Annotated in this window: 52 protein-coding genes and 1 tRNA gene (1 of these 53 cut by a window edge); 41 read left to right on the top strand and 12 right to left on the bottom strand. The window is 71.9% G+C overall.

The window, feature by feature from the left end:
* Positions 1-682, top strand: the 3' portion of a protein-coding gene (gene argF, locus H6A23_RS09470) for an ornithine carbamoyltransferase (RefSeq protein WP_204831940.1). The gene continues 317 nt to the left of window position 1, outside the view; the window shows 682 of its 999 coding nt (coding positions 318-999); its start codon lies off the left edge, out of view; it ends in the stop codon at positions 680-682.
* Positions 683-1,236: 554 nt separating this feature from the next.
* Here the strand turns inward: argF and trpS are convergent.
* Positions 1,237-2,286, bottom strand: a complete 1,050-nt coding sequence (gene trpS / locus H6A23_RS09465) for a tryptophan--tRNA ligase (RefSeq protein ID WP_204831939.1) — start codon at positions 2,284-2,286, stop codon at positions 1,237-1,239.
* A 148-nt stretch (positions 2,287-2,434) separates the two neighbouring features.
* Here trpS and H6A23_RS09460 point away from each other — a divergent pair, with 148 nt between their 5' ends.
* Positions 2,435-3,034 (top strand): 5-formyltetrahydrofolate cyclo-ligase, encoded by a 600-nt coding sequence (locus H6A23_RS09460; RefSeq protein ID WP_204831938.1) that lies wholly within the window; start codon positions 2,435-2,437, stop codon positions 3,032-3,034.
* A gap of 13 nt (positions 3,035-3,047) precedes the next feature.
* On the opposite strand, the gene H6A23_RS09455 is transcribed toward H6A23_RS09460, so the two are convergent.
* From H6A23_RS09455 to aroF, 9 genes are all read right to left on the bottom strand, one after another.
* Entirely contained in the window at positions 3,048-3,443 is a 396-nt protein-coding gene (locus tag H6A23_RS09455) for a hypothetical protein (protein WP_204831937.1), read from the bottom strand.
* A 93-nt stretch (positions 3,444-3,536) separates the two neighbouring features.
* Positions 3,537-4,496, bottom strand: a complete 960-nt coding sequence (gene aroQ, locus H6A23_RS09450) for a type II 3-dehydroquinate dehydratase (protein WP_353653052.1) — start codon at positions 4,494-4,496, stop codon at positions 3,537-3,539.
* A 277-nt stretch (positions 4,497-4,773) separates the two neighbouring features.
* The gene (locus H6A23_RS09445; protein WP_204831935.1) at positions 4,774-6,063 is read right to left on the bottom strand and encodes a shikimate kinase; all 1,290 of its coding nucleotides are present in this window, start codon (positions 6,061-6,063) and stop codon (positions 4,774-4,776) included.
* On the bottom strand, positions 6,063-7,214 hold the full coding sequence (locus H6A23_RS09440; RefSeq protein WP_204831934.1) for a bifunctional chorismate mutase/prephenate dehydratase: 1,152 nt from the start codon (positions 7,212-7,214) through the stop codon (positions 6,063-6,065). The genes H6A23_RS09445 and H6A23_RS09440 overlap by 1 nt, the downstream gene beginning before the upstream one ends.
* Before the next feature lie 63 nt (positions 7,215-7,277).
* Positions 7,278-8,393, bottom strand: coding sequence for a chorismate synthase (gene aroC, locus H6A23_RS09435; RefSeq protein ID WP_204831933.1), 1,116 nt, complete (start codon positions 8,391-8,393; stop codon positions 7,278-7,280).
* Complete coding sequence (aroA, locus tag H6A23_RS09430) at positions 8,393-9,712, bottom strand: 3-phosphoshikimate 1-carboxyvinyltransferase (RefSeq protein WP_204831932.1); 1,320 nt, start codon at positions 9,710-9,712, stop codon at positions 8,393-8,395. The genes aroC and aroA overlap by 1 nt, the downstream gene beginning before the upstream one ends.
* Positions 9,713-9,714: 2 nt before the next feature.
* Complete coding sequence (gene aroB / locus H6A23_RS09425; protein ID WP_204831931.1) at positions 9,715-10,845, bottom strand: 3-dehydroquinate synthase; 1,131 nt, start codon at positions 10,843-10,845, stop codon at positions 9,715-9,717.
* Positions 10,842-11,717, bottom strand: coding sequence for a prephenate dehydrogenase (locus H6A23_RS09420; protein WP_353653051.1), 876 nt, complete (start codon positions 11,715-11,717; stop codon positions 10,842-10,844). The genes aroB and H6A23_RS09420 overlap by 4 nt, the downstream gene beginning before the upstream one ends.
* A 1-nt stretch (position 11,718) precedes the next feature.
* Positions 11,719-12,744 carry a 3-deoxy-7-phosphoheptulonate synthase gene (gene aroF / locus H6A23_RS09415; RefSeq protein ID WP_204831930.1) on the bottom strand — a complete coding sequence of 342 codons (1,026 nt, stop codon included), beginning with the start codon at positions 12,742-12,744 and terminating at the stop codon, positions 11,719-11,721.
* A 127-nt stretch (positions 12,745-12,871) separates the two neighbouring features.
* Between aroF and H6A23_RS09410 the strand changes: the two genes are divergently transcribed.
* The 24 genes from H6A23_RS09410 to dinB all read left to right on the top strand — a co-directional run bounded on the left by H6A23_RS09410 (position 12,872) and on the right by dinB (position 39,431).
* Positions 12,872-12,948: transfer RNA gene (locus tag H6A23_RS09410), tRNA-Arg, on the top strand.
* Positions 12,949-13,080: 132 nt separating this feature from the next.
* On the top strand, positions 13,081-15,477 hold the full coding sequence (locus H6A23_RS09405) for an HAD-IC family P-type ATPase (protein ID WP_204831929.1): 2,397 nt from the start codon (positions 13,081-13,083) through the stop codon (positions 15,475-15,477).
* Positions 15,461-18,127, top strand: coding sequence for an aconitate hydratase AcnA (gene acnA, locus H6A23_RS09400; RefSeq protein ID WP_204831928.1), 2,667 nt, complete (start codon positions 15,461-15,463; stop codon positions 18,125-18,127). The genes H6A23_RS09405 and acnA overlap by 17 nt, the downstream gene beginning before the upstream one ends.
* A 27-nt stretch (positions 18,128-18,154) precedes the next feature.
* Entirely contained in the window at positions 18,155-19,135 is a 981-nt protein-coding gene (locus H6A23_RS09395) for a zinc ribbon domain-containing protein (protein WP_353653050.1), read from the top strand.
* 116 nt (positions 19,136-19,251) lie between these two features.
* Positions 19,252-19,800: a peptidylprolyl isomerase gene (locus H6A23_RS09390; protein ID WP_204831926.1), complete on the top strand. Its 549-nt coding sequence runs from the start codon at positions 19,252-19,254 to the stop codon at positions 19,798-19,800.
* Between the two features lie 30 nt (positions 19,801-19,830).
* Positions 19,831-21,135, top strand: a complete 1,305-nt coding sequence (locus tag H6A23_RS09385) for a tetratricopeptide repeat protein (protein WP_204831925.1) — start codon at positions 19,831-19,833, stop codon at positions 21,133-21,135.
* A 24-nt stretch (positions 21,136-21,159) separates the two neighbouring features.
* Entirely contained in the window at positions 21,160-22,200 is a 1,041-nt protein-coding gene (locus H6A23_RS09380; RefSeq protein ID WP_204831924.1) for a rod shape-determining protein, read from the top strand.
* Positions 22,201-22,282: 82 nt separating this feature from the next.
* Positions 22,283-23,248, top strand: coding sequence for a rod shape-determining protein MreC (gene mreC / locus H6A23_RS09375; RefSeq protein ID WP_353653049.1), 966 nt, complete (start codon positions 22,283-22,285; stop codon positions 23,246-23,248).
* Positions 23,249-23,257: 9 nt separating this feature from the next.
* Positions 23,258-23,800, top strand: coding sequence for a rod shape-determining protein MreD (gene mreD, locus H6A23_RS09370; protein ID WP_204831922.1), 543 nt, complete (start codon positions 23,258-23,260; stop codon positions 23,798-23,800).
* 9 nt (positions 23,801-23,809) lie between these two features.
* A complete protein-coding gene (gene mrdA, locus H6A23_RS09365) occupies positions 23,810-25,852 on the top strand; it encodes a penicillin-binding protein 2 (RefSeq protein WP_204831921.1) in 2,043 nt (680 codons plus the stop codon).
* A 9-nt stretch (positions 25,853-25,861) separates the two neighbouring features.
* Entirely contained in the window at positions 25,862-27,073 is a 1,212-nt protein-coding gene (locus H6A23_RS09360) for an FtsW/RodA/SpoVE family cell cycle protein (RefSeq protein WP_204831920.1), read from the top strand.
* A 39-nt stretch (positions 27,074-27,112) separates the two neighbouring features.
* Positions 27,113-28,048 (top strand): hypothetical protein, encoded by a 936-nt coding sequence (locus H6A23_RS09355; RefSeq protein ID WP_204831919.1) that lies wholly within the window; start codon positions 27,113-27,115, stop codon positions 28,046-28,048.
* Positions 28,045-29,922 carry a TIGR03960 family B12-binding radical SAM protein gene (locus H6A23_RS09350; RefSeq protein ID WP_204831918.1) on the top strand — a complete coding sequence of 626 codons (1,878 nt, stop codon included), beginning with the start codon at positions 28,045-28,047 and terminating at the stop codon, positions 29,920-29,922. Before H6A23_RS09355 ends, H6A23_RS09350 begins: the two co-directional genes overlap by 4 nt.
* Positions 29,919-30,692 (top strand): TIGR03936 family radical SAM-associated protein, encoded by a 774-nt coding sequence (locus tag H6A23_RS09345; protein ID WP_204831917.1) that lies wholly within the window; start codon positions 29,919-29,921, stop codon positions 30,690-30,692. Before H6A23_RS09350 ends, H6A23_RS09345 begins: the two co-directional genes overlap by 4 nt.
* A gap of 148 nt (positions 30,693-30,840) precedes the next feature.
* Positions 30,841-31,149: a 50S ribosomal protein L21 gene (gene rplU / locus H6A23_RS09340; protein WP_204831916.1), complete on the top strand. Its 309-nt coding sequence runs from the start codon at positions 30,841-30,843 to the stop codon at positions 31,147-31,149.
* Positions 31,150-31,180: 31 nt separating this feature from the next.
* Positions 31,181-31,429, top strand: a complete 249-nt coding sequence (rpmA, locus tag H6A23_RS09335; protein WP_072370712.1) for a 50S ribosomal protein L27 — start codon at positions 31,181-31,183, stop codon at positions 31,427-31,429.
* 303 nt (positions 31,430-31,732) lie between these two features.
* Positions 31,733-33,124 carry a GTPase ObgE gene (gene obgE / locus H6A23_RS09330; protein WP_353653048.1) on the top strand — a complete coding sequence of 464 codons (1,392 nt, stop codon included), beginning with the start codon at positions 31,733-31,735 and terminating at the stop codon, positions 33,122-33,124.
* Positions 33,125-34,237: a glutamate 5-kinase gene (gene proB / locus H6A23_RS09325; protein WP_353653047.1), complete on the top strand. Its 1,113-nt coding sequence runs from the start codon at positions 33,125-33,127 to the stop codon at positions 34,235-34,237.
* A 77-nt stretch (positions 34,238-34,314) separates the two neighbouring features.
* Entirely contained in the window at positions 34,315-35,574 is a 1,260-nt protein-coding gene (locus H6A23_RS09320; RefSeq protein ID WP_204831914.1) for a glutamate-5-semialdehyde dehydrogenase, read from the top strand.
* Positions 35,571-36,278, top strand: a complete 708-nt coding sequence (nadD, locus tag H6A23_RS09315) for a nicotinate-nucleotide adenylyltransferase (protein ID WP_204831913.1) — start codon at positions 35,571-35,573, stop codon at positions 36,276-36,278. The genes H6A23_RS09320 and nadD overlap by 4 nt, the downstream gene beginning before the upstream one ends.
* Positions 36,278-36,919: a bis(5'-nucleosyl)-tetraphosphatase (symmetrical) YqeK gene (yqeK, locus tag H6A23_RS09310; RefSeq protein ID WP_204831912.1), complete on the top strand. Its 642-nt coding sequence runs from the start codon at positions 36,278-36,280 to the stop codon at positions 36,917-36,919. Before nadD ends, yqeK begins: the two co-directional genes overlap by 1 nt.
* A gap of 10 nt (positions 36,920-36,929) precedes the next feature.
* The gene (gene rsfS / locus H6A23_RS09305) at positions 36,930-37,277 is read left to right on the top strand and encodes a ribosome silencing factor (protein WP_204831911.1); all 348 of its coding nucleotides are present in this window, start codon (positions 36,930-36,932) and stop codon (positions 37,275-37,277) included.
* Between the two features lie 78 nt (positions 37,278-37,355).
* A complete protein-coding gene (locus H6A23_RS09300) occupies positions 37,356-38,117 on the top strand; it encodes a transposase (protein WP_204831910.1) in 762 nt (253 codons plus the stop codon).
* A gap of 51 nt (positions 38,118-38,168) precedes the next feature.
* Complete coding sequence (dinB, locus tag H6A23_RS09295; protein WP_204831909.1) at positions 38,169-39,431, top strand: DNA polymerase IV; 1,263 nt, start codon at positions 38,169-38,171, stop codon at positions 39,429-39,431.
* An 89-nt stretch (positions 39,432-39,520) separates the two neighbouring features.
* On the opposite strand, the gene H6A23_RS09290 is transcribed toward dinB, so the two are convergent.
* Together H6A23_RS09290 and H6A23_RS09285 are read right to left on the bottom strand one after the other, a co-directional pair.
* Positions 39,521-40,750: a sensor histidine kinase gene (locus tag H6A23_RS09290; RefSeq protein WP_204831908.1), complete on the bottom strand. Its 1,230-nt coding sequence runs from the start codon at positions 40,748-40,750 to the stop codon at positions 39,521-39,523.
* Between the two features lie 16 nt (positions 40,751-40,766).
* On the bottom strand, positions 40,767-41,444 hold the full coding sequence (locus tag H6A23_RS09285; protein ID WP_204831907.1) for a response regulator transcription factor: 678 nt from the start codon (positions 41,442-41,444) through the stop codon (positions 40,767-40,769).
* 226 nt (positions 41,445-41,670) lie between these two features.
* On the opposite strand from H6A23_RS09285, the gene rpsP reads away from it, so the two are divergent.
* The 15 genes from rpsP to H6A23_RS09210 all read left to right on the top strand — a co-directional run bounded on the left by rpsP (position 41,671) and on the right by H6A23_RS09210 (position 56,434).
* Positions 41,671-42,003 (top strand): 30S ribosomal protein S16, encoded by a 333-nt coding sequence (rpsP, locus tag H6A23_RS09280; RefSeq protein ID WP_204831906.1) that lies wholly within the window; start codon positions 41,671-41,673, stop codon positions 42,001-42,003.
* A gap of 9 nt (positions 42,004-42,012) precedes the next feature.
* Positions 42,013-42,303 carry a KH domain-containing protein gene (locus H6A23_RS09275; protein WP_204831905.1) on the top strand — a complete coding sequence of 97 codons (291 nt, stop codon included), beginning with the start codon at positions 42,013-42,015 and terminating at the stop codon, positions 42,301-42,303.
* Between the two features lie 6 nt (positions 42,304-42,309).
* Positions 42,310-42,843, top strand: coding sequence for a ribosome maturation factor RimM (locus H6A23_RS09270; protein WP_204831904.1), 534 nt, complete (start codon positions 42,310-42,312; stop codon positions 42,841-42,843).
* Positions 42,840-43,598 (top strand): tRNA (guanosine(37)-N1)-methyltransferase TrmD, encoded by a 759-nt coding sequence (trmD, locus tag H6A23_RS09265; protein ID WP_204831903.1) that lies wholly within the window; start codon positions 42,840-42,842, stop codon positions 43,596-43,598. Before H6A23_RS09270 ends, trmD begins: the two co-directional genes overlap by 4 nt.
* On the top strand, positions 43,585-44,157 hold the full coding sequence (lepB, locus tag H6A23_RS09260) for a signal peptidase I (protein WP_204831902.1): 573 nt from the start codon (positions 43,585-43,587) through the stop codon (positions 44,155-44,157). Before trmD ends, lepB begins: the two co-directional genes overlap by 14 nt.
* A 24-nt stretch (positions 44,158-44,181) precedes the next feature.
* Complete coding sequence (locus H6A23_RS09255) at positions 44,182-45,093, top strand: glycine--tRNA ligase subunit alpha (protein WP_204831901.1); 912 nt, start codon at positions 44,182-44,184, stop codon at positions 45,091-45,093.
* Positions 45,094-47,190, top strand: coding sequence for a glycine--tRNA ligase subunit beta (glyS, locus tag H6A23_RS09250; RefSeq protein WP_204831900.1), 2,097 nt, complete (start codon positions 45,094-45,096; stop codon positions 47,188-47,190).
* 56 nt (positions 47,191-47,246) lie between these two features.
* Complete coding sequence (locus H6A23_RS09245; RefSeq protein ID WP_204831899.1) at positions 47,247-47,648, top strand: kinase/pyrophosphorylase; 402 nt, start codon at positions 47,247-47,249, stop codon at positions 47,646-47,648.
* 237 nt (positions 47,649-47,885) lie between these two features.
* Complete coding sequence (ppdK, locus tag H6A23_RS09240) at positions 47,886-50,645, top strand: pyruvate, phosphate dikinase (RefSeq protein WP_204831898.1); 2,760 nt, start codon at positions 47,886-47,888, stop codon at positions 50,643-50,645.
* 220 nt (positions 50,646-50,865) lie between these two features.
* Positions 50,866-51,900, top strand: coding sequence for a deoxyguanosinetriphosphate triphosphohydrolase (locus H6A23_RS09235; protein WP_204831897.1), 1,035 nt, complete (start codon positions 50,866-50,868; stop codon positions 51,898-51,900).
* A gap of 95 nt (positions 51,901-51,995) precedes the next feature.
* Positions 51,996-52,955 (top strand): DUF6273 domain-containing protein, encoded by a 960-nt coding sequence (locus H6A23_RS09230; RefSeq protein ID WP_204831896.1) that lies wholly within the window; start codon positions 51,996-51,998, stop codon positions 52,953-52,955.
* A 109-nt stretch (positions 52,956-53,064) separates the two neighbouring features.
* A complete protein-coding gene (gene rplS / locus H6A23_RS09225; RefSeq protein WP_075280197.1) occupies positions 53,065-53,409 on the top strand; it encodes a 50S ribosomal protein L19 in 345 nt (114 codons plus the stop codon).
* Positions 53,410-53,476: 67 nt separating this feature from the next.
* Positions 53,477-54,265 carry a ribonuclease HII gene (locus H6A23_RS09220; RefSeq protein ID WP_204831895.1) on the top strand — a complete coding sequence of 263 codons (789 nt, stop codon included), beginning with the start codon at positions 53,477-53,479 and terminating at the stop codon, positions 54,263-54,265.
* Between the two features lie 181 nt (positions 54,266-54,446).
* Complete coding sequence (locus H6A23_RS09215; protein WP_204831894.1) at positions 54,447-54,944, top strand: YraN family protein; 498 nt, start codon at positions 54,447-54,449, stop codon at positions 54,942-54,944.
* Complete coding sequence (locus H6A23_RS09210) at positions 54,944-56,434, top strand: YifB family Mg chelatase-like AAA ATPase (RefSeq protein ID WP_204831893.1); 1,491 nt, start codon at positions 54,944-54,946, stop codon at positions 56,432-56,434. Before H6A23_RS09215 ends, H6A23_RS09210 begins: the two co-directional genes overlap by 1 nt.
* Positions 56,435-56,458: the final 24 nt, after the last annotated feature.

Raw genomic sequence — 56,458 nt, 5'->3', positions numbered from 1 at the left:
GTACCGCGGCTTCGGTCAGGAGCGCGTCGAGGAGCTTGCCGCCTACGCCGGCGTCCCCGTGTGGAACGGCCTCACCACCGAGTTCCACCCCACGCAGATGCTCGCCGACGTCCTCACGATGGAGGAGGAGTTCGGCCGCGACGGCATGCGCGGCCGCAAGGTGACCTTCATGGGCGACGCCGGCAACAACGTGGGCAACTCGCTCATGGTCGTATGCGCCAAGCTGGGGATCGACTTCTGCGCGTGCGGCCCCGCCGAGCAGATGCCCGCGGCGGAGCTCGTCGAGACGTGCCGCGGGATCGCGGCGGAGACCGGCTCCACGATCACCCTCACGCCCGACGTCGACGAGGGCGCGCGCGGTGCGAGCGTCATCTACACGGACATCTGGGTCTCCATGGGGGAGCCGGCCGAGCTCTGGGGAGAGCGCATCCGCCTGCTCTCGCCGTACCAGGTGACGGCCGAGCTCATGGCTAAGGCCGCGCCGGACGCGATCTTCATGCACTGCCTGCCGAGCTTCCACGACCGCAAGACCACGATCGGCGAGGAGGTCTACCAGAAGTTCGGCCTCGCGGAGCTCGAGGTGACCGACGAGGTCTTCGAGGGGGCGCGCAGTCGCGTCTTCGATGAGGCGGAGAACCGCCTGCACTCCATCAAGGCCGTGATGCTGGCGACGCTGCGATAGCGGGGTCCGCTCCGCACGCGGCCCCGGGGCGGCTGGCGAGAAGAACGCGCCCTCGCGGGCCCGTCCGCCTCTGCGCGGGCGGGCCCGCGGCGCATCGGGCGCCCGTCGCGGCGCGCGACGACGGTCCGCCTGGGCTTTTGGGGGGTTGTTGCGGGTGACGTGCCGGTTTGCGTTAGGGAATCGCCGCCGTTGCGGCCGGGGTGCCGGAATGCGTTAGGGAATCCGGGTCGTTGCATGGCTTGCGCGCGGCACCGTTGAGAAGTGGCGGCCGTTGCGGCCGGCGTGGCCGCGATCGCGCAGAAAAGCAGGGTCGTCGCGCGGAATGGGCGGCCACCCCCGGCACATTGCCGCCTCCGGCCCGCGGCCCTCGCGTCGCATGCGCCCGCGGGCGCGCAACGACTTCCAATCCCTAACGCCGCGCCCGCCAAAACCCGCAACGAGCGCCATTCCCTAACCCACGTCCCAAACGAAAGACCGCCGGCCAAGCTGACCGACGGTCAAGACGTGACGTCAGGTGCCTGGGCCGGCGCGTTGCGCGCGAGCGGGGGATGTGCCTAGTAGACCATGCCCATCGCCTCGCGGACCTCGTCGAGGGTCGCGGCGGCGATCTCGCGGGCGCGGCGGTTGCCCTCGTGCAGGACGTCGGCCACGTAGCCCATGTCCTGGGCGATCTTCTCGCGACGCTCGCGGATGGGCGCGAAGTAGCCGTTCACGGCCTCCGTGACCACGCGCTTGAGCTGGCCCGCGCCGCCCATGCCGATCTCCTCGGCGATCTCCTTCGGGTCGCGGCCGGTGCAGATGCCGGCCGTGGTGAGAAGTCCCGAGATCTCGGGGCGGTTCTCGGGGTCGAAGGTGATCATGCGCTCGGAGTCGCTCTTGGACTTCTTGATGAGCCTGGCCGTCTCCTCGGCCGTCATGGAGATGGAGATCGCGTTGCCGTAGGACTTGCTCATCTTGCGGCCGTCGAGGCCGGGGAGCAGCGGCGTCGAGGTGAGAAGCCCCGTCACGTCCGGGAAGACCTGGCCGTAGCGCTCGTTGAAGCGGCGGGCGATCTTTGAGGTGATCTCGATGTGGGGCAGCTGGTCGCGGCCCACGGGCACGATGTTGCCCTTGCAGAAGAGGATGTCGCAGGCCTGGTGGACGGGGTAGGTGAGGAGAAGCCCCGTGAGCGCGTGGCCGGAGGCCTCCTGCTCGGCCTTGACCGTGGGGTTGCGCTCCATCTCGGCCTCGGTCACGAGGGAGAGGAAGGGGAGCATGAGCTGGTTGAGCTCGGGCACGGCGGAGTGCGTGAAGATCATCGTCTTGGCCGGGTCGATCCCGCAGGCCAGGTAGTCGATGACCATGTTGTAGACGTTGTCCTTGATGTGCTCGGTGGTGTCGCGGTCGGTGATGACCTGGTAGTCCGCGATGATGATGTTGGTGCGCACGCCCATGCCCTGCAGGCGCACGCGGTCGACGAGCGTGCCGAAGTAGTGGCCCAGGTGGAGCCGGCCCGTCGGGCGGTCGCCCGTGAGCATGGTGTAGTTCTCGGGGTGGACGAGAAGGTCGGCGTGGACCTCGTCGCTCCTGCGCTTTGCCGCCTCGTAGCTTCCCTCGTTGGGCATGGTCTTCCCCCTTCGTCGCGCCGTGGCGCGTCCGCGTTCACACGGCCTCCTATGGTACGGCAAAACGGGCCGATTTGCCCGCCGCGCGCCGGCGTGCCACGGATTCGCTGCTAGAATGAACGCATTGCTCAGCGAGAGGGGAGAGGCCATGGCGAGCTCATACGGGACGGATGCCGACAAGAGCTCGCTCAGGAGCAACTACCTCATGGCCCGGCGCGCCATCCCGGCGCGCACGCGGCTCGAGAGCGACGCCTCCATCAGAAGCGCCCTCGCGGCGTTCCCGCTCTTCTCGGAGGCCCCCCTCGTGCTCGCCTACGTATCGCGCGGGGCCGAGGTGGACACGCGCGAGATCATCGCGTCCCTGCTCGCGGAGGGCGTCCGTGTGGCCGTGCCGCGCGTCGACCTCGAGGCGCGCTCGATGGACTTCCGAAAGATCGCATCGCTCGACGAGCTCGTCCCGCGCACGATGCGCATCCTCGAGCCGGCGGCTGACGCGCCCGTGGTGCGTGTCCCCGAGATGGTCGGCTCGGTCTGCCTCGTCCCGGGCCTCGTCTTCGACGGCGCCGGCTACCGCGTGGGCTACGGCGGCGGCTACTACGACCGCTTCCTCGCGTTCTATCCCGGCGACAAGATCGGCCTCGCGCGCACGACGATGCTCTCCTCCAACCCGCTCCCGACGGACGGGCACGACGTGCCGGTGGACTTCATCGCCACGGAGGGCTCCGTCTGGAGCTGCCGCCCCCGCTAGCCTCCCGCGGCCGTCAGTCGTCCCCGCCGGCACGCCGCCTCAGGCGCCCGATCGCGCGCCCCGCAAGGAGCCCCACGAGCGAGATCGCCGTCCCGACGGCGAAGGTGCCGAGGTCGGGTGCGTGGAGGTTTCCGGTGGCCAGCGTGTTGGCGAGCGACGTCGTGAGGTAGGGGACGAGCATGAGGCCCGCGCCGCAGGCGGGCGCCATGAGCCACGCCGCCCTCCCGTAGGCGCCGAGCAGCGCGGCGGCGACCGACGTGCCCAGGGTCACGGCGGGCATGACGAGGTAGAGCCAGAGGATGATGGCGCCCATGAGCTCGACGGAGTCGGCCGTCCAGATGGCCGCGACCGACGCGGCCCACGCGCAGAGATAGATGGCGAGAAGAACGAGGCCTGGCTTCCTGCGCATGACGGGCTCCTTCTTGACAAAGGTGTCAGGGTCGTTTGTCATGAACGATTTCATGACAAACGACCCTGACACCTTTGTCAAGCTTTATCGGGCCTAGAGGCCGAGGTGCTCGGCGAGGTCGTGCAGCGCCTTGCGGTAGCCGTCCAGCCCGAGCCCGGTGATGGTCTCGAAGCAGGCGGCGCGGATGTAGGAGACCTGGCGGAAGTCCTCGCGCTCGTCGAGCTTGGAGATGTGCACCTCGACCATGGGCAGCCCCACCGCCTTGGCCGCGTCGAGGATGGCGATCGAGGTGTGGGTGTAGGCGCCCGGGTTGATGACGATGCCGTCGTAGCTGCCGTAGGCGTCCTGGATGGCATCGATGAGGTCGCCCTCGTGGTTGGACTGGAAGCAGGTGCAGTCGTCGAAGCCGGCGTCTCGCGCGGCTGCCTGGCAGATCCTGAGGAGCTCCTGGTAGGTGTCGTGTCCATAGATGTCGGGCTCGCGGATGCCGAGCATGTTGATGTTGGGGCCGTTGATCACGAGCACGCGCGCCCGCCGCGGGCCGGGCGCCTCGTCGTCCTCCTCCGGCGAGTCGGGCTCGTCGAGGGGCTCGTCGATCGTCGCGGTGTCAAGCTCGGCGTCCGCAGGCTCGATCTCGCTCAGCAGGCTGACGAGCTCGTCCACCGCGGACGGCCCGTCGCCCTCCGCCTTGGCGGCCTCGGGGACCGCAGGCTCGGGGCAGAGGCGCCTCGGGGTGATGTGGACCCGTATCGAGCTCCTCTGCGGCGTCGACGCGGGCTCCGGTTCGACGTCGCTCGTGTCGACGCCGGTGATGCGGGCGATCTCGTCGTGGACGGCCTCGGCCTTGCCGGGCCCAAAGACGACCTCGATGCCATTGTCGCCGCTCCGCACGAAGCCGAGCACGCCGCGGGCGGCGGAGAGCTTGTCGGTGTCGACGAGCGTGGGGTCCTCGGTCACGAGTCTGAGACGCGTCATGCAGATGTCGTTGGCCGTGACGTTGCCGCCCCCGCCCACAGCCGCGAGGACCTCTTCTGCGATCTGGTGCCTGTCCACTCCGCGATCCTTTCCCGTCGTCGAATCGCGAGTCAGAGCCCCGTCTCCACTCACCGTCATACGACTGCGTCTTCTGTCATTTCGAGTGGCTAGTATACGTGTGACGCCACGTCGCGCACCCCCATCCCGCCGAGCGGCGCGGCGGGCGGTCAAGCCTCCGGCAAAACGTCACAAGTCGGCGCAGCGGGACGCGCGGGGCGAGTGGGCGAGCATGCCCCCGCGCACGGTTCTTCTCGCCACGGGGGCGAAGGCGTGCGTGGGGGCATGCCCGGGAGCCTCAGAGCCCCAGCAGCTCCCGGATGCGCGCGGCGTCCCCCTGGGGCGTGCCCGTGCACGCCACGACGAGGTCCGCCCACGCGCGGTAGCGCGGCATGCGCTCGGCGGCGAGCGCCTCGACCCCGCGCGCCTGGGACACGGGGCGGCCCTCGGTGCCGAGCTGGTCGAGCGGGCGGTCGAGAAGGACGATCGTGCCGTTCTGGCGCAGCAGGTCGTAGTTCTCCGGGCGCGTGACGACGCCCCCGCCGCAGGCGATGACGAGCCCCGAGCGCGCGCCGTAGCGGCCGGTGGCCTCGGTCTCCAGGGCGCGGAAGGCCGCCTCGCCGTCCTCGCGGATGATCTGGGCCGCGCCCCGGCCGCGCTCGGTGGCCACGACCTCGTCCATGTCGACGAAGGGCCGGTCGAGCGCGCGGGCGAGCGCGCGGCCGCAGCTCGTCTTGCCGGCGCCCGGCATGCCGATGAGCACGACGTTGCGCGTCTGGGAGCGGAGCTCGCGCTCTACCTCGAGGGCGAGCGCGTCGTCCAGCGCGCGCCCCTGGAAGAGCTCGCTCGCGTAGAGCGCCTGGGCGACGAGCATGGCGAGGCCCGACTCGCACGGCAGGCCGAGTCGCTCCGCCGCGAGGCAGAGCCCGGTGCGCTCCGGGTTGTAGACCACGTCGAGCACGCCCCTGAGCCCCGCGAGCGCGGCGAGGTCCGCCTCGGGGAGGGGGGAGGCGGGGCAGCGCGGGAACATCCCCACGGGCGTGGCGTTGACGAGAAGGACGGCGTCCGCGTGGCGCTCGACGAGCGTGGCGTAGGTCTCCTCCCCCGTACGCGAGATGACGACGGGCCGGGCGCCGACGGTGTGCGCGAGCGCGTCGACGACGGCCTGGCTCGCGCCGCCGCTGCCGAGGACGAGGGCCTTCTCGCCCGCGAGGGCGTCGTGCGCCGAGGCGCCGAGGCGCTCGCGGCAGAAGCGCTCGAGCATCCACGCGAAGCCGAGCACGTCCGTGTTCTCCGCGACGATGCGCCCGTCGTCGGCGCGCACGAGGGTGTTGGCGGTGCCGATGCGCTCGACGGCGGCCGAGCGCACGTCGGCGAGGAGGGCCGCCTCGCGCTTGTAGGGGATGGTCACGTTGAGGCCGCGCCAGGCGCCCTCGCGGACGAAGGGCGCGACCTCCTCGGGCTCGAGCTCGAGGAGCGCGTAGGGCGCGGAGCCCAGCCGCGCGTGGATCTCGCGCGACCAGCTGTGGCCGAGCGTGCGGCCGAGCAGCCCGAAGGGCGCCCCCCCGAGGTTCTTCTCGCCGGGCACTAGACCACCTCCGCGTAGCTTCCGAGATAGCGGAACTCCTGGCAGAGCGGGGAGAGCGTGGCGAGGAGCGACGAGAACTCGGGCGCCGCGACGGGGCACTCGACGTCGAAGTAGAACATGAACTCGAAGTCGCGCTCGGGGATGGGGCGGCTCTCGAGCTTGAGGAGGTTGATGTCGAGCGCGTAGAACTTGGCGAGCAGCTTGTAGAGGGCGCCCGGCTCGTGCGGCAGCACGATCATGAGCGAGGTCCGGTCCGCGCCGGGGTAGACCTCGAGGTCCTTGGAGATGCACGCGAAGCGCGTGTAGTTGTTGTCGCGGTCCTGGACGTCGGCGGAGAGCACGTCGAGCCCGTAGAGGTCCGCGCAGGGCAGCGACGAGAGCGCCGCCACGTCGAGCCGGCCGGACTCGGCGACCCCCTTGGCCGCGGCGGCCGTGTTCTCGCACACGCGCACGCGCACGTCCGGCAGGCCCGAGAGGAACTCGGCGCACTGGTTGATGGCCTGCTCGTGGCTCAAGATCTCCCGGATGCCGGAGAGGCTCGCGCCGGGCAGCGCGAGGAGGTTGTGGTCGACCTTCACGCGCGTGGTGCGCACCACGTAGAAGGAGTGCTCCATCATGAGGTCGAAGACCTGGTTCACGGTGCCCGCCGTGGAGTTCTCCACGGGGATGACGCCGTAGTCCGCGGCGCCCTGCTCGACGGCGCGGAAGACCCCGTCGAACGTGGCGGCGTAGGCGATCGCGGGGCGGCGGAAGATGCGCTCGGCGGCTATCTGGGAGTAGGCCCCCTCGACGCCCTGGCACGAGACGCGCGCGGAGCGGGGGAAGAGCTCCGGCGTCGCGGCGCGCGCCCGCTCCACGAGCGCGAGGGTGCCGTCGTCGGCGGAGTCGGCGAGCAGCGCGTGCTGGCGGGCGCGGGAGGCCTCCATGAGGAGCTCCATGAGCACCTGCGCGTAGGTGGCGAGGTCCTTGGGCGCGCGCTCGGCGGCGTCGGCCACCTTGGCGCGCTCGCGCGCGGGGTCGAAGACGCGCATGCCGTGCTCGCGCTTGTAGGCGGCGACCTCCTCGGACACGCCGGCGCGCTCCGAGAAGAGCCGGAAGATCTCCCCGTCGATGCGGTCGATTTCACGTCGTAGGTCAGAGAGCTCGGGCATGTGCGTCCTTTCTTCGTGCCCGCCGGGGGAGCGCCCCTCGGGCGGCGTGTCTCTCGGGGTGCGTCACTCGGCGGGCCAGGCGAGCAGGACGTCGGCGAGCGCGAGGGCGCAGACCGCCTCGACCACCGGGACGGCGCGGATGACGGCCGTGGTGTCGTGGCGGCCGTGCACCTTGAGGCGGGCGGGCTCCATCGTGGTGAGGTCCACCGAGTTCTGCTCCACCATGACGCTCGAGATGGGCTTGAAGGCGCAGCGCACGAGCACGGGCGCGCCCGTGGTGATGCCGCCGAGGATGCCGCCCGCGTTGTTGGTCGCGGGCACGCAGGCGCCGTCGCGCACCTCGTAGGGGTCGTTGTTCTGCGTGCCGGTGAGCCGGGCCGCGCCGAAGCCGCGCCCGAACTCGACGCCCTTCACTGCGGGGATGCCGAAGAGGGCGCGCGCCATGACGTTCTCCACGCCGTCGAACATCGGAGAGCCGGCGCCGGCGGGAAGCCCCGTGGCGACGCACTCCACGACGCCGCCGAGGGTGTCCTTGCGCGCGCGGGCGGCGGTGACGGCCTCGACCATGCGCTCGCCGGCGGCCCCGTCTATGGTCGGCATGCGCCGGCCGTCGGCGACGGCCGCCATCTGCCGGGCGAGCAGGTCGAGCGAGGCGGGGGAGTTGTCGAGCGCCGAGAAGGGCTCGTCGGCGATGCCCGCGAGCTCGGCCACGTGGGCGCGCACGTCCACGCCCCGGGTGGCCAGCCACTGGAGGGCGAGCCCGCCCGCCACGCAGAGCGGCCCGGTGAGGCGGCCCGAGAAGTGGCCGCCGCCCGGCACGTCCTGCTCGCCGTGCCACTTGGCCCAGGCCGTGAAGTCGGCGTGGCCGGGGCGCGGCACGGCGAGGAGGTTGTTGTAGTCGCGCGAGCGCGTGTTGGTGTTCTCGATGACGGCGGCGAGCGGCGCGCCGCAGGTCCTGCCGTCCGGGTTGAGGCCGGAGACGATGCGGGGGGCGTCGGGCTCCTTGCGGGGCGTCCCCCAGGGGTCGTTGCCGGGCGCGCGGCGCGCCACGAACGCGGCGAGCGCCTCGGCGTCCACGGGCATGCCCGCCGGCAGCCCCTCCACGACGCACCCCACGGCGGGGGAGTGGGACTGGCCGAACACGGTGACCCTGAGCGCGGTGCCAAACGAGGAGGGCATCACCGCTCCTTTCTGACGATGCCGCCGAGGGCCGCAAGGTCCTCGAAGAAGGCGGGATAGGACTTGGCCACGCACTCCGCCCCGAGGATGGTCACGGGGCCGGAGCAGCGCGAGGCGAGGACGGCGGCCATCATGGCGATGCGGTGGTCGTTCGCTGCGTCGACGGTGCCGCCGGCGAGCTCGGGCGCCCCCTCGATGACGAGGCCGTCGGGGGTGGTCTCGGCGCGGCCGCCGACCGCGCGGATCGCGGCCGAGACGGTCTCGAGGCGGTCGGACTCCTTGATGCGCAGGCGCGCCGCGCCGCGTATCCGCGTGGTGCCCTCGGCCACGGCGGCCACCGCGGCGAGCGGCGGCACGAGGTCGGGGCAGCTGCTCACGTCGAGCTCGCGGCCGCGCAGGAGGTCGCGCTCGCACGCCGCCCCGTCCGCGCGGCGGAGCACCCGCGCGCCGAGCAGGGCGAGCGCGGCGAGGACCTGGCGGTCGCCCTGGGCGCTCGCCAGGTCGAGCCCGCGCACGGCGACGCCCCCCTCGCCGATGGCGCCCGCCGCGAGCCAGAACGCGGCGTTGGACCAGTCGCCGCCCACGCGCACGGAACCGGGGGTGGCGTAGCCGCCCGGGGCGCAGACGACGTAGGAGCGCGCCTGCCGGCCGCCCGGCGTCCGCGCGCGGCCCTCGGAGACCTCGACGCCAAAGGCTCTGAGGGCAGAGACGGTGATGTCGATGTAGGGCCTCGACTCGACGGGCTCACCCACGACGACCTCCACGGGCGCGCGCAGGAGCGGCGCGGCGAGGAGCAGGCCGGTCACGAACTGCGACGAGACGTCGCCCGGCAGGGAGAAGCGCCCCGCCTCGAGCCTGCCGCCCACGGAGAGGGGGAAGGCCCCCTGCGGGGAGAGGCGCGCGCCGTGGGCGACGAGCTCCTCGTAGAGCGGGGAGAGCGGCCGCTCGGGGAGCCGGCCGTGCCCGGTGAGGCGCGCGTCGCAGCCGAGCGCGGCCACGACGGGCAGGAGGAAGCGCAGCGTGGAGCCGGACTCCCCGCAGTCGAGCAGGGCGCCGCGGCGGGCCTCGGGGAGGTTGTCCGTCGCCGAGGTGCCCGGGACGGGCCGGACGCGGAAGCCCGCGCGCGTGCGCGCGATGCGGGCGCCGAGGGCCTCGAGGCACGAGGCGGTGGCGTCGATGTCCTGGGAGGAGGTGGCGCAGGCGATGTCGGTCACGCCCGGCGCGAAGGCCGAGCAGACGAGCAGGCGGTGCGCCTCGGACTTGGAGGAGGGGGCGGCGAGCTCGCCGGAGAGGGGCCCGGGCCCGACGGTCACGTCCACGCTCACGCCCCCCTTCCGAGCTCGATGAGGCGCCTGAGCTCGTCCATGCCCACGCGGCGCAGCTCGACGCGGCCCGGCTCGAGCGGCACGACGAGGTTCACCGAGTCGCCGTGGCGCTTCTTGTCGTGCCCCGCGTAGCGCATGAGCTCGTCCGTGGGGACGTCGGTTGCCGTGGGCAGGCCGTGCGCCTCGACGCACGCGACGATGCGCTCGCTCGTCTCGGCCGCGCACCAGCCCATCCGCGCGGCGGCGCGCGCGACGATGCAGAGCCCCGCCGCGACGCAGGAGCCGTGGCCGAGGGCAAACCCGCTCGCGGACTCGATGGCGTGCCCGACGGTGTGGCCGAGGTTGAGCGTCTGCCTGAGGCCCCGCTCGCGCTCGTCGGCGTTCACGACGTCGCGCTTGATCTCGACGTTTCTCGCCACCACGCGGACGAGGCGCGCTTCGTCCGCGGCCGCGGCGGTGAGCGGCGCGCGCGTCAGCTCGTCGAGTAGCGCGGCGTCGGCGAGGACGGCGTGCTTGATCACCTCTCCGCACGAGTCGCGGAAGAGCTCGGGCGAGACGGTCGCGAGGCAGCGCACGTCGGCCACGACGGCCGCGGGCTGCCAGAAGGCGCCGGCGAGGTTCTTGCCCGCGCGCAGGTCGACGGCGGTCTTGCCGCCGACGGAGGAGTCGACCATCGCGAGGAGCGACGTCGGGACCTGCACGACGCGCACGCCGCGCAGGTAGAGCGCCGCGGCCATGCCCCCCATGTCGCCCGTGACGCCGCCCCCGAGCGCCACGACGCAGTCGTCGCGCGTGAGCCCGCGCTCGGCGAGCCCCTCGAGGAGCTCGCCCAGGGTGGCGAGGTTCTTGCTGGCCTCCCCCGCGGGGAAGGTGAGGCGCGCCGCCACGTCCATGCCCGCGGCGGCGAGCGACGCCTCGGCGGCGTCGGCGTAGAGCGGCCCCACGGTGGTCTCGGTGATGACGCAGGCGCGCGCCGAGGCCGTGGCCCGCCGCGCGACGGCGCCGAGGCCGTCGAGCACGCCCGCGCCCACGAGCACGTCGTAGGAGGCGGAGGCGGCGCTCACGGGGACCGTGCGGAACGCGCCCGCCGCGCCCTTCTCGCCCGCGCTCGTTGGTCGCGTGCTCATCGGCCGTCCACCTCCCGCTTGATCTTGTCGCCCTCCGCGAGGAGGGACTCGAGCCGCCCTGCGTCGCGCTCGTCGATGGCGTCCTTGTACTCCTGGAGGCTCCCGATGATGGTCCCGATCTCCTCCGAGAGGTAGTCGGCGTTGTCGAGGAAGAGCTCCGTCCACATGGGGGCGTTCAGGCGCGCGACGCGCGTGAGGTCCTTGTAGGAGCCCGCCGAGAAGCCGCGGTGCGCGCGCGCCGTGGGGCTCTTGACGTAGGCGTTGGAGACCACGTGGGCGAGCTGCGAGGTGAAGGCGATGACGCGGTCGTGCACGGCGGGCGTGGCGAGCGTGAAGCTGCCGAAGCCGCACGGCTCGAGGAGCTCCTTCAGGCGCTCGAGGACGTCGGCGCGCTCGAAGTCGTCCATCTCGGGCGGCACGACGACCATCGGGGCGCCCCTGAACATCGTGGCGCGCGCGTGCGCGAAGCCGGAGTACTGCGTCCCGGCCATGGGGTGGCAGCCGACGAAGGTGAAGGGGCGGCCCTCCGCGATCTTCTCGCAGCGCTCGCAGATGACGCGCTTGACGCCCACCGCGTCGATCACGATGGCGCCGGCGGAGAGGAGCGGGGCCTTCTCCTCGAGCCAGGAGACGGCCGAGGCGGGGTAGCCCGCGAGGATCACGAGCTCGCAGGTGGGCACCACCTCGTCGGTGAGCTCGCCGGCGACGGTCTCTATCATCGCGAGCTCGAGCGTGGAGCGCGTCCGGTTCCAGGCGTACGCCTCGACGCCGGCCGCGGCGAAGGCCTTGGCGAACGAGCCGCCCATGAGGCCGAGCCCCACGATGCCGATGCGCCCCGGGACGACCTCGGGCGCGAGCGCTCGGGCGGCCACCCTAGGCCCCCTCGACGTCGGCGGTGACGGCCTCGCGGATGAGCGAGATGCGCCGCATGGCGTCGGCGAACTGCTCGGGCGTGAGCGCCTGGGCGCCGTCCGACCAGGCCTTGGCGGGGCAGTCGTGCACCTCGATCTCGAGCGCGTCGGCGCCCGCGGCCACCGCCGCGTAGGCGGCCGGGCGCACGTAGCGCGTGTAGCCGGTGGCGTGGCTCGGGTCGCCGACGACGGGCAGGTGGGTGAGGTGGTGCAGCACCGGGACGGCGTTCACGTCGAAGGTGTTTCTCGTGCGCGTCTCGAAGGTGCGGATGCCGCGCTCGCAGAGCATGACCGACCCGTTGCCCTCGCTCATGACGTACTCGGCGCTCATGACGAACTCGTCGATGGTCTCGGACATGCCGCGCTTGAGCAGGACCGGCACGCCGGCCCTACCGACCTCGCGCAGCAGCGGGAAGTTCTGCGCGTTTCTCGCGCCCACCTGCAGGACGTCCACCCCCTTGTCGAGGAAGAGCCCCACGTCGCGCGGGTCCATGATCTCCGTCACGACGGGCATGTCGAGCTCGGCGCCCGCCTCCATGAGCAGGTCGAGCCCGCGCTCGCCCATGCCCTGGGAGGTGTAGGGGGAGGTCCGGGGCTTGAAGGCGCCGCCGCGCAGCATGGTGGCGCCGGCCGCGCGCACGGCGCGGGCTATCTCGATGAGGTTGTCGCCCTCGACCGAGCACGGCCCGGCGATCACCTGAAAGTTGCCGCCGCCCACGAGCACCCCGTGGCCGCAGTCCACGACGGTGTCCTCGGGGTGGAACTTGCGGTTGGCGAGCTTGAAGGGCTCGGAAACGCGCTGGACGCGCTCGACGATGTCCATGCTCTCGAGCAGGAACGGGTCGATGCGGGTGGTGTCGCCGATGATGCCGACCAGCGTCTCGTTGTCTCCCTGGGAGACGTTCGTCTTGAAGCCGCGGTCCTCGATCCACCTCACGAAGTGGTCGAGCTGCTCGGTCGTGGCGCTGTCCCTGACTACTGCGATCATTCGCTTCTCCTGGGTTGGGTGCGTGAAGTGCTGCGCGATGATACCACGGGCGTGTGACCGCGAGGTTACGGCGTCGGGCGCCCCCGTTTGTGGCGGCGGCGCGATTGAGCTATACTGCCCCTCGCACGCGCCCATAGCTCAGTGGATGAGAGCGTCTGCCTCCGGAGCAGAAGGTCGTGGGTTCGAATCCCCCTGGGCGCACCACGCACCGTCGCCCGGCCCCGCGAGGGCCGGGCTTTTTCGTGCGCCGCCGGGGCGTCTCTCTTTTTCGTAAGGTTTGCGCATGCGTCGCGGCCGCGTGGCACAATGGACGCTCCCAGAGACGAGAGGGGGGCGATGACGCTGGACGAGAAGAACGCCGAGCCGCGCGGGCTCACCGACGCCGAGGTCGCCGAGCGCGTGGCGGCGGGCCTCACCAACGCGAACACCGACGTCAAGACCAAGTCCGTGCGCCAGATCGTGGCGGAGCACGCGCTCACCCTCTTCAACGGCGTGAACCTCGCGCTCGCGCTGCTCGTGCTCGTCACGGGGCAGTACCGCAACCTCCTCTTCATGTGCGTCGTGGGGGCGAACCTCGTCATCGGCGTCGTCCAGGAGGTCCGCGCCAAGCGCATGGTGGACAGGCTCACCATCCTCACGCAGAAGGAGGTCACCGTCATCCGCGCCGCGGGCGAGCGGGCGCTGAGCCCCTCCGAGCTCGTCGCCGACGACCTCGTGCGGCTTGCGCACGGCGACCAGGTCCCCGCAGACGGCGTCATCGTGGAGGGCAACGTCTCCATGAACGAGAGCCTGCTCACCGGCGAGGCCAAGCCCGTCTCCAAGGGCCCCGGCGACGAGCTGCTCTCGGGGAGCTTCGTCGACGCGGGCAGCCTCGTCGCGCGCGTCACGCGCGTGGGCGCCGAGGGCTACGCCGCGCGCATCAACGCCGAGGCGAAGTACGTCAAGGCCGTGCGCTCGGAGATCCAGGAGACCCTGCGCGCCATCATCCGGCTCGGCACGGCCGCGCTCGTGCCGCTCGGGCTCGGCCTGTTCCTTCGCTCGCTTCTCATGGACGGCGGCAGCCTCGATGACGCGATCCTCACCTCGGTCGCGGCCGTCATCGGCATGGTGCCCCAGGGCCTCGTGCTGCTCACCTCGTCGGTCCTCGCCATCGCGACCTTCCGCCTCGGGCGGCGCTTGGTCCTCGTGCAGCAGGCCTACTGCGTGGAGACGCTCGCGCGCGTGGACACGCTCTGCCTCGACAAGACGGGCACGATCACCTCCGGCGAGATGGAGGTCTCCTCGGTGCGCGCCGCGCCCGGCCGCGACGAGGCCGAGGTCGAGGCCGCCATGGCCGCCATCGCGGCGTCCAACGCCGCCGACGCCAACGAGACCGCGCTCGCCCTGCTGCGCCACGCCGACGAGCTCGGCCTCGCGCCCGCGCCCGCCGCGCGCGCCGTCCCCTTCGACTCGGCGCGCAAGTACTCGGGCTGCGTCGCGGCGGACGGGCGCGCGCTCGTGATGGGCGCGGCCGCCTTCGTGCTCGGGCGCGACCGGGCGGCCGAGGCCGACGAGCTCGCGCGCGCCTTCGACGCCACGGAGCGCGTGCTCGTGGTGGCCGAGGCGCCGGGCTTCGACGAGGGGGGCGTGCTCCTGGGCGAGCCGCGCCTCATGGGCTGCGTGGCCATCCGCGACGAGATCCGCGCCTCCGCGCCCGAGACCATGCGCTTCTTCCTCGAGCAGGGGGTCGAGCTCAGGGTCATCTCCGGCGACGACCCGCGCACGGTCTCGGCCATCGCCGCGCGCGCCGGGGTGCCCGATGCGGGGCGCTTCGTGGACGCGGCGACGCTCGACACGACCGAGAAGCTCGACGCCGCCGTCGACGAGGCGCGCGTCTTCGGGCGCGTCACGCCGCAGCAGAAGCGCGACCTCGTGCGGGCGCTCCACCGCCGCGGGCGCACGGTGGCCATGACGGGCGACGGCGTGAACGACGTGCTGGCCCTGCGCGAGGCCGACTGCTCGGTGGCCATGGCCTCGGGCTCCGCCGCGGCGAGAAACGTCTCGGAGATCGTCCTTGCGGACAACGACTTCGCCCACATGCCCGAGGTCGTGGCCGAGGGCCGCCGCTCGATCAACAACCTCCAGCGCTCCGCGTCGCTCTTCCTCGTCAAGACCGTCTTCACGGCCGTGCTCGCGCTCGTGTGCATCGTCATGCCGCCCTACCCCTTCATCCCCATCCAGATGTCGCTGCTCTCCACGGCCGTCATCGGGATCCCCTCCTTCGTGCTCGCGCTCGAGCCCAACCACGAGCTCGTGCGCGGGAGCTTCCTCGCCAACGTGCTCGCCCGGTCGCTCCCGGCCTCGGCCGCCATCGTGGCGGCGCTTCTCGCCGAGCTCGTCGTGGGCCGCGCCCTCGACCACTCCTTCGCCGAGATATCCACGGTCTGCACCGTGCTCGTCGCCTTCGTGGGCATCGCGCTCGTGTGGCGCATCTCCCAGCCCCTCACGCCGCTCAGGACGGCGCTTCTCGCCGTGATCGCCGCCATTGTTGCGGGTGGGTGTACGGTCTTCGCCCCGTTCTTCGAGATGGTGGGGATGACGGGTAGCATGGGTGTGGTGATCGCCGCCGCGGGCGTGCTCGCGGTCGCGTTCTTCAACTGGATGTACGACCGCTCGCTCGCGGGCTACGAGAAGGACGAGCGCTTCGCGCGCCTCGTGAGAAAGGTGGAGGGCAAGCATGGCAGCAACGAATGAGTTTCGCGCGGCCGTCCTGGCGGCGCGCCGCCCCGTTACCGTCGAGGGCGGGGGCATCTCGCGCCTGGCGCACGTGGTCTCGGGCATCCCCGGCGCGGCGCGGCTTCCCCGCGCGCTGACCGTCCTGCTCGAGAACGTCGTCCGCCGCGCCGCCACCGACGACGACGCCGTGCGCATGGCCGCGGCCGTCGTCGAGGCCGGGACGTCGGGCGAGGCGGGCGCGGAGATCGAGTTCATGCCGGCGCGCGTGCTCTTCCAGGACTTCACGGGCGTCCCCGTCTTCGTCGACTTCGCCGCGATGCGCGACGCCATGGTCGAGCGCGGCGGCGACCCGATGCTCGTGAACCCGCGCATCCCCTGCACGCTCGTCGTCGACCACTCCGTGATCGCGGACGTGGCCGAGTGCGCGTGCGCGGTGGCCGAGAACCAGTGCCTCGAGGCCGAGCGCAACCGCGAGCGCTTCGCCTTCCTCAAGTGGGCGAGCCGCTCCTTCCAGAACGTCGAGATCGTCCCGCCGGGCGGCGGCATCTGCCACCAGCTCAACATCGAGCGCTTCTGCGGCGTGGTCACCACCGACGCCCTCGCCGCGGGCGAGGGGGACGTGGCCTGCTTCGACACCCTCGTCGGCACGGACTCGCACACCACGACCGCCAACGGCGTGGGCGTGCTGGGCTGGGGCGTCGGCGGCATCGAGGCGGAGGCCGCGGCGCTCGGCCAGCCCATCTCGATGCTCGTGCCGCCCGTGGTGGAGCTTCGCCTCTCCGGGGCGCCCGCGGCGGGCGTCTCGGGCATGGACGTCGCCCTCACGGTGGCGCAGCTCCTGCGCGCCGAGGGCGTCGTGGGCTCGATCGTCGAGGTGACGGGCGAGGGCGTGGCGTCGCTTTCCGCCACCCAGCGCGCGTGCGTGTCCAACATGACGCCGGAGTACGGCGCCACCGCCACGCTCTTCCCGGCCGACGACGTCACCTTCGACTACCTCGCGCTCGCCGGGCGCGACGAGGCCGAGATGGCCTTCGCGCGCGCCTACCTCGAGGCCCAGGGCGCCTACGGCGCGGCCGAGGGGCGCTCCTACGCCCGCACGCTCGAGCTCGACCTCGCCTCCGTCGAGCCCTCGCTCGCCGGCCCGTCCCGGCCGCACGACCGCGTGGCCGTCTCCGGCCTCAAGGAACGCTTCGAGTCCGCCGCGCGCGCGGCCGGGCGCGACCTCTCCGAGCGCGTCGAGGTCGAGGGCGCCGGCGAGCTCGGCCACGGCGCCATCGCCATCGCCGCGATCACGAGCTGCACCACGGCGACCGACCCGGCGATGATGGTCGCGGCGGGCCTGCTCGCCCGCCACGCCGTGGAGCGCGGCCTTGCGCCGCGCCCCTGGGTCAAGAAGGTCCTCGCCCCCGGCAGCCACGCCACCGAGCTTCTCCTCGAGCGCTGCGGGCTCGCGGCGCCGCTTCGCGCGCTCGGCTTCTTCACCTGCGGCTTCGGCTGCATGAGCTGCATCGGCAACTCGGGGGAGATCAAGGCGTGCCTGAAGCCCCACGCAGCCGAGCTCGAGCTCACGAGCGTGCTCTCGGGCAACCGCAACTTCGAGGGGCGCATCTCCCCGGACGTGAGCCAGAACTACCTCTGCCAGCCCGCCCTCGTGGTGGCCTACTCGCTCGCCGGCACGATGGACGTGGACCTTGCGAGCGAGCCGGTGGGCCTGGGGGCGGACGGGGCGCCCGTCATGCTCTCCGACATCATGCCCACCGACGACGAGATCGCCGCCGAGCTCGCGGCGCACTGCGACGCGTCGCTTTTCGAGGAGGGCTCGCGGGGCCTGCTCGAGGGGGCCGAGACCTGGCGCTCCATCCCCTCCGCGCAGTCGGCGACCTTCCCCTGGGACCCCGCCTCCACCTACGTCCGGCGCGCGCCCTACTTCGAGATCGCCCGGGAGCAGGAGGTCGTCGAGGTGCGCGACGCCCGCGCCCTGGCGCTGCTCGGGGACTTCGTGACGACGGACCACATCTCGCCCGCGGGCTCCATCGCCCAGGACTCGCCCGCCGCGCGCTACCTCACCGAGCGCGGCGTCGAGCCGGCCGACTTCAACACCTACGGCGCCCGCCGCGGCAACCACGAGGTCATGGCGCGCGGCACCTTCGCCAACGTCAAGCTGAGAAACGCGCTCGCGGGCGGCCGCGTGGGCGGCTGGACCAAGAACCTGCTCACCGGCGAGGTCACGAGCGTCTTCGACGCCGCCGAGGCCTACCGCGCGGCGGGGGTTCCGCTCGTCGTGGTGGCCGGCAAGCTCTACGGCTCCGGATCGAGCCGCGACTGGGCGGGCAAGGGGCCGCTTCTGCTCGGCGTGCGCGCCGTCATCGCCGAGAGCTTCGAGCGCATCCACCGCTCCAACCTCGTCCAGATGGGGGTGCTGCCGCTCCAGTTCCTCGAGGGGGAGGGCGCCGGCACCCTCGGCATCCGCGGGGACGAGACGTTCGACGTCTCCCCGGTCGACCTCTCGGGCGGGCTCCCGGCCTCCCCGCGCGCGACCGTCCGCGCCACGCGCCCGGACGGCACCTCCTTCAGCTTCGAGTGCGTTGTGCGCGTGGACACGCCGATGGAGGGCGCGTTCCTCGCGAAGGGTGGTATCCTTCCCTACGTCCTTGACGAGCTTGGCTAGCGAGAAGAGAGGGGAGGGCGCCGCACTGTGATCTGCCCCGCCTGCGGGGGGCGCGTGCCCGACGGCTCGCTCTGCTGCCCCCGCTGCAACGAGCCCATCGACTCCACCCAGCGCATCGCGCTGACCGACGCCTCGTGGTGCCCCGGCTGCGGCGCCCTGCTGCCGCCGGGCGCCGACGTCTGCCCCAAGTGCGGCTCGTCGGTGCGCCCCGAGGGGGCCGAGGCCGCGCCCGCGCGGCCGACGCGCGACCTCGACCTGCCCGACATCGGCTCGACCGGCGAGCTCGGCGACGCCGCGGGCGCGGAGGAGACGGGCGTCATCACGCGCATCGAGAGCGCGCTGCCCTCCGTCGACGACGCCTCGTCGCCCGTCTCGCGCAGCGACCGCATGCCGCGCACGAGGGCGTTTCTGCTCGCCGGGCTGCTCGCCGTTCTCGTGGTGGGCGGCGCGGCCGTCCTCATCACCCACCCCTGGGACCCGAGCGCCACGCGCATCTCCGCGACCACGCCCGCCGACACCTCGATGTCGGGCTTCCCGGGCTTCCTGGAGACGCTCGTCGGCCAGGACGGGAGCAGGGCGGGGGAGGCGCAGACCCTCGAGTCCGCCCTCGCCTCCGCCCACGACTCGCTCGGCGAGCTCTCCGGGCGCGTGGACGAGAGCGAGCGGCTCCTGCGCTCGGAGGGCGTCCTCTCCTCGACGTCGGCCGAGGACCGCGCGGCGGGCCTCTCGGAGGCGCGCTCCATCTCCATAGACGTCTCCAACCTCATCAACGACGTCTCGGCGCTCGACGACGGCAGCGAGGGGGTCTCCGAGAAGGTCGATCACCTCGAGACGCTCGGCAACTGGCTGCGCAACCGCTGCGACGCCCTCACCGGGGCGTGGGGCATCTCGGCCGAGTCCGGGGACCCCGCGGCGGACGCGGACAAGATCACCGGCGCCATGGACGCGGGCTCGGCCTTCCAGCGGCTCTTCTCGCAGAACTACGACGCCTGGGACCCCGCCGCCTGAGGCGCCCCGCCCCGGGCTCTCTGCCGAATATGTGAAACCTGGCGCCTCCTGCTAGAATCATCTAGTTGGAAGCATACTGCGCGCGTACGCAACGCGCCCCGAGAGGGGAGAGGGACATGGGCTTCATCCAAGACCCGCTCTACACGCCCACCTACCAGGTCGTGGGCGACGAGGTCGCCGTCTTCGACACGTCGCGGGGGACCATCCGCGCGCGCCTCGACGGCGCGGGCGCGCCCGTGCACGTGGCCAACTTCTGCGAGCTCGCCTCGTCGGGCTTCTACGACGGGCTGAAGTTCCACCGCTACGTCCCGGGCTTCGTCATCCAGGGCGGCTGCCCCAACACCCGCGAGATGTCCCCCGCCGACGTCGCCGCCGGGAAGGTCGGCCCCATGGGGCGCCCGGGGACCGGCGGGCCGGGGTATCGCATCCGCGAGGAGTACACGACCAACCCCCGCAACTCGCACGTGGACGGCGCGCTCGCCATGGCGCGCTCGATGGACCCCAACTCCGCCGGGTCCCAGTTCTACTTCTGCCTCGGGCCCCAGCACGGCCTCGACTCCGGCTACACGGTCTTCGGGTCGACGCTCGAGGGGCTCGACGTCATCGCCGCCCTCCGGCAGGGCGACGTCATCAACTCGGTCAGGATCGAGCACGCCGACGCCTAGGCGCCGGCGGGGCACACGTTGGAGGGCACAGTGAACCAGCATGCTTATGAATCCGGCAAGCTCGCCTACAAGAACGGCGACTGGTTCGGGGCGGTGACGCGCCTCGCCGACGCCGCGGCCCCGGGCGAGCCGTCCGGCGAGGTCGACCACCTCCGCGGCAACGCGTACATGAAGCTCGGCCAGTTCGACTCCGCGGCGCGGGCCTACCAGGGCGCCCTCGCGGACGCCTCGTACGGCAAGCGCGGCGCGCTCCAGTGCAACCTCGGCCGCGCGCTGCTCGCCGCGGGACGGGCCGAGGAGGCCGTCTCCGCGCTCACGGAGGCCGTCTCGGACGCCTCCTACGCGACGCCCTACAAGGCCTACCTCGCGCTCGGCGCGGCCTACGAGCGGATCGGCGACGTCCGCGGCGCCGGCATGGCGTACCGCAACGCCGCCATCGACGAGGCCAACCCCGCCCCGGCGGCGGCCCTCTCCAAGCTGGGCAGCTGCTTCATGCGGCTCGGCCGCGCGGTCGACGCCGTGGAGGCCTACCGCACGGCGCTCGACTTCACGACCCCCCTCGAGAGCCAGAACCAGATCTGGTGCGACCTCGGCCTGGCCTACGTCGCGGCCAACCGCATGAACGAGGCCGTCGACGCCTTCGCGCACGCGACCGCCGACGGCACCTTCTCGCTCAGCCCCGAGGCCCAGGCCTCCTACGACGCGGCCCGCAAGGCCGTGGCGGCGATGGGCGAGCGCCGCCAGTCCGACACCGACGCCTTCCTGGCGGCGGCCGGCTACGGCGGTGGCTACGACCCGCTCGACCCGATGGGGGAGTCGGGCGAGCTCATGCCCTCGCCCGAGGACACCGGGTTCTTCTCGGTCACTGAGGAGGACCTCATGGCCGCCGACAAGAAGGAGCGCAAGGTCCGCCGCAAGCACCGCCACACGGGCCTCAAGGTCCTCGTCTTCCTCCTCGTGCTGCTCGTCCTCGCCGTGGGTGCGGCGGTCTTCGCGTACGTGCGCGGCTACGGCTGGCCCACCCAGGAGGCCGTCGCCGAGCAGCTCTTCGAGGCCAAGTCCTCCGGCGAGGACATCGCCCAGTACGTCGTGGCGGGGACCTCGGCGAGCCAGATCGAGACCATGGGCGACTCGCTTCCCACCGGCGACGTCACCGTCACCGTGGAGGGCTGCGACCGCAGCATGACCGACTCCACCGTCTACCTCACCGCGGCGCTCGCCGCGGGCGGGGAGCAGGACTACACCGTCGAGCTTCGGCGCGACGGCATCAGCTGGAAGGTCGTCTCGGTCACGCCCGAGTACGCCTCGGCCGGCGACGCGACGTCCGCAGAGTAAGAGACAGCGACCAGGGCAGGGACCATGTCACTTTTTGACACCCTCTTCGGGGAGTACGGCGGAGACCTCGCCATCGACCTCGGCACGGCCAACACGCTCGTGGCCGTCCGCGGGCACGGGATCGTGATCAACGAGCCCTCCGTCGTCGCCATCGACAAGAGCGAGAGCCGCGTGCTCGCGGTGGGCGCCGACGCCAAGCGCATGATCGGCCGCACCCCGGGCTCGATCATCGCCGAGCGCCCCCTCAAGGACGGCGTCATCGCCGACTTCGACGTCACCGAGGTCATGCTCCGCTACTTCATCGAGAAGGCGCGCGGCAACCACTACCCGTGGTCCCCGCGCCCGCGCGTCGTGGTGTGCGTGCCGTCGGGCGTCACGTCCGTCGAGAAGCGCGCCGTCTTCGAGGCGACCATCTCCGCCGGCGCCCGCCAGGCCTACCTCATCGAGGAGCCGATGGCGGCGGCCATCGGCGCGGACCTGCCCATCGAGGACCCCACGGGATCCATGGTCGTCGACATCGGCGGCGGCACCACCGAGGTGGCCGTCATCTCGATGGGCGGCATCGTCGTCTCCCAGTCCATCCGCACCGCCGGCGACGAGTTCGACCAGACCATCCTCCAGCACGTCCGCGACGTCTACAACCTCTCCATCGGAGAGCGCACGGCCGAGGACATCAAGATCAAGGTCGGCTCCGCCGCCCCGCTCGCGGAGGAGCTCGACGTCGAGGTCAACGGCCGCGACGTGATGAGCGGCCTGCCCAAGAGCGTGCGCATCGAGAGCGAGGAGATCCGCCGCGCGCTCGACCGCCCGCTCGACGAGGTCACCAAGGCCGTCAAGGACGCGCTCGACGTGACGCCTCCCGACCTCGCCTCGGACCTCATGTACTACGGCATCCTCCTCACGGGCGGCGGCGGGCTTCTGCGCGGGCTCGACCAGCGCCTGCGCGAGGAGACCGGCGTCCCGGTCAACGTGAGCCCCACGGCGCTCGAGAACGTCGTGAACGGCTGCGCGAAGGTCCTCGAGGCCAACGCGCTCTCGGGCGGCTTCGTCCAGAGCGCCGGGTAGTCGCGTGCCTCTCTCTACGCGGGGGCGGCAGGCGGGTCCGACCATAGGCAACAACCGAAGGGGCGGCAGCGGGCGGACGCTCGTGGCATGCCTCGTCGTCTCGCTCGTGCTCTTCACCGTGAGCTGCCGCTTCGGCGAGGAGGGGCCGCTCGGCGTCGTGCGCGGGGCGTTCCAGACCGTGACGCTGCCGGTGCGCTACCTCGGCGCGACCGTCGCGGCCCCCTTCCAGGGCCTTGGCAACATCGTCACCAACCTCACGGCCGACCAGGCGACGCTCTCGGAGCTCCAGGCCGAGAACGACGAGCTCAGGGCCAGAAACGTCGAGCTCGAGGAGGCGGCGCAGTCCGCCGAGCGCCTCCAGGGCCTGCTCGACCTGCGCGACGCCAACAACCTCCAGTCCACCGCGGCCCGCATCATCTCGGGCTCGGGGGACTCCTGGGGCACGACCGTCACCATCGACAAGGGCGCCTCGTCGGGCCTTGCGGTGGGGATGCCGGTCACGACGTCGAACGGCGTCATCGGCCAGATCGTGGAGTGCGGCCCGGCCACCTCGACGGTGCGCCTCATAACCGATGACAACTCCTCCGTGTCCGCCATGGTCCAGTCGAGCCGGGCCCAGGGGATGCTTGTCGGCACCGTGACGGGCCAGCTCGAGCTCACGCTCATCGGCGCGGACCAGAGCGTTGCCCAGGGCGACGTCGTCGTCACGAGCGGCCTGGGGGGCGTCTTCCCCAAGGGCCTGCCCCTCGGCGAGGTCACGAGTGTCGAGAGCAGCCCGGGCGCGGCCTACCTCACCATCGTCGTCGAGCCGTTCGCGCACGCGGAGAACTACGAGGAGGTCCTCGTCATCACCTCGCTCACCGAGGAGCAGCGCGCCACGGCCGACGACATCGCCGCGGCCGACGCGCAGGACAGCTCCTCGGCGCCCGCGCAGGGGGCGGCGGACGGGGCCGACGGCCCGGACGACGGAGGCTCTGACGCGACCGACCAGGGCGACGGCTCGGACGCCGCCGGCGCGGGCGCGGATGCGGACGCGAGCTCGGAGTAGGGGGTGCCCATGCAGGTCTCTGACAGGAACAGGGAGTCGCGCAGCATCGCGGTGCTCGCGCTCGTGTGCGCGGTGCTCCAGCTCGCGCTCGCCCCCAACGTGGGGCTCGGCAACGGGCGGGCCAACTTCGCGCTCATCTTCTCCGCCTGCGTCGCCTTGCAGACGGGCGGGCGCCGCGGCGTCGTCGCCGGGTTTCTCGCCGGGCTCTTCTTCGACCTCTCCACGACCGGCCCGATCGGCCTCATGGCGTTTTGCCTCTCGGCGTCCTCCTTCGCGCTCGGCCTGGAGGAGCGCAACCGCATGGCGGGCGACCTCGCCTCGGCGATGGCGCACTTCGCCGCCTCCGCCCTCGCCGTCTCGCTCGTCTACCACCTGGCGATGCTCCTCGTGGGGCAGGCCGACTCGCTGCTCGACGTCCTCGTCTTCCGGACGCTTCCCACGGCGCTGCTCACCTTCGTCTTCTTCCTGCCCTTCGCCTACTACTTCTCCCGCGTCCACGTCCCGTCGGGGCCGAGCCTTTCCGGCGGCCACTTCTCCAGGCGGGGCGCGTAGGGGGCGACGATGGACCTCTCCCTCGTGATCGTCATCGTGTGCGCGGTCCTGGCCGTCGCGCTCATCGTGGTCTTCGTGGTCTACGGACGCTCGGAGGCCGCCTTCACGCTCGACATCGGCGGCGCGTCGCCGCGGGCCTCGGGCGGCTCGGACTCGTCGGCGGAGAAGACCCTCTCCGGGCGGCTCGTCGGCTTTGCGGTGGCCGTGGGCGCCATCTTCGCCACGCTCGTCGCGCGCCTCTGGTCGATGCAGCTCGTCTCGAGCGAGGAGTACTCGGAGCAGGCCGAGTCAAACCGCACGAGCACCGTCTACACGCAGGCGCCGCGCGGGCGCATCCTGGACCGCAACGGCGTCGAGATCGTCTCCAACCGCGCGAGCCTCACCGTGGCGGCGAGCGCCGACGTCCTCGACGACGAGGTGGAGGTGCAGCTTCTGGCCAACCTCATCGGCATGCCCGCGCAGGCCGTGCGCCGGCGCCTCCAGGACAGCTCCGAGGGCTACCAGAACCTGCGCACCGTCTCCGTGGATGTCTCGCGGCGCGTGGTCGCCTACATCGGCGAGCACCCCGACGTCTTCCCGGGAGTGAAGGTGGAGCAGCGGACCCAGCGCTCCTACCCGCTCGGCTCGCTCGCCGCCCACGTGGTGGGCTACACGGGCACCGTGACCTCGGAGCAGCTCGAGGCGAGCGAGCAGTCCCAGGGCGACGGCATCGCGTATCGCTCCGGGGACGTGGTGGGCCAGACCGGCGTGGAGCTCGCCTACGAGAGCGTGCTGCAGGGCGTGCGCGGCGAGCAGGTCGTCTACATCGACGCCCTCGGCGACGTGGTGGGCCTCTCCACGAGCATCGAGCCGCAGAGCGGCTCGGACCTCGTGCTCACGCTCGACGTCGACATCCAGCGCACGGCCGAGGAGTCGCTCGAGCGCATCGTGGGCGAGATGCGCAAGCGCGGCATCGACTCCGTCGGCGGCTCGGCCATCGTCATGGACTGCACCAACGGGGAGATCCTCGCCATGGCGAGCAACCCGACCTTCTCGCCGAGCGTCTTCGTGGGCGGCATCTCCACCGCAGACTGGGACGCCCTTCAGGACGAGGGCGCGCACAACCCCATGCTCAACCGCGCCATCGCGGGCCAGTACCCGCCCGGCTCGGTCATCAAGCCGCTCACCACGTTCGCCGCGCTCGACCACGGGATCGCGACGCCCGACTCGAGCTACTACTGCACGGGGTGGTGGACGTGGTCCGGGGACCAGAGCGACCCCAACGGCATGAAGTGCTGGAGCGAGTCGGGCCACGGCGGCATCGGGCTCGTCGGCGGCATCACCTACTCCTGCGACGTCGTCTTCTACGAGATCGGCAAGGGCTTCTGGAGCTCGGACGACCCCGAGGGCATGCAGGAGACCTTCCGCGAGTACGGCCTGGGCTCCACGACCGGCATTGACATCTCGGGCGAGGCGGCCGGGCGCGTGCCGGACGCCGCCTGGAAGTGGGACTACTTCAAGTCGCTCGGCTACTCCGACGACGACGCCACCTGGCAGGGCGGCGAGAACTGCAACCTCGCCATCGGCCAGGGCGACATGCTCGTCACCTGCCTGCAGATGGCCTGCGTCTACTGCGGGCTCGCCAACGGCGGCCCCATCTGGCGCCCGCACGTCATGCACGGCGTGCGGGCCCGCATAGGCGACGGCTTCATCTCGCGCTACCGCGCCGAGCAGATCAACGACGTCCAGGAGGACCCCGCCTACCGCGACCTGGTGAAGCAGGGCATGCTCGGGGTCACCTACGAGGAGAGCCCCACGCAGACGGCCCACTGGACGAACCTCGACGTGCGCGTCTGCAGCAAGACCGGCACCGCCGAGCAGGCCTCGGCCGACCGCAACGTCGGCTGGTTCGGCGCCTACGCGCCGGCCGACGACCCCAAGTACGTCGCCTTCGCCAACGTCGACGGCGCGGACTGGGGCTCGTCGAGCGCCATGCTCGTCGTGCGCGACATCTTCGGCACCATCTACGGGCAGCCCGACACCTCGACCGCCGAAGTCGGCGGCACGGACTAGGAGGGGAGCATGGCACGAGAATTCACCGGCCCGGGCACGGCGGGCGGGGGCCTCTCCTCGATCGGGCAGCGCGGCGGGCGCGGGGGCGCCGGGGCGCGCGTGGGCAAGCGCGGCGGCCCGCTCGAGAAGCTCTACCTCTCGCAGCTCATCCCCGCGCTGCTCATCATCATCATCGGCGTCATCACCATGTGGTCGTGCTCGCTCACGCTCGCCGACGCCAACTTCACGAGCCACCTCGCCGGCATCGCGCTCGGCGCCGCCGTGGCGTTCGTGGTCTGGCGCTACGACTACCGCAACCTCGCCAACCTGACGACCGTGCTCTTCGTGCTCGCGTGCGTCCTCATGGTGCTGCCCAAGGTCCCCGGGCTCGGCGTCGAGGGCGGCGGCATGGTCGGCTGGGTGCGGATCGGTCCCCTGCGCTTCCAGCCCTCCGAGCCCGCCAAGCTCGTCGTGATCTTCCTCATGGCGGCCACGTGCGCCCAGTACAACGGCAAGATCGACTCGTTTCGCGACTACGCCAAGATGTGCGCGACGCTGCTCGTGCCGCTTCTGCTCATCATGGTGACCGACCTCGGGACCGGCCTCATGATCTTCTTCGCGGGCGCCACGATCATCATCTGCAGCGGCGCGCCGCGCTCCTGGGTGCTCGCCACCATAGCGCTCATCGTGGCCGTGGCGGCCCTCGTCGTGATCACCTCGTCGATCGAGGGCATCCCGCACATCCTGCAGGAGTACCAGCTCAAGCGGCTCACCGTCTTCATGGACCCGGAGGGCACGGCCTCCGAGGACGGATACAATCTCCTCCAGGCAAAGATCGCCATCGGCTCGGGCGGCCTTCTCGGCAAGGGCGTGGGCAACGCGTCCCAGGCGCTCTCGGGCTTTCTCCCCGAGGCGCACACGGACTTCATCTTCGCCACCTTCGCCGAGCAGTTCGGCTTCGTCGGCTCGGTCGTCCTTCTCGGCCTGTTCGCCTGGATGATCCTCGCGACGATCCTGCTGGCGATGCGCGTGGAGTCGCCGTTCTCCAAGCTCGTGCTCGTGGGCTGCGCGGCGCTCTGGACCTTCCAGGTGCTGGAGAACGTCGGCATGTGCATCGGGATCATGCCGATCACGGGCATCCCGCTGCCGTTCATGAGCTACGGCTCGTCCTCAATGATCGTCCAGATGGCGGCCGTGGGGGTCGTCCAGTCGGTGTGGAGGCACCGCCAGAAGGTCGCGTGACGCGGGTGCTCGGGGCGAGGCCCCGGAGGGGAGGAAGTCATGTCATCGCGGAAGGTCACCCTGGGCAGGGTGCTCGAGGTGCTCTCGGCGGGGAGAAGCTCGTTCGCCCGGCGCGACGAGCGGGTGGTCCTGCGCGTCCACGTGGACGCGACCTGCCCGCCCGCCGTCGCGGGCGCGGTGAGGCGCGCGCTCGCCGCGGAGCGCCCGGGCGGGGTCGTGGACGTGCGCGGCCTGTCGGCGGCGCCCGCGGGCTCGGAGCCGGCGGACGCCGCCCTCGTGCTCGTCGGGGAGGGTCCCTGTGCGGCCATCGCCCGCTCCTACGCCGGGGCGGGCGTGCCCGTCGCCATGGTCGCCGAGGGCGCGCTCGACGTGCCGCCGCTCGGCCTTGCGCCCGAGGCCGCTCCGCTCGTGGGCGTCGTCTGCGGCTCGAGCGACGAGGCGCTCCTCGGGCGGCTCGCCTCGTGGCTCGCGCAGGCCACCGAGAAGCCCCTCGCGCTTGCCGCGAACTTCCCGTTCTGCCGCCGCGCGGTGACCGACGCGCTCGTCGCGCGGCGTGCCCTCGAGAACGCCGCCGTGGGGGCCGTGAGCCTCATCCCGGGCTCGGACCTGCCCATCATGTGCGCGAGCCAGTGCGCGCTCGCGCTCGACATCGCCGCCGCCTACGGGCGCGACGTCGACCTCGAGCGGCTGGCCGAGCTCGCGGGCGTCATGGGCGGCGGGCTCGCCTACCGCGCGCTCGCGCGGACGCTCGTGGGGCTCGTCCCGGGGCTCGGCGCCGCGCTCAAGGCCTGCGTCGGCTACGGCGGCACCGTCGCCACCGCCCGCGCCATCCGCCTGCGACTCGAGCTCGAGGACGGGCGCGACGCGGCCCCGTCCCCGGAGGGCGCGGGCGAGCCCGCCGCCCCGGCCGGCCAGGCGCTCGCCCCGGCGACGGGCGATGACGGCTACGTCACCATCGGCGGGGGTGCGGCATGAGGGCGCGGCGCGAGAACCTCTTCCACCTCATCGAGCCGCTCCTCGCCCGGGTCGAGCACCCCTCGCGCTACCTCGACCACGAGTGGGGCGCCTGCGAGGAGCAGCAGGGGCCCTTCCACCTCTGCATGGTCTACGCGGACGTCTACGAGGTCGGCCAGCCCAACCTCGGCGTGGCCATCCTCTACAACCGGGTGAACGCGCAGGAGGGCATGAGCTGCGAGCGCTGCTACCTGCCCTGGAAGGACATGGCCGCGCTCATGAGGGGGGAGGGCGTGCCGCTGCTCTCCCTCGAGGGGGCGGCCCCGCTCGCCTCCTTCGACGCGATCGGCTTCACGCTCGCCCACGAGCTCATCGCCACGAACGTCCTCGAGGTGCTCGATCTTGCCGGCATCGCGCCCACGAGCGACGGGCGCGACGAGGACGACCCCATCATCCTCGCCGGAGGCCCCTCCGCCTGGAACTGCGAGCCGCTCGCGCCCGTCTTCGACGCGGTCCTGCTCGGCGACGGCGAGGAGTCGATCGTGGAGGCGTGCGCCTGCATCCGCGCGGCGCGCGCCGAGGGCGCCTGCCGCGCCGAGGTCCTGCGCCGCCTCGCCCGCGTGCCCGGGACCTACGTGCCCTCGCTCTACGACGTCGTGGTCGACGAGTCCACCACGCGCTGGGGTCGCGCGGTCCCGAGGGCGGGGGAGGGCGCGCCCGAGGTCGTCCTCAAGCGCTGCCTGCAGGACTTCGCCGGGACGGACGCCGTCGCCCAGCGGATCGTCCCCTACATGGGCATCGTGCAGGACCGCCTCTCCCTCGAGGTGCTGCGCGGCTGCGCCCGGGGGTGCCGCTTCTGCCAGGCGGGCATGACGTACCGGCCCGTGCGCGAGCGGCCCGCCGCCCAGGTGGTCGCGTGCGGCGTGGAGGGCCTTCTCGCCAGCGGGCACAACGAGATATCGCTCACGTCGCTCTCCACGACCGACCACTCCCAGTGCGAGGAGATCCTGCGCGGCATGAACGAGGGCCTCGAGGGCAGGGGCATCCGCGTCTCCATCCCCTCGCAGCGCCTCGACTCCTTCGGCGTGGACATGGCCGCGGCCGTGGCCGGCGGCAGGAGGGGAGGCCTCACCTTCGCCCCCGAGGCCGGCAGCCAGCGCCTGCGCGACGTCATCAACAAGAACGTGACCGAGGACGACCTCGAGCGCGCGGCGAGAAACGCCTTCTCGCAGGGCTGGCGGCGCATGAAGCTCTACTTCATGATGGGCCTTCCCACCGAGACGGACGAGGACGTGGTGGGCATAGCCCGCATGGCCGAGCGCGTGCTCGAGATCGGCCGCGAGGTCGTGGGGCGCGGCCCCAAGAGCGGCGTGTCGGTCTCCATCTCGGTCGCCGTGCTCGTGCCCAAGGCCCACACGCCCTTCCAGTGGGTGGGCCAGCTCGACCCGGCCGAGGTCAGGCGCCGCCAGCAGCTCCTGCTCCACGAGGTGCGCGACCGCGCCATCCGCGTCTCCTACCACGACGCGGACGTCTCGCTCGTGGAGGGGGCGCTCTCCAAGATGGGCCGCGCCGGCTTCGCGCTCGTGCGGCGCGCCTGGGAGCTCGGCTGCTCCTTCGACGCCTGGACGAGCGAGTTCAGGTTCGACCTCTGGGAGCGGGCCGCGCGCGAGTGCGGGCTTGACCTGACGGACGTGGCCTGCGAGGAGTTCCCGCTCTCGGCTGCCCTGCCCTGGGACCACACCTCGCCCGGCGTCTCCAAGGGCTACCTCCAGCGCGAGTGGCTCCGCGCCGTCGAGGGCGTCACCACGCCCGACTGCACGCGGGAGAGCTGCACGGGCTGCGGCGTGTGCCCCGCGCTCGGCGTCCGCAACGTCATACAGGGGGTGCGCTCATGACGAGGCCCCAGCCCTTCGCGGGCCGCCCGCAGGACCAGCCGACCAAGGCCGAGCTCGCGCGCCTGCGCGTGGAGTACGGCAAGGACGAGCGGCTCGCCTACCTCGGCCACCTCGAGGTCATCGCCACGGTGGAGCGCTGCGTCCGTCGCGCGCGGCTCCCGTTTTCCATCGGCAACGGCTTCGCCCGCCGCATGCGCCTGCAGTTCTCTGGCGCCCTGCCCGTCGGGGCGAGCTCGGCCTGCGAGTACTACGACGTGCGGCTCACCGAGCGCGTGGACGCCGAGGAGGCCCTCGCGCTCCTGCGCGCCGCCACGCCGCCGGCCCTCGCACCCGCCCGCGCGGCCTACGTGCCCGGCGCCGCCCCCGCCCTCGAGGCGTGGCTGAACCGCTCGGGCTGGGAGGTCGAGCTCGTGTCCTCGCCGGTCGACGCCGCGCGGATCGAGCGCGCCGTGGGCGAGCTCAGGGCGCGCGGCACCCTCACCTACCTCCGCGGGGAGCGCGAGAAGACCGTCGAGCTCGCCTCGACGCTCGTCGCGCTCGAGGCCGTGGACCTCGCGGGCGGGTCCGTCCTCGTCCGGGTGGAGACGCGCTCCGGCGCGCGGGCGTCGCTTCGGCCGCGCGCCCTCGTCGACGCCGCCCTCGCCGAGGCGGGCGCGGGGGCGTGCGCGGCCGTCCGCGTGCGCAGGGTCGCCCAGCGCCACGAGGAAGATGGGCGTCTTGTGGAGCCTTTCTCGTTTTTTGCGAGCGAGCCGCGCGCGCCGCTATCCTGAGCAAGGCCGCATCGTCCCCGCATGAGCTCGGGCGCCGTCTTTTCCCTTACGGACCCGCAGGTCACGGCAACTCCTCGTTGACGCGTGGGGGCGCTGCTAGTAATATAAGCAACTGTTGCATTCACGCCAGCAATGAAGGGTTTCGCACATGTACGCAATCGTAGCAACTGGTGGCAAGCAGTATAAGGTTGCCAAGGGCGACGTCATCGACGTCGAGAAGCTCGACGCGCAGCCTGGCGACAAGGTCGAGCTTGACGTCCTTCTCCTGAACGACGGCTCCGCGACCATCGTCGACCCCGCCTCCCTCCAGGACAAGAAGGTCACCGCCGAGGTCGTCGATCAGTTCAAGGGCGAGAAGGTCCTCGTCTTCAAGCTCAAGAAGCGCAAGCGCTATCACCGCACCAAGGGCCACCGTCAGAACCTGACGAAGCTCCAGGTCGTCGAGATTCCCGCGTAGTTTCGTATCTGAGTAGAAGGCAGGTCATACCATGGCTCACAAGAAGGGTCTCGGCTCGTCCCGCAACGGCCGCGATTCGCAGGCGCAGCGCCTCGGCACCAAGCGTTACGGCGGGCAGTTCGTGAAGGCCGGCGAGATTCTCGTCCGCCAGCGCGGCACCCACATCCACCCCGGCGACAACGTCGGCATCGGCAAGGACGACACGCTGTTCGCCCTCACCGCCGGCACCGTCGAGTTTACCAAGGGCGTCAAGCACCGCGTGCACGTCCGCGAGGCGTAAAGTCTCGGTCACATCGCACCCCAGGGCCCCGCTCGTCGGGGCCCTTTTCGTATCCGCGCATCCGCCCGCCGGGGGTCGGCACGGCCCGGCGCTCGGACAGCTTCGCCGCAAAGGGCGCGGCCGCAGAACTCGCGGCGGGCCGTGCCGACCCCCCGGCTGCGATATTCCAGGCCCCGATGAGCGGGGCCCTGGGGTGCGCGGATGCCCGAGGGGCGCGGGGCTCGCCCCGCCAGGAGCCTGGGCGTGAGTTGGACGTTGTCGGGCGGTTGCCGTACCATGGGGGCCCGGACAAAGGAGACACGCGTGGAGAACACGTTTACCGATCTTTCGCACATCAACGTCAAGGGGGGCGACGGCGGCGCCGGCTGCATGTCGTTCAGGCGCGAGGCCTACGTGCCCAAGGGCGGCCCCGACGGCGGCGACGGCGGGCGCGGCGGCGACGTGGTCGTTGAGGCCGACCCCCAGCTCTCGTCGCTCATCGACTTCCGCTACAAGCACCACTTCCGCGCCGAGCGCGGCACGCACGGCCAGGGGGCGCGCCGCCACGGGCGCGACGGCGCGGACCTCGTGCTGCGCGTGCCGGTGGGCACGGTCGTGCGCGAGCTCGACCCCGCCACGCAGACGCCCGCCTACGACATCGCCGACCTCACGCGACCCGGCGAGCGCGTCGTCGTGGCGCCCGGCGGCGCCGGGGGGCGCGGCAACATCCACTTCGTCACCTCGGTCCGCCGCGCCCCGGCCTTCGCCGAGAAGGGCGAGCCTGCGCGCGAGCACTGGATCGAGCTCGAGATGAAGCTCATGGCCGACGTCGCGCTCGTGGGCATGCCGTCGGTGGGCAAGAGCTCCATCATCGCACGCGTGAGCGCCGCGCGCCCCAAGATCGCCGACTACCCGTTCACGACGCTGGTGCCCAACCTGGGCGTGGCGCGCGCCGCGAGCGGCCAGTCCTTCGTCGTCGCCGACGTCCCCGGCCTCATCGAGGGCGCGAGCGAGGGGCGCGGCCTCGGCCACCAGTTCCTCCGCCACATCGAGCGCACGGCGCTCATCCTCCACGTGGTGGACGTGACGGGAGGCTACGAGGGCCGCGACGCCGTCGACGACTACCACACCATCAACGCCGAGCTCGCGGCCTACGCCGCCGCGCTCGCCGAGCGGCCCCAGATTGTGGTGGCCAACAAGTGCGACCTGCCGGGGGTCGAGGATCAGGTCGAGCGCCTGCGCGCCGCCGCCGAGGCGGACGGGCGGCCGTTCTTCTCGGTCTCCGCCGCCACGGGCGCCGGGCTCGACGCGCTCGTGAGCGCCTGCGCGGCCGAGGTGGCGCGCCTGCGCGCGGAGGCGGCCGAGGCGCCCTCCGCGCCCGACCTCAGCGAGCGCTGGGAGCTCGAGCGCCAGCGCCGCGACCGCCAGATCCGCGTCACGCGCGAGGAGCGCCACGCCTGGCGCGTCAGCGGCTCGCAGGTGGAGCGCATGGTCGTCCAGACCGACTGGGACAACGACGAGGCCGTCGCGTACCTCCAGCACCGCTTCGCGCGCTGCGGGCTCGACGACGCGCTCGCGAAGGCGGGGGCCGCGAGCGGCGACGAGGTGCGCATCCTCGAGCTTGCCTTCACCTTCGAGGGCAAGGACGCCGCCCCGGACTTCGACGAGGTCCCGGAGGAGGACGAGGGGGCCCTCGCCGACGAGGGGCAGGCCTAGGTGGGCGCCCCCGGGCTCATGGTCGTGAAGGTGGGCTCCTCGACGCTCGTCGACGAGTCCGGCGCGCTCGACCGCGGCTTCATCCGCTCCCTCTGCGACCAGGTGGCCGCCCTCGTCGCGGGCGGGACGCGAGTCGTCGTGGTGTCGTCGGGCGCCGCGGCCGCCGGGCGCGACGTCCTCGGCCTTCCCGGGCGGCCGGGCGACATCGCCACGCTCCAGGCCTGCGCCGCGGCCGGCCAGGCCAACCTCACGCAGGCCTACGCCGACGTCCTGGCCGAGCGGGGCATCCCCTGCGGCCAGGTCCTGCTCACCCGGCGCGACGTCATGGACCGCGACGGCTTCCTCAACGCGCGCAGCACCCTCGCGCGTCTCATCGAGCTCGGCGCCGTCCCCGTGGTCAACGAGAACGACACCGTCTCAACCGCCGAGTTCGCCTTCGGCGACAACGACATGCTCGGCGCGCTCGTGGCCGCGCTCGTGGGGGCGGACCTCTACGTCATCTGCTCCGACGTCGAGGGCCTCTACACGGCCAACCCGCAGCAGGACCTCGCGGCCGAGCTGATCGGCCGCGTGAGCGAGGTCACGCCCGAGCTCATGTCCGTCGCGGGCGGCGCGGGCACGACGTTCGGCACGGGCGGGATGGCCTCGAAGCTGCGTGCCGCCCGCGCGATGCTCGCCGCGGGGATCCCGATGGTCGTCTGCCGCGGGCGGCGCCCGGGCGTGCTCGCGCAGCTCGCCTCGGGAGAGGCCGTGGGGACCCGCTTCGAGGCGCCCGCGGGGTCGCCCCACGAGGGCGGCAGGAAGCTCTGGATCGGCCTCGCCGAGGTGCCGCGCGGCACGATCACGCTTGACGAGGGTGCCGCGCGGGCCGTGCTGGAGCGCGGGGCGTCCATCCTGCCCGTCGGCGTGGTCTCCACGAGCGGGTCCTACGCCGCGGGCGACGTCGTGAACGTCCGCTCGCCCGCGGGAGACGTCATCGGGCGCGGCGTGGCGCGCTACTCCTCGGAGGACATGGGCCGGGTGCGCGGTATCAAGCTCGACGTCATCGCGCGCTTCCTCGGCGAGGACCGTGCCCAGCCGGCCGTGCACCGCGACGACCTCCTCGTCTTCTAGGCCCCGCCGCGCGCCGCCGGGCGGGCGCGGGCGGCCGACGCTATATAATCGGGCTCACCCGGCGAAAGGAGCGGCCCATGTCAGAGGCTCGCACCAAGGCCTCGCTCGCCCGCGAGGCGTCCATCAGGCTCGGCCAGGCGACGGCCGCGTCCCGCTCGCGCGCCATACGCGCCGCCGCGCGCCTCGTCCTCGAGCGCGCGGCCGACATCTGCGCGGCGAACGCGCGCGACCTCGAGCGGGGGAGGCGCTCCGGCATGCCGGCGCCCCTCCAGGACCGGCTCCTCCTCGACGAGGGCCGCCTCGCCTCCATCGCCTCCGCGCTCGAGGACATCGCCCGGCAGGAAGACCCCCTCGGGCGCGTCCTGGGCGGCCGCACGCTCGAGTGCGGCGTCCGCATCGAGCAGGTGAGCGTCCCTCTGGGCGTCGTCGCCATCGTGTACGAGGCGCGCCCGAACGTCACGGCGGACGCCTTCGCGCTCTGCGTGCGCTCCGGGAACGCCTGCGTCCTCAAGGGGGGCTCGGCCGCGCGGGAGTCCTGCGAGGCGATCGCCGCCGCCTGCCGCGACGCGCTCGTCGAGGCGGGCCTTCCCGCGGACGCCGTGCAGTACGTCTCCGACGACGCCGCCCACACCGAGACCGACGAGCTCATCCGCGCGAACGGCCTCGTCGACGCCCTCATCCCGCGCGGCGGCGCGGAGCTCATCCGGCGCTGCGTGGAGCGCGCGACCGTGCCCGTCATCGAGACCGGCACCGGAAACTGCCACATCTACCTCCACCGCGAGGCGGACGTCGAGAAGGCCGTGCGGATCGTCACGAACGCCAAGTGCTCGCGCCCGGGCGTCTGCAACGCCGCCGAGTCGCTCCTCGTGGACGCCTGCGCGGCCGAGCGGCTCCTCCCGCCCGTCCTTCTCGCCCTCTCCGAGCGCGGCGTGGAGCTCGTGGGCGACGAGGGCGCGCGCGCCGCGGCGGCCGCGTGCGGCGTCGAGATGGGGGCCGCCACCGAGGAGGACTGGGGAACCGAGTATCTGGACCTCAAGATGTCGGTGCGCTGCGTGGGGGGCGTCGAGGAGGCCATCGCGCACGTCAACCGCTACGGCACCGGCCACTCCGAGGCCATCGTGAGCGAGTCCTACGCCGCCTGCGAGGCGTTTCTCGCGGGCGTCGACGCGGCCGCCGTCTACGCCAACGCCTCGACGCGCTTCACCGACGGCGGGGTCTTCGGCCTGGGCGGCGAGATCGGCATCTCCACGCAGAAGCTCCACGCCCGCGGCCCCATGGGCGCCTCGGCCCTCACCACGACGAAGTACCTCGCGCGCGGGGACGGGCAGGTCCGATGAGCGTCGACGTCACCGCGCTGCGCGCCGCGGACCTGCCGGTCCTCGGCGCCGACGAGGGGCGCCGCTACCGGCTCGGGATCATGGGCGGCACCTTCGACCCCATCCACTACGGCCACCTCGTCGCGGCGGAGCAGGCCTTCGACGACCTCGGGCTCGACCTCGTGGTCTTCATGCCGGCGGGGCGGCCCGCCTTCAAGCTGGAGCAGGACGTCACCTCGAGCGAGGAGCGCTTCGCCATGACGCTGCTCGCGACGGCGGACAACCCGCACTTCGTCGCCTCGCGCTTCGAGATCGACCGCGCGGGCGTCACCTACACCGCCGACACCCTCCGGCTGCTCCGCGGGCTCTATCCGCCCAACGTCGAGTTCTACTTCATCACCGGCGCGGACGCCATCACCGAGATCGTCACCTGGCGAGACGCCGCGGACATCGCGCGCCTGGCGCACCTCGTGGGCGCCACGCGCCCGGGCTACGACCTCGACCGCGCCTGGGACGCCATCGCCGCCTCGGGGCTCGACTTCGACGTCACCTACCTCTCCGTCCCGGCGCTCGCCATATCGTCGAGCTACCTGAGGGAGCGCGTGCGCGCCGGGCAGAGCCTGCGCTACCTCACGCCCGACCAGGTGACGGGCTACCTGCACAAGCACGGCCTGTACGGCGCAGCCCGAAGCAGGTACGGCCAGACGGGGGAGGTGGTCTCGTAGTGGGCAAGAAGAAGAGCGCCCGGCGCGTCGAGTACGCGCCCGAGCAGCGCGACCTGCTCGCCCGGATCAAGGCGGACGTCTCGGAGCACCTCGCGCAGAAGCCGAGGCGCCTCGCGCACTCGCTCTCCGTGGCCAAGACCGCCGAGCGCCTCGCGCTCGCCTACGGGGTGGACCCGTTCCTCGCCCGCGCCGCCGGGCTCCTCCACGACTGGGCCAAGGCCGCGCCCGTCTCCGAGCAGCTCGCCCAGGCGCGCGAGCTCGGGGTCGACCTCGGCGTGGAGCTCGAGCTCGTCCACTCCCTGCTCCACGGCATCATAGCGGCCCGGACGCTCCCGGAGCGCTACCCGGAGCTGCCCCCCGCCGTGTGGCACGCCATCTCCGTCCACACCTCCGCGGCGGCCGACATGGGGCCGCTCGACGAGGTGCTCTTCGTCGCCGACGGCATCGAGCCGCTGAGGCTCGACACCCCCGGCATCTGCCGGAGCCGCTCGCTCGTGGGCAAGGCCTCGCTCGACGACCTCTTCTGGGAGTCGTTCGTCGGCGGCATCGTCTACGTCCTCGAGGGCGGCCGCTACCTCTATCCCGGAACCATCGACGTCTACAACGCCCTCGCCGCGCGCCGCGCCGAGGGATGCCCGTAAGGAGAAGAACATGCCCACCCCACTCGAGATTGCCCGCGTCGCCGCGCTCGCGGCCGACGACAAGAAGGCCGAGGACCTCGTCTGCCTCGACCTCACGTCGCTCACGGACGTCTGCGACTACTTCGTCATCTGCACCGGCGCCAACGCGCGCCAGGTTGACGCCATCGTGGACGAGGTCCGCGAGCGCGTCTCCAAGAACTGCGGCGTCTCGCCCCTCTCGTGCGAGGGGAGGGAGGCGCTCTCCTGGGTGCTCGTCGACTACGGCTCGGTCGTCGTCCACGTCTTCCGCCCCGAGTCGCGCGACTTCTACCGCCTGGAGACCCTCTGGGGCGACGCCCCCCGCCTCGACCTTGCCTAAAAGGGGACAGGCCCCTTTTAGGCAAGCTATTTCGCTCGCATCGTGCTAGCCTTCTTCCCACGCGGTGAGGAGGCAGTTATGGCGCGAGGTCCCAGAGTTCGTGCCGAGCAGGGCTTCTATCATGTCATCCTGCGCGGCAGCGGGCGCCAGATCATATTCGAGTGCGACGGCGACAGGAGGCTCTTCCTTCTGCTCGCGCGGGAATGCCTGGGCGATGCCGGGGTTGACGTGCTTGCCTGGTGCCTCATGAGCAACCACGTCCACCTGCTCCTCGAAGATTCGGCCGACGAGCTCAGCCATGCCATGCATCGGCTCGCCGGGCGCTACGCCGCGCATTTCAACCGACTGAGCGGGCACGTTGGGCACGTCTTCGAGGGGAGGTTCAAGAGCGTTCCCGTCACCTCGAGTCGCCAGCTCCTCCAGGTCGTGCGCTACATCCACGACAACCCGGAGCGCGCCGGCATGTGTCGCGCGGAGGAGTACCCGTGGAGCAGCTACGCCGAGTATGCCGGCGGCGACTCGGTCCTGGCGCGCACGGGGACCGTTCTCGGCATGCTCGGCGGGCCGGAGGGGTTCGTCGACTTCAGCGCGGGCGCCGACTACCTCGGCTACGTCGAGCGGCTGGGCGCGCGCGTGTTGGATGACGACGCGCTCGCCGCGGCGCGGGAAGCCCTCGGGGACGTCGAGCCCTCCGCCCTGAAGGCGATGGGCCGCGACGAGAGGGACCGGCTCCTCCAGCTGATGCGCGACGCGGGCCTCACCATCCGGCAGGTCGAGCGCCTCACGGGCATAGGGAGAAGCACGATCTCGCACGCGACCCATCGCCGCAGGGTCGCCTAAATGGGGCCTGTCCCCATTTAGGCACCCATTTAGGCAACGTATAATCGACGCATGGACGAAGCTGCGCACATCTCGCCCCTGGAGTGGGAGGGCCCGGCCGTGGGCCTGCTCGACCTCGACGCCTTCTTCGCGTCGGTCGAGCAGCTCGACCACCCCGAGTGGCGGGGGAGGCCCGTCATCGTGGGCGGCTCGGCCGAGCGGCGCGGCGTCGTCTCGACGGCCTCCTACGAGGCGCGGCGCTTCGGCGTGCACTCCGCCATGCCCTCGGCCACGGCGCGGCGCCTGTGCCCCGATGCCATCTGGACCCAGGGCCGCTACGGGCGCTACCGCGAGATGAGCGACCGCGTCATGGCGCTCCTCGGCGAGGAGACGCCCCTCGTCGAGCAGGTCTCCATCGACGAGGCGTTCTTCGACGTCACCCCGGGGCGCTTCTCGCGCGAGAGCCCCGTCGCCATCTGCCGGCGCGTCCAGGGGAGGGTGACCGCACTCGGCGTCACCTGCTCCATCGGGCTCGGCGTCAACAAGACCGTCGCGAAGATCGCCTCCGAGCGGGAGAAGCCCCGCGGGCTCACGGTGGTGCCGCCCGGAACCGAGCGGGCGTTTCTCGCGCCGCTGCCGGTGGGCGCCATGAGCGGCGTGGGGCCCGCGACCGAGGGGCGCCTGCGCCGGATGGGCATCCGGACCCTCGGGGAGCTCTCCCGCGCGGACGCCGGCGCGCTCGAGCGCGAGTTCGGCGTCCTCGGGCCCCGGATGGCGCGGCGCGCGGCGGGCCTCGAGCGCAGCCGCGTGGCGCAGGCGGACGCCCCGGACGACGTCAAGTCGGTCTCCAACGAGCGGACCTTCTCGAGCGACCTCACGGCGAGAGACGAGATCGAGGCGGCGATCCTGCACGTGGCCTCGGTCGTGGGCCGGCGCCTGCGCCGGAAGGGCCTCAGGGGGCGCACCGTGACGCTCAAGCTCAAGTACGACGTCGGCCACGGCCACACCGCGCAGCGCGCGCTCGCTGCCCCGACCGACGACGAGTGGGTCTTCGGGCGCGTGGCGGCCTCTCTGCTCGACGAGGTGTGGGCGCGGGGGATGCCCGTGCGCCTCGTGGGCGTGGGCGTCTCGGGCTTTGACGGCGCGGCGGCCGAGCAGCTCGCGCTCTTCGGGGCGCGGGACGAGGAGGGGCCCGCGCGCGACCTCTCGGCGCTCGGGCGCGTGACCGACGCCGTGCGCGAGCGCTTCGGCGACGCGGCGGTGAGCTACGGCCGCGACCTGCGCTTCAGCGGGCGCACGTCCGACACCGCCCCCATGAACAAGTCGGACTTCTGACGGGGGGCGATCTGACAAGGGTGACAGGGTCGTTTGTCATGAAGGGGTTCATGACAAACGACCCTGTCACCCTTGTCAGGTCGCCCCCGTCAGGCGAGGGGGAGGACGACGGTGAAGGTGGTCCCGGCCTCGGCCGAGGAGGTGGCAGAGATGGTGCCGCCGTGCGCCTCCGCGATGCTGCGCGCGATGGCCAGGCCGAGCCCGAACCCGCCCTGGGGCTGGCGCTCGCGCGCGCGGTCGGTGCGGTAGAAGCGGTCGAAGAGGTGCTCGAGGTCCTCGGGCGCGATCGGGTCGCCGAGGTTGGTGACGGCCAGGCGCGCGGCGCGGCCCTCGCGCGCGAGGCTGACCCGCACCGCGCTGCCCGCCGCGGCGTACTTCGTCGCGTTGTCGAGCAGGGTCCGCACGAGCCGCCCGAGCTGCGAGGCGTCGCCCGTGACGGCGAGGCCCGGCTCGAGCCTGGACTCGATCGAGCAGCCCCGCTCGAAGGCCACGGCGTCGAACTCGAGCGCGCAGCCGTCCACGAGCGTGCTGAGCTCGACGCGCCCGGTACCGGCCCCCTCGCCGCAGGCCCGCTGCTCGTCGGCGCGCGCGAGCGTGAGCATGTCCTCGACCAGGCCCTTCATGTGGGTGGCCTCCTCGGCGGTGCTCCTGGCCCAGCGGCGGGCCTCCTCGGGGACGCCCTCGACCGTCTCGAGGATCTGCGCGTTGGCGAGGATGACGGCGAGCGGCGTCTTGAGCTCGTGCGAGGCGTCCGAGACGAAGCGCCGCTGCTGGTCCCATGCCTCCTCGACCGGCCGCAGGATCCAGCGGGCGAGCCGGGTCACGATGACGAGCAGCACCGCCATGGCCACGAGGAAGATGGCGAGGTCCATCGTCGCCTGGGCGCGCAGCGCGGCGTCCCTCGAGTAGGTGTCCGCGAAGGCGACGCGCCACCCGGATCGGGTGGCGGCGCGCTTCCAGGCGACGTGGTAGGAGGGGTTTCGCCCGGAGGCGGACTCGCTCGAGAGGGCCTCGGAGAGCAGCTCGTTCAGGGCGGGGTCGGAGATGGTGAGCGGCGTGGCGCTGCTGAGGCTCACGGTGCCGTCAAAGCCCACGTCCACCGAGACGGCGAGCATGACGTCGGCGCCCTGGCCCCCGCCCTCGCCGATCGTCGCGGCGGCCCAGCTCTCGGCCGAGAGCGCGCGGGAGAGCAGGTCGTCGGTCAGCGCCTGCTGCGTGGTGTAGGACGAGAAGAACGACGAGCCGAGCGAGGCGAGCAGGACGGCGCCCGCGATCGACATCGCGACGGCGACGAAGTTGCGGCGCAGCCGCCGGAGCATCGGGTCCCGGCGCTCCCTATCGCTCGAACGTCTCAAGGCGGTAGCCGAGCATCCTGAGGGTCGTGATCTGGACGGCGGACCCCACGTGGGCGAGCTTCTTGCGCAGGAACGAGACGTAGGCCTCGACGGAGTTCTCCGACGCCTCGGCGTCCGCGCCCCAGACCCTGAGCAGCAGGTCCTGCTTGGAGACGACGCGCGCGGACGAGCTCATGAGGACCTTCATCACCTCGAACTCCTTGCCGGAGAGGTGGACCGACGAGTCCTTGCAGGAGAGGTCGTGCGTCTCGAGGTCGAGGCGCACGTCGCCGAAGGTCAGCTCGTCGATCACGACGTCGCCGCGCCGGCGCGTGAGGGCCCTCAGGCGGGCGAGCAGCTCGGCCGCCTCGAAGGGCTTGGTCATGTAGTCGTCCGCGCCGGCGTCGAGCCCCTCGACCTTGTCGGCAGTGGAGGAGCGGGCGGTGAGGAGCAGGACGGGCGTGGGGGAGCCCTCGCGCCGCATCTCGTGCACCACCTCATAGCCGCTCATCCCGGGGAGCATGACGTCGAGCACCACGGCGTCGTAGGCGCCCGAGAGGGCGGAGCGCAGCCCCGCCGTGCCGTCGTAGACCGCCTCGGCGTGGTAGGAGGCCCCCTCGAGGATGCGGACGATGGCGTCCGCGAGGTTGCGCTCGTCTTCGACGACCAGGATGTTCATGAGTGCCCCCTTGTCGGCCCTCGGATGCTGCTGACGCTGCTATCCTACCCAGCGAGCCTTAATTTCTCCTGAAGCCGCCCCGCCCACACGGACTCGACGCCGACCGTTCACAAAAACTGCACCTTGCGAGCACATTGAGGAGCGGTATGATGTCTAACTGCTATGTGGCTATGCGGTGCGGCCTACCTACCAACCACGCGCACCGCACGTATCGGAGGAGTTTTCAGTGGCAGTTAAGATTCGCCTGGCCCGCCACGGTGCCAAGAAGCGCCCGTACTACCGCGTCGTCGTCGCCGACGGCCGCATGCCCCGCGACGGCCGCTACATCGAGGAGGTCGGCCGCTACAACCCGCTGACCAACCCCAAGGTCATCGACATCAACCTCGAGAAGGTCGACGAGTGGATCGCCAAGGGCGCCCAGCCCACCAACGCCGTCGCCCACCTGATCGACGTCGCCCGCACCGGCGAGCCCGTCGTCGAGAAGAAGGCGAAGCTCTCCAAGAAGGCCGCCGCCAAGGCCGCCGCGGCCGCCGAGGCCGCCCAGGGCGACGCCGAGTAGGCGCGCCCCATGGAGGCCACGGACAGCGCGCTCGACGCGGTCGAGGGCCGCGAGCTCCCGTCCGACAAGGTCGCCGACCTCGTCGAGTACATCGTGTGCGGGCTCGTCGACGATCAGGAGGCCGTCTCCCTCGACGTGACGGACAGCGAGGGCTCGTCCCTCATCGAGGTCACGTGCTCCGAGGATGACGCCGGCCGCGTCATCGGCCGCAAGGGACGCACCATCAAGGCCATCCGCACCCTCGCCCGCGCCCTCGGGCAGCGCGTGGGGACGATGGTCGAGGTCGAGGTCGTAGGCTAGGGGCGCATGCGCGAGCGCTACAGGACCATAGCCCGCGTCGCCAAGGCGCGCGGGAGAAGAGGGGAGGTCGTGACGGAGCCCGTCCACGGCCTTCCCTCACTTGTTCGCGAGGGGCTCGAGGTCGCCGTGCTGCCGCCCGACCTCAGGGGGCCGCGCTGGCGCACGGTCACGTCCGTCGCCGGGGACGCGCGCTCCGGGAGGCTCGTCGCGCTCTCGGGCGTGGGCGACGTCTCGTCCGCCGAGGCCCTCGTCGGCAAGGTGCTCCTCGCCCGCGAGCGCGACCTGCCGGCGGACCTCGCCCTCCACGACCCCGAGCGGCTCGTGGGGCGCACGGTGGTGAACGAGCCCGACGGCCGCGCCGCCCGCATACGCGAGGTCATGACCGGGCCCGCGAACGACGTCTGGGTCCTCGAGGCCGAGGGCGCGGAGGTCCTCGTCCCCGTGGTCGACGAGGTCGTCTCGCGCGTCCCCGACGAGGGGCCCATCCCCGTGCGCGTCCCGCGCGGGCTCGGGTGGCCGGGGGAGGTGGGCGCGTCGTGATATTCGAGACGCTCTCGGTCTTCCCCGACGTCTTCGCCCCCTACCTCGACGCCTCGATCATGGGGCGCGCGCAGCGGGCGGGCGTCTTCGAGTTCCGCGCGCACGACCTGCGCGACTGGACGCACGATCGTCACCGCACCGTGGACGACGCCCCGTTCGGTGGCGGGCAGGGCATGCTCATGAAGCCCGCCCCGATCTTCGAGGCGATCGACGAGCTCTCCTCGCGCGGGCCCGAGCCCCACGTGGTGTTCTTCTCGCCCTGCGGCGCGCGCTTCGACGAGGCCCGCGCCGAGGAGCTCTCGCGCCGCGAGCGCGTGCTGCTCGTCTGCGGGCGCTACGAGGGGATGGACGAGCGCGCCTACGCGCTCGCCGACGAGGTCATATCGCTCGGGGACTACGTGCTCACCGGCGGGGAGCTCGCGGCGCTCGTGGTCATCGACGCGACGGTGCGCCTGCTGCCGGGCGCGCTCGGGGACGAGAGGAGCGCGGAGGACGAGTCGTTCTCGGCGGCGGGGCTGCTCGAGTACGCCCAGTACACCCGCCCCGCGAGCTATCGCGGGATGGACGTTCCGGAGGTGCTCCTCTCGGGCGACCACGCGCGCGTCGACGCCTGGCGCCGGCTGAGCGCGATCGAGCGCACGGCCCGCTGGCGGCCCGACCTGCTCGCGTCGGCCGAGCTCACCGAGGAGGAGCGAGAGCTCGCGGCGCGGATCGCGCGCGAGGCGAGGGGGGATGGCGCGCATGGCCGCACATGAGAGCCGAGAGGCGGAGCGGCGCGAGGGGTTTCTCGCCCGTCACGGCTGGGTCATCGGGAGCGTCGCCTTCGCCGTGGGCGTCGCCTTCGTGCTCAGGACCTTCGTGGGGATGCCCTACTACGTGCCCTCCGGCTCGATGCGCGACACGATCCTCGAGGGCGACATGCTGCTCGGCGAGAAGGTGACCCTGCGCTTCGAGCCGCCGGCCCCGGGAGACATCGTCACCTTCGAGAGCCCGCTCGACGGCGAGACCCTCATCAAGCGCGTGGTGGCGGTGGGGGGCCAGACCATCGACCTCGTCGACGGTGTCGTCTACGTCGACGGCGAGGCCCTCGACGAGCCCTATACGGGCGGCAGGCCCACCTACTCGCTCTCCGACCTCGAGGGCTCCGCGGGGATCGAGTACCCCTACGTCGTCCCCGAGGGCTGCGTCTGGGTCATGGGGGACAACCGCACCAACTCCAAGGACTCGCGCTACTTCGGCCCCGTGAGCGTCGATGACGTAACATCGAGGGCGCTGTTCATCTACTGGCCGCTCTCTCGCATCGGGGCGCTCTAGCCCCTGACCTAGGGAAGGACTGATATGAGAGACTCCGCGCTGACGTTCCAAGACATGATCCTCGCCCTCGAGCGCTACTGGGCCGCGCAGGGCTGCACCGTCATGCAGCCCTACGACTCCGAGGTGGGCGCGGGCACGTTCCACACCGCGACGACCCTGCGCTCGCTCGGCCCGGCCGCGTGGCGGACCTGCTACCCGCAGCCGTGCCGCCGCCCGGCCGACGGGCGCTACGGCGAGAACCCCAACCGCATGCAGCACTACTACCAGTTCCAGGTCATCCTGAAGCCCTGCCCGGCCGACTCGCAGGACCTCTACCTCGGCTCACTCAAGGCCATCGGCCTCGACCCGGCCGAGCACGACGTCCGCTTCGTCGAGGACGACTGGGAGAGCCCGACGCTGGGCGCCTGGGGCCTTGGCTGGGAGGTCTGGATGGACGGCATGGAGGTCACGCAGTACACCTACTTCCAGCAGGTGGGCGGCATCGAGGTCGACCCGGTCCCGGTTGAGATCACCTACGGCCTCGAGCGCATCGCGATGTACATCCAGGGCGTCGACTCGGTCTACGACCTCGTGTGGAGCTACCTGCCCGACGGCACGCCCATGACCTACGGCGACGTCTTCCACGAGAACGAGTTCGAGTTCTCCACCTACAACTTCGAGGTGGCCAACGTCGAGATGATGCGCGAGAAGTTCGACGACTACGAGCGCGAGTGCCACTCGTGCCTCGAGCACCGGCTGCCGCTGCCCGCCTACGACTGCGTGATGAAGTGCAGCCACGCGTTCAACCTGCTCGACGCCCGCGGCGCGATCTCGGCGACCGAGCGCGCCAACTACATCCTGCGCGTCCGCACCCTCGCCAAGCTCTGCTGCGAGTCCTACCTCGCCGAGGTGGCGAGCAAGGCGGACGGAGCCGCTCAGAAGGGGGAGGTGGCCTAGATGGCCGAGACTCGTGACTTCCTGCTGGAGATCGGCACCGAGGAGATGCCCTCGGCGCCGCTCATGAACGCCGCCGGCCAGCTTGGCAGGCTCGTCGCCAAGGGGCTCGACGAGGCCGGGCTCGCCCACGGCGAGGTGCGCGTCATCTCGTCGCCCCGCCGTCTCGCCGCCCTCGTGGCGGGCGTGCCCGGCCAGACCGACGAGGTGCACGAGGTCAGGCGCGGGCCCGCCGCGAGCATCGCCTTCGACGACGCCGGCGCGCCCACCAAGGCCGCCCAGGGCTTCGCCCGCAAGTGCGGCGTCGCCGCCGATGAGCTCGTCCGCCGCGTGGACGCCGACGGCCGCGAGTACGTCTTCGCCGAGAGGAGCGTGCCGGCGGCGCCGGCCCTGCCCATCCTCTCCGAGCTCTCCGAGCGCGTCATCGGCTCGCTCGAGTGGCCCAACTACCGCTCGCAGCGCTGGGGCTGCGAACACCAGACCTTCGTCCGCCCGATCCGCTGGATCTGCGCCCTGCTCGGCGGGGAGGTCGTGCCCGTCCGCTACGCCGACGTCACGAGCTCCAACGTGACCCGCGGCCACCGCGTGCTCTCCCCGGGCGACCACGTCGTGGACGACGCCTCCCGCTACGAGGAGGTCCTCGAGGCCGCCCACGTCCTGTCCGCAGAGCGCCGGACCGAGCGGATTCGCGCCGGCATCGCCGAGGTGGAGGCCGCGCGCGGCGGCGCCCACGTGGACACGCCCAAGCGCATCTTCGACGAGGTGGTGAACCTCTGCGAGTGGCCAACGGTCCTCGTGGGCACCTTCGACGAGGAGTTCCTGCGCGTCCCCCACGAGATCATCTGCGAGTCGATGCTCTCCAACCAGCGCTACTTCCCGATCTACGACGCCGCCGGCGCGCTTACGCGCGAGTTCGTCGTGGTCTCCAACGCCGACCCGGCCGTCTCCGAGACGGTCGTGGCGGGCAACGAGCGCGTGGTGCGCGCCCGCCTCGACGACGCCAAGTTCTTCTTCGAGGAGGACCTCAAGCGGCCGCTCGAGGACTTCGTCGAGCGCCTCGGGGAGGTCACCTTCCAGGAGAGCCTGGGCACCATGCGCCAGAAGGTCGCGCGCATGGAGGCGCTCGCCCGCGCCGTGGCCGCGCAGGCGGGCGGCGACGAGGCCGCCGCTGCGCTCGCCGAGCGGGCGGCCCACCTCGCCAAGGCCGACCTCGTGAGCCAGACCGTCGTCGAGTTCACCAACCAGCAGGGCGTCATGGGCGGCTACTTCGCGGCCGCGGCCGGCGAGCCCGCCGAGGTCTCGAGCGCCATCCGCGAGCACTACCGCCCGCGCTTCGCCGGCGACGAGCTGCCGGGCGGCCTCACGGGCACGTGCGTCGCCGTGGCCGACAAGCTCGACACCATCTGCGGCATCTTCGCCATCGACGAGCCGCCGACCGGCTCCTCGGACCCCTATGCCGTGCGCCGCGCCGCCATCGGCGTCATCGCCATGCTGCGCTCCCTGCCCGCGGCCGACCTGCGCGCGCTCATCGGCCTGGCCCTGCGCTCGTATCGCGAGCAGGGCGTCGAGTTCGACGAGGCGCGCGTCGCCGACGACGTCGCCGCCTTCTTCCGCGGCAGGCTCGCGGCCATCGCCAAGGACGAGGGCGTCTCGCCCGACACCGTCGAGGCCGTCGGCGCCGTCGGCGTGGTCGACCCGGGCGAGTTTCTCGCCCGCGCCCACGCGCTCGAGGACGCCCGCCGCGACGACCCGGCGACCTTCGAGGCGCTCGCCCAGGCCTACGCCCGCGCCGCCCACCTCGCCGACCCGACGCTCGGCTCCGAGGTGAACGCCGCGCTTCTCGGCGAGGCCGAGCGCACCCTGCTCGACGCGTGCGACGAGGGCGGCCGCAGGGTCGCGGCGGCGCTCGCCGGGCGGGACTTCCGCGCCGCGATTGACGCCCTTGCCGAACTCAAGACGCCCATCGACCGATTCTTCGACGACGTGCTTGTCATGGACGAGGATACTGAGGTAAGGGAGAACCGCCTGCGCCTCCTCAACCGCTTCGTTGAAGTCTTCGTGGGGATTGCCGACGTCGGCGCGCTCTCTCGGAGGAAGTAGGCTACGGTGAGACGGGGTATGCCCCGTGAAGCCTGATAGGTACAGGAGGACTCGTGGTGAACAAGCTCGATCTGGATGACGACATCTTCGGTCAGGTCGTCCCCCTCATCTTCGTACTTTCCGACGCTCGCGGCGAGACGGCCAACACCGTCGTCATGGCCGCCGCCGCACAGTTCGGCGACGGCTCCGTCGACATCGAGCGCCTCTCCAACGTCAAGGACGTCGAGACCGTGCGCTCGTTCCTCGACGAGAACTACGACGAGAGCCGCCCGTGCGCCGTGTTCCACACGTTCGCCAACGGGACGCTGCGCAGGGAGATCCGCCGCGAGCTCGACCGCCGCGGAATCCCCTCGATCGACCTGCTCGGTCCGGCCGTCACGGTCATCTCCACGCTGACGGGGGAGGAGCCCACCCGCGAGATCGGCGCCGTCTACAAGGACGAGCCGGCGGCCAACTAAAGGGCCAAATCACATCACATGGTACTACCTTTGGGGCCGCGCCGCAGGGCGTGGCCCCGTTTTTCTCGCCCGCGCGCCGCTCGCCTACCCTGCGTTACCGGACGCGGAATAGTGAGGGCGGAGGGGGGACTGGTTGATACCATGTCCTATGGCCGCGCGATGGCGGAGCGCGACCGAGCTGTAAGGGCGCGGACCGCACGGGACGCGTCAGGAACCCTAGGAAAGCAAGGGGAAAACATGGCAGAAAAGCATGTCTACCGCTTCGGCTTCGACGCCAACGGCAACAACGTGACCGAGGTCGCGGGCGACACCGTTGCCGAGGCCAAGTGGATCACGGGCGGCAAGGGCGCCAACCTCGCCGAGATGGCCAACATCGGCCTGCCCGTCCCTCCCGGATTCACGATCACCTGCCAGACCTGCGTCGCCTACTCGAGCGCGGGCAACGTGTGGCCTGAGGGCGTCCTCGACGAGATCGACGAGTACCGCAAGGACCTCGAGGAGCGCATGGGCAAGAAGCTCGGCGACTCCGACGACCCGCTGCTCGTCTCCGTGCGCTCCGGCGCGCCGTTCTCGATGCCGGGCATGATGGACACGGTCCTCAACCTCGGCCTCAACGACGACTCCGTCCAGGGCCTCATCAAGCAGACCGAGAACCCGCGCTTCGCCTACGACTCCTACCGTCGCTTCGTCCAGATGTTCTCCGACGTCGTGATGGGCGTCTCCGGCCAGCTCTTCGAGGACGCCATCGCCGCCAAGAAGGCCGAGAAGGGCGTGAAGCTCGACACCGAGCTCGACGCCGACGACCTCAAGGACCTCGTCGCCACCTTCAAGCAGATCTTCGCCGAGAACGTCGACGCCGAGAAGTACCCCGAGGTGCTCGTCGACGGCAAGATCGAGTTCCCGCACGACCCGCTGGTGCAGCTGCGCCTCGCCGAGCAGGCCGTCTTCGGCTCCTGGAACACCGACCGCGCCATCCTGTATCGCAAGCAGAACAAGATCCCCGACGAGCTCGGCACCGCCGTCAACGTCCAGGTGATGGCCTTCGGCAACAAGGGCAACACCTCCGCCACCGGCGTCGCCTTCACGCGCAACCCCGCCGACGGCACCAACGAGCGCTACGGCGACTTCCTGGTCAACGCCCAGGGCGAGGACGTCGTGGCCGGCATCCGCAACACCGAGCCGATTGCCGACCTGCCCAAGGTCCCCGGCCTCGAGGAGGCGGGCAAGGAGCTCTTCCACGTCTTCGAGATCCTCGAGGACCACTACGCCGACATGATGGACCTCGAGTTCACCATCGAGCAGGGCAAGCTCTGGATGCTCCAGACCCGCGTGGGCAAGCGCACGGCGCTCTCCGCCCTCAAGGTTGCCATCCAGATGTACGAGGAGGGTCGCATCAGCAAGGAGGAGGCCGTCATGCGCGTGGCCCCCGAGCAGCTCGACCAGCTCCTCCACCCGCAGTTCGACCCCAAGGCCGACTACGAGGTCATCGCCAAGGGCCTGAACGCCTCCCCGGGCGCCGCGGTGGGCGCCGTGGTGTTCTCCTCCGCTGACGCCGAGGCCTACGCCGAGGCCGGCAAGCCCTGCATCCTCGTGCGCTGGGAGACCACGCCCGACGACCTGCACGGCATGGTCGCGGCCGAGGGCATCCTGACCTCCCACGGCGGCAAGACCTCCCACGCGGCTGTCATCGCCCGCGGCATGGGCGCCCCCTGCGTCTGCGGCGTCGACGCCCTCCAGATCGACGCGGCCAACAAGGTCTGCACCGTCGCCGGCACCGACATCACCCTCCACGAGGGCGACGTCATTTCCATCGACGGCACAACCGGCGACGTCATCCTGGGCGAGGTCAAGCTCGTCCGCCCGGAGCTCGGCGGCGACCTCCAGACCATCCTCGACTGGGCCGACGAGGTCCGTCTCAACGCCGAGCGCGGCCGCGTGATCGGCGTGCGCGCCAACGCCGACAACCCGGCCGACGCGCAGCTCTCCAAGGACAACGGCGCCTCCGGCATCGGCCTGTGCCGCACCGAGCACATGTTCCTCGGCGAGCGCAAGCAGCTCATCCAGAACTTCATCCTCGCCGACGACGAGGCCGTCAAGGCCGACGCCGTCGAGAAGCTCGGCGCCGCCCAGAAGGGCGACTTCCTCGAGATGTTCAAGGCCATGGACGGCATGCCCGTCATCGTGCGCCTGCTCGACCCGCCCCTGCACGAGTTCCTCGAGGACCCGCGCGACCTCGACGTCGAGATCGCCAAGGATGAGGCCGCCGGCAAGGACGTCTCCGAGAAGAAGGCGCTTCTCGCCAAGCTGGACTCCTTCCAGGAGGCCAACCCGATGCTCGGCCTGCGCGGCTGCCGCCTGGGCCTCGTCTACCCCGAGCTCAACGTCATGCAGGTGAAGGCCATCGCCTCCGCCGCCGCCGAGCTCAAGAAGCAGGGCCTCGACCCCAAGCCCGAGATCATGATCCCGCTCGTGGCCTTCGAGGAGGAGCTCGCCCTCGTCCGCGAGGTCGTCGAGGAGAACATCAAGGCCGTCGCCGAGGAGTACGGCGTCGAGCTCGACATCCCGGTCGGCACCATGATCGAGATTCCGCGCGCGGCGATCACCTCCGAGGACATCGCCAAGCACGCCGACTTCTTCTCCTTCGGCACCAACGACCTCACCCAGATGGGCCTGGGCTTCTCCCGCGACGACGTCGAGGCGGCCTTCATGCCGCTCTACCTCGACAAGAAGATCGTCAAGACGAACCCGTTCGCCACGCTCGACAAGGGCGTCGCCAAGCTCGTCCAGATGGGCGTCGAGGGCGGCCACAAGGGCAACTCCGACATCGTCTGCGGCGTCTGCGGCGAGACCGGCGGCGACCCCGAGTCCATCCACATGTACTACGACCTCGGCCTCGACTACGTGTCCTGCTCGCCGTACCGCGTGCCCATCGCCCGCCTCGCGGCAGCGCAGGCCAAGATCGAGTCCAACGGCGGCGCCGCGAAGGTCCAGAAGTAGGCCAGCGCAGGTAGACGCGCCACGCCGTTATGTGCGGAGGGGGAGGGGCAACGCGCCTCTCCCCCTCTTGTCGTTTGTGTCGTTTGGGGACGGGTTATTTCTCTCAGAGACGGCGGGACCGGCCTGGTCCGCCGTTTGGCACCGCCCGGTGCGGGCCCGAGACCCGCCCCCCGTTCTCTGAGAGAAATAACCCGTCCCCAAACGACAGGAGGGGGTGCCCATGCGGGTGATCACGAGACGGGACCTCGAGCGCGCGGAGCGCGGGCGGCTCTCGCCGGACGCGACCTTCGCCGACGCGTCGCTCGGGCGGCTGCGCCCCGAGCCCGCGGACGAGCTGCGCACCTGCTTCCAGTGCGACCGCGACCGCATCCTGCACTCCAAGAGCTTCAGGAGGCTCGCCCACAAGACCCAGGTCTTTCTCGCCCCCGAGGGGGACCACTACCGCACCCGTCTCATCCACACGCTCGAGGTCTCGCAGGTCGCCCGCTCCATCGCTCGCCCGCTCGGGCTCAACGAGGACCTGACCGAGGCGATCGCGCTCGGGCACGACCTGGGCCACACGCCCTTCGGGCACGTCGGCGAGCGGGCGCTCAGCCACGCCCTCGCCCGGCACCGCGGGGAGCCCGAGGACGGGGCCCGGCTCTTCGCGCACAACGAGCAGGGCGCGCGAATCGTGGACGTCCTCGAGCGCGACGGCCGGGGGCTCAACCTCTCGCGCGAGGTGGTCGACGGCATACGCTGCCACACGGGGGTGCGGCGGGCGTCCACGCCCGAGGGGCGCGTCGTCGCGCTCGCCGACAGGATCGCCTATGTCTGCCATGACATCGACGACGCCGAGCGGGCGGGGATGCTCAGGGAGTCGGACCTTCCCCCGGGGCCATGCGAGCGGCTCGGCTCGAGCTCCTCGGAGCGCATCGAGACGATGGTCCACGACGTGGTGTCCATGAGCTCCAGAAGCGGCGACGTCCTGATGTCCGAGGGGGTGTGGGGGGCGATGATGTCGCTGCGCGCGTTTCTCTTCGAGCGGCTCTACTCGCGCGGCGACGCCAAGTGGGAGGAGCCGAAGGCCTACGCGATGCTCGTCGACCTCTTCGCTCACTTCGCGGGGCACCCCGACGAGGTCCCCGCCGAGTACCGCCTCCATGACGACCCGCTTGACGTGCAGGTTGCCGACTTCGTCTCCGGCATGACCGACCGATACGCGATCCGCGTCTACGAGGACCTCAAGATACCGAGGTCGTGGAGAACGCGCTGAGCCCTCGGCGCGCGGGGCGGCTTCCCCTACACTGGCATGCAGCAGGCGACGAGAGGGGGCGTTCCCCTCTCGTCAGCGAAGGGGAGGGGGACTGGATGGCTCGTCACGGCGGAGGGTTCCTCACGGCGCTCGCGCTCACGCTCTCGATTGCGCTCGTCGCGCTGGGGGCGACGCTGCTTGTGCTCGTCACGCAGGGCTCGGGCCCGGGGGCGGACGCCCCCGACGCGGCACCCGAGCGCGTCGTCGCGGAATCCTTCGACGAGTACTCCTGGCAGGAGCTCTCCGACATCGCGGCCCTCATCGCCGCGGCGCCCTCCGACGAGGAGGGCCGGGCCGTGGCCTCCGAGCGCGGGATCGAGGTGGGCGACACCCGGACGCTGACGCTCGACGACGCGACGGTGGTGGAGCTGCGCGTTGTGGGAATCCGCGCCGACGAGCGCGCGGACGGCGGCGGCGCGGCCGGGCTCACGCTCATGACCTCGCCCATCGCCGTGTGCCCCTTCTCCGACGACGAGAACGCGGGCGGCTGGGAGGCCTCCGAGCTCAGGGCGTGGCTCGCGGGGGAGGGGGCCGGCCTTCTGCCCGACGAGCTCGCCGCGCTCGTGGTCCCGGTCTCGAAGGTCACCGACAACCTCGCCGTGCGCTACGGCTCGTCCGACGTCGCCTCCACGCTCACCACGACCGCCGACGCGCTCTGGGTGCCCTCCGTCTCGGAGGTGTGCGGGGAGGTCGACTGGTTTGCCCGCGAGTACGGGACCACCCCGAACGCGAGCTCGGAGTACGTGGACTTCGCGCCCTACGACGAGGCGCTCTCCTCGCAGGGCGCGCAGTACGAGTACTTCTCCGCCGCCGGCGTCGACGGGGCGGGCAGCTCGGGGGCGCTCGTCATGTCATACGACGGCGAGGCGTGCAACTGGTGGTACCGGACCTCGTACCCCTACGCGCTCGAGGGGTGGGGGCAGCGCATGGTCTACCAGGCCATGGCCTCGGGGTACCCGAACATGACGGGCGCGGCGAGCGGGCAGGCCGGCGTCGTCGTGGGGCTCTGCCTCTGAGTTGTGTGCTTCTTGTCTAGCGCCGCCCACTGCCGTATACTAAGGCGCTGTGTGTAAGCCTATGTGCCGTTCAAGCGTGGCGGCACCTCTAGAGAGACAAGGAAAGATCATGGACTACATTCGCGCCATCGAGCGTCAGCAGATTCGCGAGGACATCCCCGCGGTCAAGGTCGGCGACCACGTCAAGGTCCACTACCGCATCGTCGAGGGCGACCGCACCCGCGAGCAGGTCTTCGAGGGCGACGTCATCCGCATGAGCGGCGCGGGCGCGCGCGAGACCTTCACCGTCCGCAAGATCAGCTTCTCCGTGGGCGTCGAGCGCACCTTCCCGCTGCACAGCCCCAAGATTGCCAAGCTCGAGGTCGTCCGCCACGGCGACGTCCGTCGCGCCAAGCTCTACTACCTGCGCGACCGCGTGGGCAAGGCCGCCCGCATCCGCGAGAAGCGCGACTAGCGCTCATTCGAAGCGTCATCTGCGAGCCGCCCCCTCGGGGGCGGCTTTTTCCATGAGAGGGGAGCCCATGACCTCGACAGCACGCCCCGCCACGGCCCGCGAGGTCGCGGCCGCCCTCGCGAGCGCGCCGGCGGAGGAGGCCCGCGGCCTCATGGAGCGCTACGCCGAGGACCCGCGGCGCCAGGTCCGCCACGCCATCGAGGTCGCGAGGCGGCGCCTCGAGCGCGAGGCGGCCGAGCGGTCGCGCGTGGAGGCCTCCTACCGCCTCATGCGGGAGCTCGGGGGGACGGGCCTCGTCCTCGGCGTCGACGAGGTGGGGCGCGGGGCGCTCGCCGGGCCGCTCACGGTTGCCGCCGTCGCCCTGCCGGACGAGCCGATCGTATGGGGGCTGAACGACTCCAAGCAGCTCTCGCCGGCGCGGCGCGAGGCGCTCGCGGCGCGCATCGCCGACGTCGCGCTCGCCATCGGCGTCGCCCACGTTGAGCCCGCCTCGATCGACGCGGTGGGGATGGCCGTGGCCCTGAGGGAGGCCATGGCGGCCGCGATCGCCGACGCGGGCATCGAGCCGGACGGCGTCCTCATCGACGGCAACCCCGTGCACGTCCACCCGCGGGAGACCTGCGTCGTCAAGGGGGACGCGCGCGTGGCGTGCATCTCGGCCGCCTCGATCGTCGCCAAGGTGACGAGGGACGCGCTCATGGTCTCCTACGAGGACGACTACCCGGGCTACCACCTCGCGGAGTCGAAGGGCTACGGGTCGGCCGAGCACATCGCCGCCATCCGGGAGCGCGGCCTCACCCCGATACACCGCGTCTCGTTCTGTGGAAACTTCCTCGAGACGCCGCGCCTCTTCTGATTCGCCGCTTTTGACCCGTCGCCTGCCGCGGCGGGCGGCGAGGGGCGTGAGCTGCGGCGCCCCGGCTGCCGCCCCTTGACCCGTCGGCGACGCGGAAGCGTCGCGCCCGCTCGGTGCGCGCGGGGCGAGAGCGCCCTCTGCCAAGCTCGTCTGACCGTGTCCGACGATGGGAGGCAGAGAGATGCACGAGGAGCAGGAGCGCACGTTCGAGTACGAGCCCGAGCAGGTAGCCCCGGCCGGGGCCGCGGACGCGCAGGGGGAGGCCTGCGCCCAGGAGCGCCCGAGGACGGTCCGCGACCTCACGCCGCGCGAGCTCGGCATGAAGGGCGAGGAGATGGCCGCCGCCTACCTCGAGCGGAAGGGGTGGTACATCCTCGACCGCAACTGGCGCTGCGACTTCGGCGAGGTCGACATCGTCGCGCGCGAGGACGACGAGGACGAGACGGTCGTGCTCGTGGAGGTCAAGACGAGGCTCGCGCTCGGGGAGTGCGGGGAGGGGATGCCCGAGCTCGCCGTCGACTCCCGCAAGCGCCGCCGGTACAAGATGCTCGCGCTCGCCTACATCGTCAACCACCCCGAGGCCGACGCCGTGCGCTTCGACGTCATAGCCCTGAACGTCGTGGGGGAGGGCGCCGCGCGGCTGCGCCACCTCACCGGGGCCTACGAGGTAGACGACTGATGGGGCGCGGGTCCGCCGGAATCGACGCCGCAGAGCTGCGCGGCGTCGAGGCGCTCCACGTCACCGTGGAGGTGAGCACCTCGGGCGGCATCCCGGGCATCGACGTCGTCGGCATGCCCGACTCGGCGGTGCTCGAGGCGCGCTCGAGGGTGCGCTGCGCCCTGCGCTCCTGCGGCTTCGAGCTCCCGCGGGCGCGCGTGACCGTCAACCTCGCCCCGAGCGAGATGAGAAAGACCGGGACCGGCTTCGACCTGCCCATAGCCACGGCCATCCTCGTGGCCACGGGGCAGCTGCCCCGCCGCTTGGCCAAGGGCTGCCTCATGGTGGGCGAGCTCGGGCTCGACGGCTCGGTGTGCCCCGTGCGCGGCGGCGTCGCCTATGCGCAGCTGGCCCACGAGCGGGGGCTCTCGCTCGTCACGTCGGCCCTCGCCCAGGTCTCCCCGGGCTGGCCCGGGGAGACGCACGGGCTCGTCTCGCTCGCGCAGCTCAGGGGTGGCGTCTCGGCGCTGCCGCCCGTGGGGCTCGCCGGCGCGTCCCCGGTCGGCGCGCCGATGGCGCCGGCCCTCGACTACGCCGACGTCGTCGACCAGGATCTTGCCAAGCGCGCCATGGTCATCGCCGCGGCCGGGCGCCACGGCGTCCTCATGGTCGGTCCGCCCGGGGCCGGAAAGACCATGCTCGCGCGCAGGCTGCCCACCATCCTCCCGCCGCTCGGGGAGGGCGAGGCCGACGAGGCCCTGCTCGTCCACTCCGTCGCGGGGGAGCCCATCGACGGCATCGCGCGCGGGGAGCGCCCCTTCAGGGCGCCCCACCACTCCATCTCGGTCGGCGGGCTCGTCGGCGGGGGCCGGCCCGTCCGGCCGGGGGAGGTGTCGCTCGCGGACAAGGGGGTGCTCTTCCTGGACGAGCTGCCCGAGTTCGGCCGGGGCGCGCTGCAGGCGATGCGCCAGCCGCTCGAGGACGGCGAGGTGCGGATCGTGCGGGTCGACGGGGTCTACACGTTCCCGTGCGACTTCCAGCTCGTCGCGGCGGCCAACCCGTGCCCCTGCGGGCACCTGGGGGACCCGGACGCCGAGTGCAGCTGCACCCCGGCGCGCGTCTCCGCCTACCAGGGGAGGATCGGCGGCCCCCTCATGGACCGCATCGACGTGGTCGTGGACGTCGCGCGCCCCTCGGGCAGGAAGGTGATCCGCGAGCAGCGGGGCCAGAGCTCCGAGGAGATGGCGGACCTCGTTGCGCAGGCCCGCGAGCGGGCCGCCCGGCGGGCCCGACGCGATGACGGCCGAGCGGGGCCGGTCGCCGCGGCGCTGCTCGACCAGGGGGCGCAGCGGACCTTCGAGGGTCTCGCGGAGCGCCTCAGGCTCGGCGGGCGCGCCATCGCCCGCGTGGCCCGCGTGGCCCGGACGATAGCCGACCTCGCGGGCCACGACCGGGTGACGTCCGACGACATCGTGGAGGCCGTGGGCTTCCGCTCGCGGTCCGTGGAGTGAGGGGGCTGCCATGGAGGGGAGGGG

Source organism: Olsenella uli (assembly GCF_016900775.1).
Lineage (GTDB): Bacteria > Actinomycetota > Coriobacteriia > Coriobacteriales > Atopobiaceae > Thermophilibacter > Thermophilibacter uli_A.
Note: the sequence above shows the minus strand (reverse complement) of the source record. Positions and strands in the feature narration are given on the sequence as shown.

Bases quoted from the DNA above. Each gene is read 5' to 3' on its own strand.
- trpS (WP_204831939.1), bottom strand. From the start codon at position 2,286: ATGCCCAACGAGGGAAGCTACGAGGCGGCAAAGCGCAGGAGCGACGAG.
- H6A23_RS09460 (WP_204831938.1), top strand. From the start codon at position 2,435: ATGGCGAGCTCATACGGGACGGATGCCGACAAGAGCTCGCTCAGGAGC.
- H6A23_RS09455 (WP_204831937.1), bottom strand. From the start codon at position 3,443: ATGCGCAGGAAGCCAGGCCTCGTTCTTCTCGCCATCTATCTCTGCGCG.
- H6A23_RS09440 (WP_204831934.1), bottom strand. From the start codon at position 7,214: ATGCCCGAGCTCTCTGACCTACGACGTGAAATCGACCGCATCGACGGG.
- aroC (WP_204831933.1), bottom strand. From the start codon at position 8,393: ATGCCCTCCTCGTTTGGCACCGCGCTCAGGGTCACCGTGTTCGGCCAG.
- aroB (WP_204831931.1), bottom strand. From the start codon at position 10,845: ATGAGCACGCGACCAACGAGCGCGGGCGAGAAGGGCGCGGCGGGCGCG.
- aroF (WP_204831930.1), bottom strand. From the start codon at position 12,744: ATGATCGCAGTAGTCAGGGACAGCGCCACGACCGAGCAGCTCGACCAC.
- H6A23_RS09405 (WP_204831929.1), top strand. From the start codon at position 13,081: ATGACGCTGGACGAGAAGAACGCCGAGCCGCGCGGGCTCACCGACGCC.
- acnA (WP_204831928.1), top strand. From the start codon at position 15,461: ATGGCAGCAACGAATGAGTTTCGCGCGGCCGTCCTGGCGGCGCGCCGC.
- H6A23_RS09390 (WP_204831926.1), top strand. From the start codon at position 19,252: ATGGGCTTCATCCAAGACCCGCTCTACACGCCCACCTACCAGGTCGTG.
- H6A23_RS09380 (WP_204831924.1), top strand. From the start codon at position 21,160: ATGTCACTTTTTGACACCCTCTTCGGGGAGTACGGCGGAGACCTCGCC.
- mreD (WP_204831922.1), top strand. From the start codon at position 23,258: ATGCAGGTCTCTGACAGGAACAGGGAGTCGCGCAGCATCGCGGTGCTC.
- mrdA (WP_204831921.1), top strand. From the start codon at position 23,810: ATGGACCTCTCCCTCGTGATCGTCATCGTGTGCGCGGTCCTGGCCGTC.
- H6A23_RS09360 (WP_204831920.1), top strand. From the start codon at position 25,862: ATGGCACGAGAATTCACCGGCCCGGGCACGGCGGGCGGGGGCCTCTCC.
- H6A23_RS09355 (WP_204831919.1), top strand. From the start codon at position 27,113: ATGTCATCGCGGAAGGTCACCCTGGGCAGGGTGCTCGAGGTGCTCTCG.
- H6A23_RS09350 (WP_204831918.1), top strand. From the start codon at position 28,045: ATGAGGGCGCGGCGCGAGAACCTCTTCCACCTCATCGAGCCGCTCCTC.
- H6A23_RS09345 (WP_204831917.1), top strand. From the start codon at position 29,919: ATGACGAGGCCCCAGCCCTTCGCGGGCCGCCCGCAGGACCAGCCGACC.
- rplU (WP_204831916.1), top strand. From the start codon at position 30,841: ATGTACGCAATCGTAGCAACTGGTGGCAAGCAGTATAAGGTTGCCAAG.
- rpmA (WP_072370712.1), top strand. From the start codon at position 31,181: ATGGCTCACAAGAAGGGTCTCGGCTCGTCCCGCAACGGCCGCGATTCG.
- H6A23_RS09320 (WP_204831914.1), top strand. From the start codon at position 34,315: ATGTCAGAGGCTCGCACCAAGGCCTCGCTCGCCCGCGAGGCGTCCATC.
- nadD (WP_204831913.1), top strand. From the start codon at position 35,571: ATGAGCGTCGACGTCACCGCGCTGCGCGCCGCGGACCTGCCGGTCCTC.
- rsfS (WP_204831911.1), top strand. From the start codon at position 36,930: ATGCCCACCCCACTCGAGATTGCCCGCGTCGCCGCGCTCGCGGCCGAC.
- H6A23_RS09300 (WP_204831910.1), top strand. From the start codon at position 37,356: ATGGCGCGAGGTCCCAGAGTTCGTGCCGAGCAGGGCTTCTATCATGTC.
- dinB (WP_204831909.1), top strand. From the start codon at position 38,169: ATGGACGAAGCTGCGCACATCTCGCCCCTGGAGTGGGAGGGCCCGGCC.
- H6A23_RS09290 (WP_204831908.1), bottom strand. From the start codon at position 40,750: ATGCTCCGGCGGCTGCGCCGCAACTTCGTCGCCGTCGCGATGTCGATC.
- H6A23_RS09285 (WP_204831907.1), bottom strand. From the start codon at position 41,444: ATGAACATCCTGGTCGTCGAAGACGAGCGCAACCTCGCGGACGCCATC.
- H6A23_RS09275 (WP_204831905.1), top strand. From the start codon at position 42,013: ATGGAGGCCACGGACAGCGCGCTCGACGCGGTCGAGGGCCGCGAGCTC.
- H6A23_RS09270 (WP_204831904.1), top strand. From the start codon at position 42,310: ATGCGCGAGCGCTACAGGACCATAGCCCGCGTCGCCAAGGCGCGCGGG.
- lepB (WP_204831902.1), top strand. From the start codon at position 43,585: ATGGCCGCACATGAGAGCCGAGAGGCGGAGCGGCGCGAGGGGTTTCTC.
- H6A23_RS09255 (WP_204831901.1), top strand. From the start codon at position 44,182: ATGAGAGACTCCGCGCTGACGTTCCAAGACATGATCCTCGCCCTCGAG.
- glyS (WP_204831900.1), top strand. From the start codon at position 45,094: ATGGCCGAGACTCGTGACTTCCTGCTGGAGATCGGCACCGAGGAGATG.
- ppdK (WP_204831898.1), top strand. From the start codon at position 47,886: ATGGCAGAAAAGCATGTCTACCGCTTCGGCTTCGACGCCAACGGCAAC.
- H6A23_RS09235 (WP_204831897.1), top strand. From the start codon at position 50,866: ATGCGGGTGATCACGAGACGGGACCTCGAGCGCGCGGAGCGCGGGCGG.
- H6A23_RS09230 (WP_204831896.1), top strand. From the start codon at position 51,996: ATGGCTCGTCACGGCGGAGGGTTCCTCACGGCGCTCGCGCTCACGCTC.
- rplS (WP_075280197.1), top strand. From the start codon at position 53,065: ATGGACTACATTCGCGCCATCGAGCGTCAGCAGATTCGCGAGGACATC.
- H6A23_RS09220 (WP_204831895.1), top strand. From the start codon at position 53,477: ATGACCTCGACAGCACGCCCCGCCACGGCCCGCGAGGTCGCGGCCGCC.
- H6A23_RS09215 (WP_204831894.1), top strand. From the start codon at position 54,447: ATGCACGAGGAGCAGGAGCGCACGTTCGAGTACGAGCCCGAGCAGGTA.
- H6A23_RS09210 (WP_204831893.1), top strand. From the start codon at position 54,944: ATGGGGCGCGGGTCCGCCGGAATCGACGCCGCAGAGCTGCGCGGCGTC.